We start from the raw sequence: 57,671 nt of genomic DNA, 5'->3' as shown, positions 1-57,671 counted from the left end.
GGTGCGCTCTCGCCGTGCGTCCGCGATGGGCACCCGACCCGTCGAACTGCGCGCCGACGCGGGTCAGGGGACGCCGCAGGCTTCGGTACTCGGAGCCGAGCACCGACGCGCGCCCGGACGTCGCTCGGTCGAGGCCGAGCAGGATGCGCATCGTCGTCGACTTGCCCGCTCCGTTCGGGCCGAGCAGCCCCGTCACCCTGCCTGCTCTGGCTTCGAAGGTCACGGACTCAATGGCAGTCCGCTTCCCGTAGATCTTTGTCAGGTTCTCGACTTCGATCATGAACCCACCCCCTTTTCTGCATGGTTGACGGCCCAGGAGCGGACCGAGAGAAATCCAGCGACGGCGAAGACGCCGATCCAGCTCAGCAGCACGAGAAGCCCGAGCATCGGCCCCAGGTCCCCGGCAAGCGGAGCGTCCTGGAGCAGCAGTTGAGCGCCCGCCTGGTCGGGCAGGAACCTGGCGGCCGAGGTGAACTCGAGCAGGTACGGCGAGATGGCGAGCGTGAGCGCCAGCATGGCGGTGAGCCCGACGATGCCGCTGCGGAACGCCGACGAGATCAGGAACGAGAGCAGGCTGATGAGCGACCAGTAGACGATGTACCCCGCGAGCAGGCGGAGGTCTCCACCGGGAAGGCTCGTCAGGCTGCCGACCGCGCGGCAGTCGAGGACAGCGCAGCGGGCGGCATAGCTTCCCAGGACGGCGGGAAGGGCGACCGCGACGCCGAACGCGAGCGCGGAGAGGGCCTTCGCGAGGAAGAAGCTGCGCCGGTCTGGGACGGCGAGCAGCGAGGAGGCGACGACACCGTTGTCGCGCTCCTGCGCGAAGACACTCGCCCCCAGGAAGACCGCCCCGATCTGTCCGTAGTGCAGCACCATGAGGAACGCCGACTGAGGTTCGAGTCCGCCAGCAGCGGTGACATCCCCCGAGAGCATCGCCTGGTGCGTCAGCGCGGTGACGCCGTAGGCGGCACCGATCACGACCGCGACGGTTGCGAGACTCGCGATCCGCGATGAACGCAGTGAGGTGAACTTGATTGCTTCCGCGCGGAGCGCGTGGAGGAACGTGGTCATGGCCTGCCGCCCTCGGTCGAGTGGACGCTCCTGATCGGGTGCCGTGCTGTCCGGTCCATGTGGCTAGCGTGGCACTCGGGTGGTCAGCGGACCATCATTCGAAAGTTCGAGCCCTGGACACCAGCCTGATCCCACAGGACAATGCGTGTTTTGCCCCAAATAAGTCGCGACGAGCACCCCCATTCCGGGCCCAAAGAACAACGCTGCCTGCGTTCCCAACCGCGGCGATCTCTCGCGGGGTTGGGAACGCAGGCAGCGCTTGTGTGGGTGACGCGGGGCGTCTAGCTCTCTACGATGTCGATCTCGTGCAGCTCGGAGGCGCCGATCGCGTCGCGCAGGTGCGCGAGCAGCTCGTCGCTGGCCGGCTCGTCGATCGTCAGCACGGAGAGGGCTTGGCCGCCCTCTTCGTCGCGGGCGATCTGCATGCCTGCGATGTTGACGCCTGCCTCGCCGAGCGCGGCACCGTAGACGGCGACGACGCCGGGGCGGTCGCTGTAGACCATGACGAGGTGGTGCGCGGCGAGGGGCACCTCGATGCTGTAGCCGTTGATGCCGACGAGCTTCTCGATCTGCTTCGGGCCCGTGAGGGTCCCGGAGACGGAGACCGTCTTGCCGTCGCTGAGCGTCGCGCGCAGCGTGAGCACGTTGCGGTACTCGTCGCTGTCCTCGTCGACGTTCATGCGCACGTCGAGGCCGCGCTCCTCCGCCAGGAGCGGCGCGTTCACGTAGGAGACCTGCTCGGTGACGATGTTCGTGAAGAACCCCTTGAGCGCGGCGAGGCGCAGCGCCTTCACCTCGTAGCGGGCGAGCTCGCCGTGCACCTCGATGTCGAGGGCGACGGGAGAGGCGCCGATGAGGCCCTGCAGGAACTGACCGAGCTTCTCCATGAGCGGGATGCCGGGGCGCACGTACTCGTCGATGATGCCGCCAGCGACGTTGACCGCGTCCGGCACGAGCTCACCGGCGAGGGCGAGGCGCACGGAGCGAGCGACGGAGACGCCGGCCTTCTCCTGGGCTTCATCGGTGGATGCGCCGAGGTGCGGTGTGAGCTGCAGGTTCGGCTGGTCGAGGAGGTCGCGGTTCGATGGCGGCTCGGTGACGAACACGTCGAGCGCTGCCCCCGCGATCGTGCCGGACTCGAGGGCGTCGCGGAGCGCGTTCTCGTCGATGATGCCGCCGCGCGAGCAGTTGACGATGCGCAGTTCGGGCTTGGCGAGCGCGAACTGGGCCTCGCCGATGAGACCGGTGGTCTCGGGCGTTCGCGGGATGTGGATGGTGATGAAGTCGGACTGCGCCATGAGCTCTTCGAGGGTGAGGAGCTGCACGCCCAGCTGCGAGGCGCGGGCGGGCGTCACGTAGGGGTCGTAGGCGACGAGGTGGACGCCGAAGCCCTTGAGGCGGTCGACGACGAGCGTGCCGATGCGGCCGAGGCCCACGATGCCGATGGTCTTCTCGAACAGCTCGACGCCCGTGTACTTCGAGCGCTTCCAGTCCCCTGCCTTCATCGACGCGTTGGCGTTCGGGATGTGGCGGGCGAGCGAGATGATGTGGCCGACCGCGAGCTCGGCTGCCGAGGTGATGTTCGAGGTGGGCGCGTTGACGACCATGACGCCGGCCTTCGTGGCGGCGGGCGTGTCGACGTTGTCGAGGCCGACGCCGGCGCGGGCGATGATCTTCAGGTTCGGGGCCGCGGCGATCGCCTCGGCGTCGACCTGGGTCGCGCTGCGCACGAGGATCGCGTTGGCCTCGGCGAGTGCTTCGAGGAGCGCGGGACGATCGGTGCCGTCGACCTGGCGGACTTCGAAGTCGGGACCGAGCGCATCCACGGTTGCGGGGGAAAGCTGCTCGGCAAGCAGAACGACGGGCTTTGACACGTGAAGAATCCTCCAGTGGAGACAGGGAGTCTGCGGGCGCAGGCCGAAGCGATCCTATCGCGAGGCGCGCTTTCGCCTCACGTCGCCGTAACACTGAGCGATCGCTGACGAGGAAGGGCCGGCCGCGAGCGGATGCTCGGGCCGGCCCAACGCAGTTCAGAACTGCAGACGGGAGTGACGCTTAGCGCGCGACCTGTCCGTCGACGTAGTCGCTGTCGGTCTGCTTCCAGGCGAAGAGCTTGCGCAGCTCCTGGCCGGTCTTCTCGATGGGGTGCGACTCGCCCTTCTTGCGGAACTCGGCGAATTCGACGCCGCCGTTGTCCTGGTCGTCGATGAAGCGCTTCGCGAACGCGCCAGACTGGATGTCGGCGAGCACGGCCTGCATGTTGGCCTTGACGCTCGGGTCGATGACGCGGGGGCCGGACACGTAGTCGCCGAACTCGGCCGTGTCGGAGACCGACCAGCGCTGCTTGGCGATGCCGCCCTCCCAGATGAGGTCGACGATGAGCTTGAGCTCGTGGAGCACCTCGAAGTAGGCGATCTCGGGCTGGTAGCCAGCCTCGGTGAGCGTCTCGAAGCCGTACTGGATGAGCTGCGACGTGCCACCGCAGAGCACAGCCTGCTCGCCGAAGAGGTCGGTCTCGGTCTCTTCCGTGAAGGTCGTCTTGATGACGCCGGCACGCGTTCCACCGATGGCGGCCGCGTACGAGAGGGCGGTTGCCCATGCGGTGCCGGATGCGTCGTTCTCGACGGCGATGATGTCCGGGATGCCGCGGCCTGCGACGAACTCGCGGCGCACCGTGTGGCCGGGGGCCTTCGGGGCGACGAGGATGACGTCGACGCCCTCGGGAGCGTCGATGTAGCCGAAGCGGATGTTGAAGCCGTGCGCGAAGGCGAGGGTCTTGCCTGCGGTGAGCTTGTCCTTGACGCTGTCCGTGTAGATCGAGCGCTGGTGCTGGTCCGGCGCGAGGATCATGATGACGTCGGCCCACTCGGCCGCGTCGGCGACGTTCAGGACCTCGAAGCCGTCTTCCTGTGCCTTGGGGGCGGACTTCGAGCCGTCCTTGAGGCCGATCTTGACCTCGACACCGGAGTCGCGGAGGTTCTGCGCGTGGGCGTGGCCCTGCGATCCGTAGCCGACGACGGCTACCTTCTTGCCCTGGATGATGCTCAGGTCGGCGTCGGTGTCGTAGAGGATTTCAGCCACGTGTGTGCTCCTTGGTTGTTGGCGTTTGGCGTGTGGGTTCTTCAGTGCCGGTCGGCACAGGGCAGGTGAGCGCTGGCCGGTGGCTCAGCGCGAGACCCGCTCGGTCATCGACTTCGATCCGCGGCCGACGGCGACGAGGCCGGACTGGACGATCTCACGGATCCCGTACGGCTCGAGGACGCGCAGGAAGGCCTGCACCTTCCCGGTGTCGCCCGTGGTCTCGATGACCAGCGCGTCCGTTGCCACGTCGACGACGCGGGCCCGGAAGAGGTTGACGGCTTCGATGACCTGCGAGCGGGTCGCGGAGTCGACCTTGACCTTGACGAGCAGGTGCTCGCGCTGGACGGACGCGTCGTATTCGAGCTCGACGATCTTGATGACGTTGATGAGCTTGTTGAGCTGCTTCGTCACCTGCTCGAGCGGGAATTCCTCGACATCGACGACGACCGTGATGCGGGAGAGCCCGTCGACCTCGCTCGCGCCGACGGCGAGCGATTCGATGTTGAAGCCTCGGCGGGCGAACAGCCCGGCGACGCGTGTCAGCAGGCCTGGCTTGTCCTCCACGAGGAGGGAAAGGACGTGCTTCGACATGGTCTACTCCCCCTCGAAGGTCGGGCTGTGTTCTTTGGCGTACTGGACGAAGCTGTTCGAGACGCCCTGCGGCACCATCGGCCACACCATGGCGTCTGCGCTCACGACGAAGTCGATGACGACGCTGCGGTCGTTGGTCTCGAGCGCGAGCTTGATGGCGGCGTCGATCTCTTCCTCCTTCGTGACGCGGATGCCGAGCGCCCCGTAGGCGTCGGCGAGCTTCACGAAGTCCGGGATGCGGACCGTCTCGTGCCCCGTGTTCAGGTCGGTGTTCGAGTGGCGGCCGTCGTAGAAGAGGGTCTGCCACTGCCGCACCATGCCGAGCGACGAGTTGTTGATGATGGCGACCTTGATGGGGATGTCGTTGATGGCGCAGGTCGCGAGTTCCTGGTTCGTCATCTGGAAGCATCCGTCGCCGTCGATGGCCCACACCGTGCGGTGCGGCTCGGCGACCTTGGCGCCCATGGCCGCCGGGATGGCGTACCCCATGGTGCCGGCGCCGCCGGAGTTGAGCCACGCGTTGGGGCGCTCGTACTTGACGAACTGCGCTGCCCACATCTGGTGCTGTCCGACGCCTGCCGCGTAGATCGCTTCCGGCCCCGTGAGCTCGCTGATGCGCTGGATGATGCGCTGCGGCGAGAGGAGTCCGTCGCTCGGGTCGGTGTACCCGAGCGGGAACTCGGCCTTGAGGCCGTCGAGGTAGGTCCACCACTCGTCGAGACGTTCCGTGTCGGCGGGCGCGTGGTCGGTGACGGCGGCGAGGAGGTCGATGGCGACCTCGCGGGCGTCGCCGACGATCGGCACGTCGGCGGTGCGGATCTTCGAGATCTCGGCGGGGTCGATGTCGACGTGGATGACCTTCGCGTTCGGCGCGAAGAGCGCCGCCTTGCCGGTCACGCGGTCGTCGAAGCGGGCGCCGATGGTGATGAGCAGGTCCGCTTCCTGCAGCGAGAGCACAGCGGGCACGGTGCCGTGCATGCCCGGCATGCCGAGCATCTGCGGGTGCGAGTCGGGGAACGCGCCGCGAGCCATGAGGGTCGTGACGGCTGGCGCCCCGGTCTTCTCGACGAGTCGCTGCACTTCCGCGGAAGCACCCGAGCGGACGATGCCGCCACCCAGGTAGAAGACGGGCTTCTTGGCCTGCGCGATGAGCTGCGCTGCGGCGAGGATCTGCTTGCCGTGCGCCTTGAGCACCGGACGGTAGCCGGGCAGGTCGAGCTTCACGGGCCAGACGTACGGCGCCTTCTTCTGCTGCGCGTCCTTCGTGATGTCGACGAGCACGGGTCCCGGACGACCGGTCGAGGCGATGTGGTAGGCGGCGGCGATGGCCGCGGGGATCTCCTCTGGCGTGCGAACCAGGATGCTGTGCTTCGTCACCGGCATGGTGATGCCGATGATGTCGGCCTCCTGGAAGGCGTCCGTGCCCATGAGGTGCGAGAACACCTGGCCGGTGATGGCCAGCAGCGGCACCGAGTCCATGTAGGCGTCGGCGATCGCGGTCACGAGGTTCGTCGCGCCGGGCCCGCTCGTCGCGATGCACACGCCGGTCTTGCCGCTCGCCGAGGCGTATCCCTCGGCCGCGTGGCCGGCACCCTGTTCGTGGCGAACAAGGATGTGGCGGAGCTTCGTGCTGTCGAGCAGCGGGTCGTATACCTCGATGATGGCGCCACCCGGCAGCCCGAAGACGTCCGTGACCCCGAGGTTCTCGAGGGTGCGGACGACAGCCTGGGCTCCGGTCAGCATCTCGGGCTCGTGCCCAGCGGAGGGTGATGACGCCGCGGCGATGCGGGCGGCAGTTTCCTGCGTCATGAGATCCGTTCTTCTTCGTGCTCGATGGCTCGAGCGCAGTCGATGAGGCGCAGCCCCGGATCAGAGTCGAGACTCTGGATCAGAGTCGAGACTCTGAGGGCTAGCCCGTGGTCGCGCCCTCGGACGCGCTGCGGACGAGCTTCGAGTATTTCGCAAGCACGCCGCGCGTGAACTTCGGAGGGAGCGGTTCCCAGCCTTCTCGGCGGGAGGCGAGCTCGGCTTCGTCGACGAGTAGGTCGATCGAGCGAGCCGCGATGTCGACCCGAATCAGATCTCCACTGCGGACGAAAGCGATGGGACCTTGGTCGACCGCTTCCGGTGCAATGTGGCCGATGCACAGGCCGGTTGTGCCGCCTGAGAATCGTCCGTCCGTCAAGAGTAGTACATCCTTGCCGAGACCCGCGCCCTTGATGGCCGCCGTGATGGCGAGCATCTCGCGCATGCCTGGTCCGCCCTTCGGACCTTCGTAGCGGATGACGATGACGTCGCCCGCTTCGATCTCCCCGTTCGTGAGGGCATCCATCGCGCCGCGCTCGCGCTCGAACACGCGGGCCGGCCCCTCGAAGACGTCGGCGTCGAAGCCGGCCGTCTTCACGACGGCACCCTCGGGTGCCAGCGAGCCGTGCAGCACCGTGATGCCGCCCGTCGCGTGGATGGGGTTGTCGATCGTGTGCACGACGTCGCCGTCGACCGGGTCCGGGTTGAGGTCGCGGAGGTTCTCGGCGAGCGTCTTGCCCGTGACGGTGAGCGCGTCGCCGTGCATGAGGCCCTCGTCGAGGAGCGCCTTCATGACGACTGGGATGCCGCCGTGGCGGTCGACGTCGTTCATGACGTACTTGCCGAACGGCTTCATGTCGGCGATGTGCGGAACCTTGTCGCCGATGCGGTTGAAGTCGTGCAGGGTGACGTCGACCTGGGCCTCGCGAGCGATCGCGAGGAGGTGGAGCACGACGTTGGTCGAGCCGCCCAGCGCCATCGCGAGCGCGATGGCGTTCTCGAACGCTTCCTTCGTGAGGATGTCGCCAGTCGTGATGCCCTGGCGCAGCAGGTTGACGACGGCCTCGCCCGAGCGGTGCGCGAACGCGTCGCGGCGCCGGTCGGCGGACGCCGGAGCGGCCGATCCCGGCAGGCTGAGGCCGAGCGCCTCGGCGACGGACGCCATCGTGTTCGCCGTGTACATGCCGCCGCAGGCTCCCTCACCCGGGGCGAACGCGCACTCGATGCGCTTCAGGTCGGCCTCGGACATCTTGCCGGCCTTGCACGCGCCGACTGCCTCGAAGGAGTCGATGATCGTGATGTCCTTCTCGGTGCCGTCCGAGAGCTTGACCCAGCCGGGCGCGATGGATCCGGCGTACAGGAAGACGCTCGAGAGGTTCAGACGGGCGGAGGCCATGAGCATGCCGGGGATGGACTTGTCGCATCCCGCGAGCAGCACGGTGCCGTCGAGGCGCTCCGCCATGACCACCGTCTCGACCGAGTCGGCGATGACCTCACGCGAGACGAGGGAGAAGTGCATGCCCTCGTGGCCCATGGAGATGCCGTCGGAGACGGAGACGGTGCCGAACTGCAGCGGGTAGCCGCCGCCCGAGTGGACGCCTTCTTTGGCGCCCTGGGCAAGGCGGTCGAGGGAGAGGTTGCACGGCGTGATCTCGTTCCACGAGGACGCGATGCCGATCTGCGGCTTGTCCCAGTCTTCGTCGCCCATGCCGACCGCGCGGAGCATGCCCCGCGAGGTGGTGGCTTCGATGCCGTCGGTGACGACCCGACTGCGTGGCTTGATGTCGACTTCTGGCTCAGGCATGCCCGCCATTCTACGCCGCGGAGAAGGTCGCCCCGCGCCGCCGGGAGCGCCTACTTCTCGCCGTGCCCGAGACCCTCGTGCTCGGGTGCCGGCTCCTTCTCCGGTTCCCCGGTCCGCACGGCCTGCGCGCGCGTCAGCTCGTCGTCGGTTCGGCGCTGGGCGCTCTCGACCGCCGCGGCGAGCTCGTCGACGTGCAGCGACACGTTGTCGAACTGCCGGCTGCGGTATCCGGCTCGAGCGAGCATCGTCGCGCCGGCCGGGGTCGTGAGCATCTGGAAGAACATGATCGGGATGAGGAACAGGATCGTGGGCAGGTGCGTCTGCTGCACGGCGAGGCCGATGAGCAGGAACATGAGGCCCGCGATCTGCGGCTTCGTCTGCGCATGCATCCGCATGAGCACGTCGGAGAAGCGCATGAGGCCCACCCCGGCGGCGAGGGACAGGATGGCTCCCAGCCCGAGGCAGACGAGGGAGACGACGTCGAGCGCATCCACCGGGGCGTTCTCCACGAGCAGCCCACCGGAGGCGAGCAGAGCGTCAGAAGCGCTCATTGGCGTTCGCCTCCTGTCGGGTGACGTGCCTGGCGACGGCGACCGAGGCGATGAACGCGGTCATGGCGAGGGCAAGCACGAGCGGGATCGTGTCGGTGTGTCCGCGGATGATCATGTCGGCGACGAGCACGCAGATGAGGATCGTGAGGAGCGCGTCGGAGGCGACCATGCGGTCGACGATGGACGGACCGCGGATGATACGGATCACCGCGAGGAGCGCCGCGACGGCGAACATCGCTCCGAAGATCCAGACGAGGGCGTCGATGACCATCACTTGCGTCCCTCCTTCGCTGCTGATGCGCCGGCGGATGAGCCCTTGACGACGACGGGCGTGTCGTGCGCGAACTGCTTGTCGCGGATCGCCTCGTGCTTCTTCTGCGCAGGCGATTGGCCGATGGGCTCGAGCCCACGACGCACGCGGTCGCGGTTGACCCGCCAGAGGTCGTCGCGGGTCCCGAGCGCGAGCGCGAGCCCCTCCTCCACGTCGAGCGCGAGCGCCTTGACCGATTCGACGGACTCGTCGGTCGAGGCGTCAAGCACGTGCAGGTAGAGCACGGAGTGCATCCGGTCGACTTCGACGACCATCGAGCCGGGGATGAGCATGTTGACCTCGGCCGTCAGCGTGAGGATGAAGTCGCTGCGCGTGCGCAGCTGCACCGAGACGACGGAGCCGAGCGGCGGCTTCGCTGGCCGGAACGCCAGCCACGCGACGATGAACGACGCGCTGACCAGCCGGTACATGAACTTCACGAAGAAGACGAGCGTCCACCACAGGTTGATGCGCCCGGAGAGGTCGACGGCCGGCAGGTAGAAGACCTCGACGATGATGACCGAGAAGATGATCCCGGTGACGACGCTGATGACGTCGACGTGGCCCCACAGCACCAGCCAGAACGCGACGAGCGCGAGCAGCAGCGGCAGCTGGACGAGGATGGCATGGCGCCTGGGCTTGCGGGCGCTGCCGTCTTTCACCTTCATGGCTTGAGCACCTCCCCGTTGGAGACCGAGCTGATGTACTCAGCCGGGAACAGATCGAACGCGGCCGTCTCGGACCACTCGTAGATGGGGCCGGCGAAGATCGTGATGGCGACGCTCACGGCGACCATGGTGGTCGTCGCGATCGTCATGAGCCGCGACGACGACTTCGTCTCGGTGACGACGGCCGACTCCGGCGTGTCGGAGATGCGCTCCGTCATCGGCGAGGAGAAGTCGACGACCTGCTCCTGCGTGCGCCAGAAGCCCAGGTTCCAGACGCGGATCAGCGCGTACAGGGTGAGGAGGCTCGTGACGGCTCCGGCGCCGATGAGCACGTAGCTGAGCACGCTGCCCTGTGCCGCGCCCGCCGTGAAGAGGCCGAGCTTCCCGATGAAGCCCGAGAACGGCGGGATGCCACCGAGGTTGAGCATGGGGATGAAGAACAGCACGGCCACGAACGGCGCCCGCTTGAGCATCCCGCCCAGGTGGGTCAGCGACGAGGAGCCCGCGATGCGCTCGATGAGCCCCGTCACGAGGAACAGCGCGGTCTGCACGATGATGTGATGGACGATGTAGAACACCGTCGCGGCGTAGCCGAGCTCGGTGCCGAGGGCGACGCCGAAGATCATGTAGCCGATGTGGCTGACGAGCGTGAACGACAGCATTCGTCGGATGCCGGCCTGGGCCACCGCGCCGAGGATGCCGACGATCATCGTGAGCAGGGCGATCACCATCAGCAGCACGGAGATGTCGTTGTCCCAGAAGAGCAGCGTCTCCGTCCGCAGGATCGCGTACACGCCGACCTTCGTCAGCAGGCCCGCGAAGACAGCCGTGACCGGCGCTGGCGCTGACGGGTACGAGTCCGGCAGCCAGAACGACAAGGGGAACAGCGCCGCCTTGATCGCGAAGGCGATGAGGAGCGGCATGTGCAGCATGAGCTGCACGTCCTGCGGGAGCTCGGCCATGCGAACCGCGATCTCCGCGAAGTTCACCGTGCCGACCGCACCGTAGATGAGGGCGATGGAGCCCAGGAAGATGAACGACGAGACCAGGCTCACGACGATGTAGGTGACGCCGGCCTTGATGCGCTCCGTCGTTCCGCCGAGCGTGATGAGCACGAAGCTCGACACGAGCAGGATCTCGAAGCCCACGTACATGTTGAAGAGGTCGCCAGCGATGAAGGCGTTGTAGACGCCCGCGGAGAGCACGAGGTAGGTCGGGTAGAAGATCGAGACCGGCGTCTCGTCGTCGCCGTCCGCCGCGCCCTGGCCGATCGAGAAGGCCATGACCGCGAGCAGCACGATGCTCGTGACGACGACGAGCATCGCCGACAGCTGGTCGACGACGAGCGAGATGCCGAACGGCGCGAGCCATCCGCCGCCCTGGACGACCAGCGCCTCGCCAGATGTGGTGACCGCGACGAGCAATCCGATGCTGACGCCGAGCGCGAGCACGAGCGTCGCCTGGGCGATGAAGATCTGGAGGCGCGCCGCGCGGGCGGCGGTCAGCGCCAGGGCCGCGCCGATGAGCGGCACGAGCACGATGAGGGGAACGAGCCAGGTCATGAGCGCTCCCCCTCTCCTGCGGTGTCGTCGTGCGGTTCGGTGTGGTCATCGAAACCCGAGTCGAGGCCGACCTCGCGAGCTCCGGCAGGCTGCGAGCCCTGCTCGGCGTCCGCATCCTGCTCACCCGCCCGGAACTCCTCGAGCTCCTCGTGCCGGTTGCTCGGCTCTGTGGCCTTCACGGATACGTCGGCGAAGCTGTCCTTGCCCGACCCTGGTTTCGGCCCATCGCCCATGTTGATGCGGGCAGTCGAGACCGCCGCTTCCGCGTACTCGCCGAACTCCGTGTCCCCGGACTCGTCCTCGTCGAACTCCTCGTCGTCCTGCGAGAGGTCCGCGGTGCGCATCGCGATGTCCTCTTCGTCGTCGCTCACCGTGTCCGCCTGCGCGAGTCTCCACGAGCGGTAGATGAGGGCGAGCATGAACGCGGTCACGCCGAAGGTGATGACGATGGCGGTGAGGATGAACGCCTGCGGGATCGGGTCGGAGTAGTCCTCCGGCGCGATGTCGGCGTCGTAGATCGGGGCGAGCCCGAAACTGCCCGACATGAAGAAGATGAGGATGTTCGTGGCGTTGCCGACGAGCAGGATCCCGAGGAGCATCCGCGTCAGGCTGCGCTCGAGGAGCAGGTACACGCCGCATGCGTACAGCACGGCCATGCCGACGAGCAGCACGAGGGACAGGGTCATGAGCGGGTCACCTCCTCGGATCCGACGGGTTCGATGTCGCTCTGATCTGCCTCGACCTCTTCGTTGACACGGGCAAGCGCCCCGGTGTTGTAGCCCGTCTCACCGGGCTCGCCTCCCTCGCCCTGCAGACCGTCGTGCTCAGCGGCCGAGTCCGAGTCGGGAGACGCATCCTGTTCGATCTGCAGGTCGATCTCCGAACCGAGCGAGCGCAGGATGTCGATGACCAGCGCGATGACGATGAGGTAGACGCCGATGTCGAACACGGTGGAGGTGACGAAGACGAACTGTCCCACCCCCGGGATGTCCTGATCGATCCAGGATGAGGTGAACGGCGCCTGGCCGAAGAAGATCGGCACGAGAGCCGTGAGCGTCGCGAGCAGGAAGCCGATGCCGAGGAGACGGCCCGCATCCACCTTGACGGCCTCGTCGAGCTCGGCCCGGCCACCCGCGAGATAGCGCGCAGCAAGGGCGAGGCTCGCGACCGCACCGCCGGCGAAGCCGCCGCCCGGGGTGTTGTGGCCGGTGAAGAGCAGGAAGAGCGAGGCGATGAGCAGCGCGTGGAACACGAGCCGCACGACCACCTCGAGGATGATCGAGCGGTTGCTCGGGGCGAGCGACTTGCCGGCGATGAGCCAGACCTTGCGGCGCTCCCCCTGCAGCTTGTCGGCCCGGCCGAGCTTCTGCCCGGCCGCGCTCACGGCGGCGAGGTCGATGGGTTCGGTGACGGGGCGTGATGCGCGGCGGAACCGCGGCCCGCGCGCCGCGTCGACCCGCGAGCGACCCCGGTTGTTGAGGTAGACGAGGCTCGCAACACCCGTAGCGGCCGCGATGAGCACGGAGAGCTCACCCATGGTGTCCCATCCGCGGATGTCGACGAGCGTGACGTTGACGATGTTGGAGCCGTGGCCGCCCTTGTAGGCGAACTCCGGGAAGAACACGGAGTCTGGGATCGCCTGGCGGGAGGCGAGGGAGATCCACGCGACGATGGCGAGGACGAGTCCGACGGATCCGCCGATGAGCCACCTCAGCCACGACGGCGGGTTCTTGAGCGCCTTGCCGTGGCGGGCAGGGAGCCTGCGCAGCACGAGCACGAAGACGACGAGCGTGATCGTCTCGATGAGGGCCTGCGTGATCGCCAGGTCCGGTGCGCCCGAGAGCGCGAAGAGCCCGGCCATGCCGTAGCCCGTGACGCCCACGAGGATGACTCCCTGGAACCGCTTCTCCGAGGTGGTCACGAAGAACGCCGCGAGGATCATGATCAGGATGATCGCGATCTCCTGCCAGCGGATCTCGGTCTCGAAGGCCGGGACGGGCGTGTCCATGGTGACGAGCGTGAACACGGACGCCACGACGAACATGATGAAGATCGATGCGAGGTAGAAGGGAAGCGAGCCGCGCTGGGTCGTCGCCGTCGTGCGCGCCGCGATGACATCCACGACGCGCATCGTGGTCCAGTAGCCGCGAGACGACTCGATGAGCGGAGGCACCTTCGCCTGCGCGCGGGCTACCCCGGCGCGCCAGACGAAGAGCAGGCCACCGACGATGAACGTGCCGATCGTGATGAAGAGCGCCGGCTCGAACCCGTGCCAGAGCGCCAGGTGGTACGGCTTGACGCCGGGCAGCTCCGGCAGCGTGTCCGCGTACATCGCGAGCACCGGGTCGACGAGACCGGACGCGAAGCCCAAGCCGAGCGAGGCGGCGACGAGGATGAGCGGGGAGAACATGAAGTCGAGGTGCTCGGGCACGTAGCGCACCCGCTCGACGTCCGGCTTCGACGCGAAGGCCCCATAGAGGAACCGGGCCGAGTAGGCGACCGTGAACACGGTGCCGACGATGACGCCGATGAGCGCGATCCACCCCCACACGCTCCCGGCCTCGCCCGCCTCGAGGAGCGCCGTGAGGATCGCCTCCTTGGCGACGAACGTGAACATCGGGGGCACGCCGGCCATGGCCGCGATCGCCAGCGCCGTCATCCAGAACAGGACGGGCGCCGCCTTCGCGAGCCCCGACAGCTTGCGGATGTCGCGGGTACCCGTGCGGTGGTCGATCATGCCGACGATGAGGAAGAGCGCGGCCTTGAAGCAGGCGTGCGCGATGACCATGGCCAGGCCCGCGAGCGCCGCGTCCCGTGTGCCGAAGGCGACGACGATGGTCATGAAGCCGAGCTGGCTGACGGTGCCGTAGGCGAGGATCAGTTTCAGGTCGTGCTGGCGCAGCGAGCGCCACCCGCCGATGAGCATCGTCGCGATGCCGATCGTGACGAGCACCTCCCGCCACCCGGGCATCTCGGCGAACCCGGGTGCGAGGCGGGCGATGAGGTAGATGCCGGCCTTCACCATGGCCGCGGCGTGCAGGTACGCGCTCACCGGTGTGGGAGCGGCCATCGCCGCAGGCAGCCAGAAGTGGAACGGGGCGAGCGCCGACTTCGTGACGGCGCCCGAGAGCACGAGCATCACGGCCGTGATCGTGAAGCCGTCGAACTCGGGCGGGTTGGCGATGATCTCGGAGAGCAGCGTCGTGCCGGTCGAGGCATGCAGCATGACGAGGCCGACGAGCATGGCCAGGCCGCCGAGCGTCGTGACGAGCAGCGCCTGCATGGCGGCACCGCGGCTCGCGCGCTTCGACGAGTAGTGGCCGATGAGGAGGAACGAGAGCACGCTCGTCGCCTCCCAGAAGATGAAGAGGAGGTAGATGTCGTCGGCGAGGACGAGGCCGAACATGACGCCCGCGAACGCCAGCAGCACCGCGGCGAAGCGCCCGAGGTCGGGCTCGTCTGGCTTGAAGTAGCGGCCGCAGTAGATGAGCACGAGCGCGCCGATGCCGGTGACGATGAGCGTCATGATCCACGCCAGCACGTCCATGCGCATGGCGACGGCGACGTCGATCTGCGGGATCCAGGGGACGCTCTCGACGAGCACCTCACCGCTCAGGATGCGCGGACCGAGCAGCGCAGTCCAGACGAAGGCGGCGGCGGGGATGGCGGCGGCGGCGAGGAACGTCACGTTCCGTAGCCACCTGTGGAGCACTGGGATGAGGATGCTCGCGCCGAGGAAGATAGCCAGGAACGCGATCATTCGGCCTCCTGGAGCTCATGCAGCGGTGTGGACGAATCGATTTTACCTGGCAGTTGTCTGCGTGTGTGCCGAATGCCTCGCTCGATAGCGTGAGTGCATGCATGATTCTCCGCCTGGACCCCGGCCGACGGCGACGGGAGCGCGTGCGCTGGCGCCCGATGCCGCGCGTGGTTTCGCTCTGCTGTTCATCGCGATCGCGAACCTCACCGTGTACCTGTACGGCAGGGACCAGGGCATCCTGTTCCGTCCGGTGGATGCCGGACTCGGCGACCGGGTCGCGGATGTCCTCGGCGCGCTGTTCATCGACAACCGGAGTTTCCCGCTGTTCTCGTTGCTGTTCGCCTACGGCTTACACCAGCTCGTGACGCGTGAGGAAGCGCTCGGCACAGCGTGGCCCGTCGTCAGGCGGCTGCTCGTGCGGCGCAACGCGTGGCTCTTCGTCTTCGGGGCACTGCACGGACTGCTCCTCTTCATGGGCGACATCATGCACACGTACGCGCTCGCCGGGTTCGTGCTCATCCTGCTGATGAGGTCGCCGAACTGGGTGCTCTGGCTGGTCTTCGGCATCACGGCCCCGCTCGCCGTGGCCTTCGGCAGCGGTGACGGCGCGGCGGCGTCCGGGCTCGCCGCGGTGGGCGGCGCGGCCGATCCGATGATGCCCTCCGCCGTGAGCGCGACGCTCCTCGACGCTCAGCTCGCGCGAGCCGGCGAGTTCCTTCCGCTCCTCGCATTCGCGCCGTTCACCGTCCTCGGCGTGCTCCCGCCCATGATGCTGGGCCTGCTCATGGCCCGGAGCCAGCTGCTCGAGCGCCCGTGGCAGCACGCTCGCGCGGTCCGCAGCATCGCGATCGGTGGCGTCTCGGCCGCCATCCTCGGGGGCCTCCCCTTCGCCTTCGGCCTGGCGCTCGGGTTCGAGCCGGGCCCCGTCTGGTTCCTCGCAGGCTCACTGCATGCGGCCACCGGCATCCTGGCCGGTGCCGGCTACGCCGCGCTCTTCGCACTGATCGTCGCGGGCACGCAGCGCTCCGGCTCCCGCCCCGGCCCGGTGATCGGGGCGCTCACCGCCCTCGGACGTCGCTCCATGTCCGGTTACCTCGCACAGTCGGTCATCTTCCTGGCGATCATGCCGGCCTGGTCGATGGGGCTCGGCGCCACCGTGGGCACCGGCGGTGCGCTCCTCGTCGGCACCGGCACCTGGCTCGCAACGCTCCTCGGTGCCGTCCTCCTCGAGCGGATGGGCAAGCCGGGGCCCGCGGAATGGGCGATCCGGAGGCTCAGCTACGGGCGACCACCCGCCAGAGCGGTCGTACGATAAGCCGCATGCAGACCACGAGGCTCTACCGCGACGGACACCGGGTCGGCGGCGAGCACTCGCTCACGAATCTCGCCGAGCACCGCGCAACCGGGGACTGCACGGTCTGGGTCGACCTCACGCTCGACGAAGAAGGCGCCCTTGACGAGCTGGCCTCGCTCCTCGACCTGCACCAGCTCGCCGTCGAAGATGCGAGGTCCCACCTCGAGCGGCCTCGTCTCGCGCGTTTCGACTCCCACCTGCTGCTCACGCTGTCGAGCTCCGACTGCGACGAGCAGGGAGACGTCACGATCTCCCGACTGACGGCGTTCATCCTGCCGGGCATCCTCATCACCGTGCATGAAGCCGGCTTCCCCATCGAATCCGTCGCGAAGCGCCTCGACGAGAACGAGGAGCTCTCCGCGTACCGGGTCCCCTGGCTCGTCTGGGCGCTCCTCGACGTCATCGTCGACAGCCACACCGACTCCGTCGAACGGCTCGACGAGGTCATCGAGGCCCTCAGCGACGGGCTCTTCAGCGAGCGGCCCGACACGAGCGAGGTGCAGCGACGCGCGTTCACGCTGCGGCGGAGCGTCTCGAAGCTCCGCCACGCGACGCTCCCCCTGAAAGAGGTGATCACGCTCCTCATCCACCAGGGAGAGGAGAAGGTGGCGCCAGAGCTGCACCCGTACTTCGCCGACGTCGGCGACCATGCGGCGCTCGCCGCCGAGTGGTCCGAGACGCTCGCGGATCACATCTCGACGGCCATCGAGACGAGCATCGCCCTGCAGGGCAACAGGATGAACGAGATCATGAAGAAGGTCACGGGCTGGGCTGCGATCATCGCCGTGCCGACCGCCATCACCGGCTTCTTCGGCATGAACGTCGACTTCCCCGGCCACGACGAGGTCGAGGGCCTCATCGCCTCGGTGTCCCTCGTCATCGGCTCGTCGGTCGTGCTCTACATCGTCTTCAAGAAGCGCGACTGGCTGTAGCCGCACCGGCTGCGCACTCCCCGCCACACCTCCCCCGCCTGGCTCCTCCCCCGCCCTGGCGGAAACCGCCAAGAGACCTGCGGGGTGTGCATCCGGTTCTCTCGAAGCGGATGCACACCCCACAGGTCTGCCGGTAGGCAGCGGCGCAGCGGCGCAGGTTACGCGGTGACGCGCTCCTCGTCGATGACCTGCTGGCTCTTCGCGTCACGGGAGTGATCCGTGGAGCCGTGCACGTCCTCGTTCATGGTCGCCTCATCGAACGGGGCGCCCCCGCTGAGGACGAGGTCGACGCGCTGCTTGTCGATCTCCTTCGTCCACGTGCCCACGAGCACCGTCGCGACGGCGTTGCCCGTGAAGTTCGTGAGCGCGCGAGCCTCGGACATGAAGCGGTCGATGCCGACGATCACGCCGACGCCGTCGACCAGGTCGGGGCGGTGGGCCTGCAGGCCTCCAGCGAGCGTCGCGAGGCCGGCGCCGGTGACACCGGCGGCGCCCTTCGAGGCGATCATCATGAAGATCAGCAGCGACACCTGCTCGCCGATGGACAGCGGCGTGCCCATCGCGCTGGCGATGAAGAGCGACGCCATCGTCAGGTAGATGGCCGTGCCGTCGAGGTTGAACGAGTACCCGGTCGGGATGGTGATGCCGGCGACCGACTTCGAGACGCCCACGTGCTCCATCTTCGCGATGAGGCGGGGCAGCGCGACCTCGCTCGACGAGGTGGAGACGATGAGCAGGTACTCGCGGCCGAGGAACTTCATGAGCTTGAAGATGTTCACGCGGGCGACGAGCCACAGCAGCGTGCCCAGCACCACGACGATGAAGAGCGCGCACGTGATGTAGAAGGCGATCATGAGGGTGCCGAGCGCGATGACCGCGTCGATGCCCGTCGCTCCGACGACCGCGGCGATGGCACCGAACGCGCCGACCGGGGCGACCCACATGATCATGCCGAGCACGCGGAAGACGAGCGCCTGGATCTGCGCGATCGCGTCGATGATGGGCGCCGCCTTCGTGCCCATCTTCTGCAGGCCGAAGCCGAGCAGCAGGGCCACGAAGAGCACCTGCAGGATGCTGCCGTCGGTGAGCGACGAGAACAGCGACGTCGGGATGATGCCGAGCAGGAAGTCGGCCGTGCCCTCGCTCTTCGACGCATCGGCCTCGTAGGAGGCGCTCGCGATGTTGAGCCCCTCGCCCGGGTGGATGAAGTTGCCGACGACCATGCCGATGGCGAGGGCGAAGGTCGACATCGTGATGAAGTAGAGGAGCGCGAGCCCGCCGACCTTGCCGACCGTTGCCGCCTTCGCGATGGAGCCGACGCCGAGCACGATCGTGCAGAAGATGATCGGGGCGATCATCATCTTGATGAGCGCCACGAACGCCTCGCCGACGGGCTTGAGGGCCTTCCCGAACTCCGGGAGGACCAGGCCGACGGTGATGCCCGCGAGCACCGCGATGATGACGGCGATGTAGAGCCAGTGAGTCTTGTCGATCCCGCGCTTGCGCGGAGCCTTGGTGTCCTGAGATGTGAGCGCCATTGCCTTCTTCTCTCCGTTGAGATCCGACGCGAGCTGCGTCGGGAGCGATGGATCGAGCATCCGCTCACCGGCAGAACTGCCGCGACTTGCGTTCATACTGTTCTCACCGCGCCCGCAGCGGCGAGATCCGACGCGGCACGCTCATCGACGACGAGGAGGAACCGTGCGATTCGCAAGCTGGAGCGTTGCGACGCGCCTCTTCGTGCTGCAGTTCGTCGCGATCCTCGCGCTCACCGGGCTCGGCGTCGTCATCGTGTGGGCGGATGCGCGGCGCGAGGCGGAGGACGACGCGGCGCTGCGCAGCCTGGCGGTCGCCGAGACCATCGCCCACGACCCGTTCGTCGTCGAGCAGCTGGAGACCGACGACCCGAGCAGCACGCTGCAGCCGTACGCGATCGTCATCTCCGACTCCACGGACGTCGACTTCATCACGATCATGGACACCGACCGCGTGCGCATCACGCACCGCAACCCCGAGGAGATCGGGCGCCTGTTCCAGGGCAACATCGACACGGCGCTCGGCGGCTCGACCTTCACGGAGACCTACACGGGCACGCTCGGCCCGTCTGTCCGGGCCGTCGCCCCGATCTGGGACGACGGCGAGGTGGTCGCCCTCGTGTCGGCCGGTGTGACCGTGTCGAACGCGCACGTCGCGACGGGGTCGCGCATCGCCCTGATCCTCTGGTCGGCCCTCGGCGCTCTCCTCATCGGCGGCGCCGGAGCCTGGGCGCTCAGCCGCTACCTTCGGCGGGTGACCGACAACCGTGGCCCCGAGGACCTCGCCCGCATGTTCGCCTACTACGAGGGTGTGCTCCGGTCGATCGACGAGGGGCTCGTGCTCATCGACCCGAAGGGCAGGATCGTGCTCGCCAACGTGGTCGCCGGCGAGTACCTCGGCCTGCCGCCGTTCGACCCGCGGGCCGCCCCGGTTCCGGTCAAGGACCTGGCCGCTCCTGAGATCCTGCGAGAGGTCATGCTCCGCAGCGATGCGGTCGTCGACGAGATCGTCGTCACCGAACGGCATGTGCTCGTCGTGAACAGCGAAGCCGTCGTGACGCGCGGGCCCGGTCAGGATGCACCGCGCTCGGCCGGCACGGTCGTCACGCTGCGCGATCACTCCCGCATCGAGGAGCTCAGCGGCGAGCTCGAGACCTCGCAGACGCTCGCGGCGGCGCTCCGCTCGCAGGCGCACGAGTTCGCGAACCGGCTGCACACCATCATCGCGCTCATCGAGCTCGGCCGCCCCGAGGAGGCGATGCGGCTCGCGAGCTCGACGCTCGACGTCAGCCAGGAGCTCGCCGACCGGCTCGTGCGAGCCATCGAGGACCCCGTGCTGGTCGCGCTGCTCCTCGGCAAGTCGGCGCAGGCAGACGAGATGGATGTGCGCTTCGAGCTGCACCTGCCTGAGCGGGTTCCCGCGAGCGCCGCTGCTCGCGACCTCATCACCATCGTCGGCAACCTCATCGACAACGCACTCGACGCGGCACGCACGACGCCGGCCCCAGCCGTGCGGGTGCTCGTCGAGGAGCTCGACGGGGAGGTGCTCATCGAGGTGAGCGACAGCGGCGACGGGCCCGATCCGGAGTTCCTGGGCCGCATCTTCGACTTCGGGGTGTCCGGCAAGCCCGGCAAGGGGCGCGGGGTCGGGCTCGCGCTGGTGCGGCAGGCCGTGCGCCGGTCGGGCGGCAGTATCGAGGTCGACGGGTCGGCGTTCACGGTGTGCCTGCCGCTGCGTGCCCCGGACACAGCGCAGGCCGGGGCCTCGCGCGACTGGGAGGCCGCGAATGGACGGTGAGCGGGCGACGCAGGCGACACCACTGAACGTGCTCATCGTGGACGACGAGCCGCTGACAGCGCAGGCGCACGCCTCCTACGTGGACCGCCTGCCGGGGTTCCGCACCGTCGCCGTCGCGGGCACGGCGTCCGCCGCGCTCCTCGCGGTCCGTGCATCCGCCCACGGCGACACCGAGCGCATCGACGTCGTCCTCCTCGACATCAACATGCCGGACGCGACGGGCATCGACGTCGCGAGGCGACTCCGGGCCGAAGGTCACGACGTCGACATCATCGCCGTGACGGCCGTGCGCGAGGCGGCCACCGTCAAGCAGGCGGTCTCGCTCGGCATCGCCCACTACCTGCTCAAGCCGTTCACGTTCCAGACGTTCGCGGAGAAGCTCGAGGCGCTGCGCGAGTACCGCGCCGGTCTCTTCGACCACGTCGTCTCCAGCCAGGATGAGGTCGATCAGACACTGGCGTCCCTCCGACAGGCCACACCGCACGCGAGCCTCCCCAAGGGGCTGACGAGCGAGACCCTCGCGAGCGTCATCTCCGCGCTGCGCTCCCTCGAGGCGGGAACCGGCATCTCCGCGAAGGAGCTGTCCGAGCAGCTGGCACTCTCCCGCGTCACCGCGCGCCGCTACCTCGAGCACCTCGTCGACACCTCCGCCGCCGATCGCACCCCCAGGTACGGCACCCCGGGGCGGCCCGAGCTCGAGTACCGTCTCGCCTGAGGCGCTCCGGCCGCCGTCACCTTTCGGACAGCCGGGGGGAGTAATCTCCGGAAAATGATCACCGTCGGCATGAGCACCTCCTGCACGTTCCCCAAGTCTGTCGAGACGTCGTTCCAGATAGCCAGGGACGCGGGCTTCGACGGCATGGAGATCATGATCTCGACCGACCAGACATCTCGCAGCGTGGATGCGCTGAAGCGCCTCATCGACAAGTACCAGCTCCCGGTGCTCGCCGTGCACGCCCCCGTTCTGCTCTTCACGCAGTTCGTGTGGGGCCGCGACCAGCGCACGAAGCTGCAGCGCTCCGCCGAGCTCGCCCGCGACATCGGCGCCTCCACCGTCGTCGTCCACCCGCCATTCCGGTGGCAGTCGGGATACGCGGAGAACTTCCTCGAGATCGTCCGCGAGATCAACGCAGACACGGGCACCGAGATCGCCGTCGAGAACATGTTCCCGTGGAAGGTGTCCGGGCGGGCGCTGCAGGCGTACAAGCCCGGCATCGACCCCGTCGACATGGACTGCGACGCCATCACCCTCGACTTCTCGCACGCCGCGCTCTCGGGACGCGACTCCCTGCAGATGGCGAAGGCGGCCGGCGACCGACTGCGGCACATCCACCTCTGCGACGGCCAGGCGCCCGACGTCAACGACAAGCTCTTCGACGAGCACCTCGCGCCCGGCGAGGGAGGGCAGCCCGTCGCCGAGACGCTGCAGTACCTCGCCTCGATCGGCTGGTCGGGCCACGTCGTCGCCGAGGTGAACACACGCAAGGCGAAGAACGAGGCCGACCGACTGCGCATGCTCCGCGAGACCGTCGCGTTCGCGCACGATCACCTGCAGCTGGGCCGCCCGGTCCCCGACGAGGTCTAGCCGCCCACCCCGACTCGGGCTGGAATCCTCACTTCGTGGCGGGAAACTTCCCCCAACGAAGTGATTTCTCCATCCCGAGACGCTGCCCCGAGACGCGGGGTCTACGCGGCGACGAGCTCGCGGCGCCCTGCGGCGAGGCCGGCCACGAGTGACGGCTTCGAGCGACGCCGACGCCCGATGACGAGGCTCGCCGCCGCGAACGACACCGCGGCGATGACGAACATGCCGATGGCCGCCGTGACCACTCCGGAGGTGCTTCCTCCCGAGTAGGCGATCTGCAGCCCCGCGGCGAGGTGCGTTCCGGGGAGCAGTCCGGAGAGCATCTCGACGAACGGCGACTTCAGCTCGAGCGGCACGAGCCCCCGCATGGCGAGTACCTGGATGCTCAGGACGCCGATCGATGCGACTGCTGCTGCCCGGCGCCCCCAGAGCGTCGTGAAGAGCAGGTGCAGGCCGATGAGGGCGAGCGCGCAGAGTGCGCCGAGGCCGAGCGTCGCGAAGGCCGCGGTCACGGGCACCCCGACGAATCCGTGGGCGATCACGATGACCGCGAAGAGCACTGCGGCCAGTGGCAGGAGCATGCGCCTCGCGGCGTCGAGCAGGATGCGCCCGTTCGTCGCCATCGACGCGTAGGCCTCGGTCGGCACGAGGCGGCGCATGAGGGTCGTCGCGAGGGCGGCGAGCCAGAGCGCGAGGGGCAGGATGAGCGCGGTGAGAATCTCGCCGAAGCTCACCTCGTGCTGCATGGTCTGATTCGTCTGGACCGGGTTGGCGACGACCTCCGCGAGCGCGTCCGGATCGCCGACGGCGTTCTCCGCCTGCGCGGCACCGTCGCTCAGTCCGGTCGACAGCTGGCTCGCGCCGGAGGTGAGCTCGCCGACGCCCTCCTGGATGGGGGCGACTCCGTCGACGAGCAGCTGCTGCCCGTCGCGGAGCTGCCCGAGACCAGTGGCGAGCGCGCTCGCGCCGGTCTCGAGCTCGGTTCCGCCGGTGACGAGCTGGGATGCGCCGCTCTCGAGTTCGTCGCCCGCGGTCGCGAGGTCGGAGGCGCCCGTGGTGAGGCTGCTGGAGCCCGCTGAGAGCTGCGTGGCGCCGGTGTTGAGCTGGTCGATGCCGTCCGCCAGGGTGACGAGGCCGGTGCCGAGCGTCTTCAGGTCGTCTGCTCCGTCGGTCACGGCGGTCAGCTCGCTCGTAGCCCCGTCGAGGGTCTCGACGAGGCCGTCGACGCCGCCGGTCGTGCCGACGAGGCCCGCGATCTGGGTCTCGCATTGGGTCTTCAACGTCGGGTCGGCGAGGGCCGCGCACCAGGCGACGAGGCCGTCCGTGGAGTCGTTGAGGGCCACGAGCGCCGGCCGGATCTGCTCCTGGTAGGTGGCGGTGCCCTGCGTGACGGCGGTCGAGTATCCCTCGAGCTGTGTGCCCGCGTCCGTGAGCTGCTGTCCGCCGGTGCGGAGTCCTGGCGTCTGCGCGGCGAGCTGGCCGACGCCAGCCGCGAGCTGGTCGGCGCCGCTCGTGTACTGCGTGATGCCCGCGGAGAGCTGGTCGACGCCGCCGGTGTACTGGGTGATGCCGCTTGAGAGCTGGCTGACGCCGGAGACGTACGTGCTCACGCCGGTCGAGAGCTCGCTGGCACCGTCCGCGCTCTGCACGAGTCCGGTCGAGAGCTCGCTCTGGCCGTCGGCGAACTGGGCGAGGCCGGTGCCGAGCTGCGTGCCGCCGTCGGCGAGCTGGGATGCCCCATCGGCGGCGTCGCGGAGGGAGGTCGCGGTCTGGCCGATGCCGTCGAAGAGCTGAACGGCGACCATCTCGGTGACCTGCGTGCCGAACTGGGCGGTGAGCGCATCGGCGAGCCCGTTGGCGATGGCGGGCGAGAGGTAGTCGTGCGACTGGTCGGTGGTCACGTCGATCGTGGCGGGGGTCGCCCCCTCGTCGGCGATGCCCGTGATGCGAGCGGAGAAGTCCTCCGGGATGGTGACGACCACGTACGCCGAGCCGTCTTCGAGTGCCGCCGCCGCGGTGTCGGCGTTGGCGAGCTGCCAGTCGAAGCCGGTCGCCGTGTCGGGATCGGTGAGCGCGCTGACGACGAGCCGGCCCGCGATGACGGTTGTCTCGGTGCCGTCCGGCGCGGTCTGGGTCTGGAGCTGGTCGTTGTTCACGATCATGGCGGGGATCGCGGAGGTGCGGGCCTCTGCGCCGGCGAGGCCGGCGAAGTAGGCGCCGGCGACGACGAGGGGCACGAGGATTGCGACGAGCAGGTTGCGCAGGCGCCGCCGGCGCAGCGCCCCGCGGTCGGCCGTGACGGCGTGGAGGACGGCGGCGCTCATGCGAGTGCTCCCTTGTGCGTGCTGGTTGCGGCGTGCGTGGATGTGGATGCGTCGGCGGATGCGCCCGGCGCGGCGTCGAGGCGGATGCGCCCAGCGGGACGTCGAACCTTGCCGATGATTGCGGCGGGGTCGAGTCCGCTGGGGAGTCCGAGCACGATGGTCGTGTCGGGTGAGGCGAGCGTGCTCACCTCCGCGAGGAGGGAGGAGGCGAGGCGGGTTGCCACCTCGGGTTCGGCTCCTGGGCCGAGATCGACGATCAGGACCTCGGGGTCCTCCGCGAGCGCGATGCGCGCCAAGGCGACGCCTCTCGATGCGGGCCGGAGCTCGCCGAGGTTCGTGCCGGCCTGCACGCGGGGCGAGCCGTCGCGGAGTCTGGCCGCGGCTGCTGAGACCTCGGCGACGCCCTGGTCGACGAGTGCGGCTGGCACCGGTCCCCCGGTGGCTCCGCGTCCGAGGCGCAGCCGCTCTTCGAGGAGGGCACCCACGGTGAGCTCCGCCGACCTGGCGTCGAGCGTCGAGGCGTCCACGACGGCGACGCGTCGCATGAGGGCGCTCTCGTCGCCGGGCGTGAGGTGCCCGTGCGCGTGGGCGTGCCCGGCGACGGGTTCGATGCGTCCCGCGAGGGTGGCCGCGAGGAGCCGCCGCTCGGCGAGCTGTCCCTCCACGAGCAGCACACCGCCGCGCTCGATGCCACCTGTCACGGGGCGCGTGGCCGTCGTCTCGGTTCCGGCCACGAGCTCGCCCATGGCGATGCCGTCTGGCTGCTCGCGCATCCACTCGACGTTCTGGCGGTAGTGGCGAAGGTGCTCGCCCTCGACGTCGAGGTCGGGGAGGATGCGGTCGAGCCAGGCTGGGAGGGCCCAGGCGCGCTTGCCGAGCATCGCCATGATGGCGGGCACCAGCGTCATCCGCACGAGGAAGGCGTCGAAGAAGATGCCGGCGGCGAGCCCGAGGGCGATGGCCTTGATGACGCCGGCTCCCTCGGGCACGAAGGCCGCGAAGACGAAGAACATGATGAGCGCGGCCGCGGTGACGACGCGTGCGCCGTTCGCGAAGCCCGTCTCGACGGCGTTCCGCGCGTCGCCGCTGCGCACGTACGCCTCGCGCATGCCGGAGACGAGGAAGACCTCGTAGTCCATGGCCAGCCCGAAGATGATGGCCATGAGCAGGATGGGCATAAAGCTGATGATGGGGCCGGGCACGACGTGCAGTGCGTCGGCGAACCACCCCCACTGGAAGATCGCGACGACGACGCCGAAGGCGGCGAACACGCTCAGGAGGAAGCTCAGGGCCGCCTTGAGCGGGACGAGGATCGAGCGGAACACCATCGTGAGCAGGAAGAAGCTGAGCCCGACGACCACGGCCGCGAACGGCAGGAGCGCCTGGTTGAGGCGGTCGGAGATGTCGAGCGCGATGGCGGTCGCACCGGTCACGGAGGTCGCCATGCCGGTCTCAGCTTCGAGCTCGTCGCCGAGGTCGCGGATCTCGCCGACGACTCGGAGCGTCTCGTCGTCGTCCGGGCCCGTCGAGGGCACGACCTGGATGATCGCGGAGTCCACGGTCGTGTTGGGCAGCGGGTCGCCGACGGTGTCGACCCCGTCGACGTCCGCGACGCGGTCGGCGATGAGCTGCAGGTCGTCCAGGAGGGTCTCGTTGTCACCCTGCGTGATGTCGACCATCACGATGAGTGGCCCGTTGGCGCCTGGTCCGAAGTGCTCTGCGACGAGGTCGTAGCCGATGTGCGCCACGCTGTCTTCCGGCTCGGATGCGCCGGACGGGAGCGCGAGCTTGAGGTCGAGTGCCGGGATCGCGAGCGTGCCGAGGATGGCGATGACGGCGAGTGCGAACGGGAGCGGCGCCTTCATGACGAGCCGCACCCAGCGGCGGCCCATCGTCGGCTTCGCATCTGCGCCGGTCTCGCGACGGAACGCGCGCGAGCCGGCCTTGGGGCGCATCCGCTCGCCCGCAAAGCCGAGCAGCGCGGGGACGAGGGTGATGACGGCCGCCATGGCGGTGAAGACGGCGGCAGCCGCGGCTATGCCCATGACGCTGAGGAACGGGATGCCGACGATCACGAGGCCGAGCAGCGCGATCATGACGGTCACTCCGGCGAAGACGACGGCGTTGCCTGCCGTGCCGACGGCGGTCGCCGTCGATTCCTCGGCGTCCATGCCGTTCGCGAGCTGCGTTCGGTGGCGCGAGACGACGAAGAGTGCGTAGTCGATGCCGACGGCGAGGCCGATCATGACGGCGAGCAGGGGGGTGGCGCTCGAGACGACCACGAACTTCGCGGCGAAGAGGATGCCGCCCATGGTCACGCCGACCCCCACGATGGCGGATACGAGCGGGAGCCCTGCGGCGAGCACCGACCCGAACGCCACGAGGAGCACGATCGCCGCGAACACGACGCCGACGATCTCGGTCGGCGTGAGCCCGTACTCGAGGTTCTGGAAGATCTGCCCATCGAACCCGACTTGGAGTCCGGAGTCCTCGAGCGATGTGCCTGCCTCAGTGACGTCGGCGATCAGCTCGTCGCTGATGTCCTCGCTCGTTCCGTCGAACTGGACGCGGATGATGCCTGCCTCGGCGGCGTCCGACACGGCGTCGGTCGCGTACTCCGAGAAGGGAGAGAGGGCCTGGCTGACGCCGTCGAGCTCGCCGATGCGCTCGGATGCGGCGTCGATGGCGCTCCGGTACGGCTCGTCGTCGACGGAGTCGCCCGCGGGAGTCACGACGACGACGCTGGCGCTGGCACCGGCTGCTTCGGGGAACACCTCGCCGAGGCGGTCGAGCGCCGCCTGCGACTGCGTGCCCGGAATCGCGAAGGACTCCTTGAGGGTTCCGCCCGCGGCGACGCCGACGCCGAGGGCGACCGCGAGCAGCAGGAGCCAGGCGGAGAGCACACGCCATGGGTGGCGGTATGAGCCGCGGGAGATGCGGAAGAGGAGAAGGGCCATGAGTGCGGTGTCTGCCTGTCGACTAGCGGCGCGTGGCCGAGATGAAGGTGAGCGCGTCGACGAGCTCGTCGCGTGTCGGCTCCTGCGTCCGCGCCTCGCCTGGGATGTTCTCGTTGGCGAGGCAGTAGGTGACGCCCGCGAGGCCGATGGCGATGCGCAGCGCACGGTCCGGGTCGTCCTCCGACAACGCCGCGACGAGTCGTTCGATGATGGGGTCGACTCGGGTCGCGATGAACTCGCCAGCACCGGTGCTGCGGTGGTTCACGAACATGTGCACGGCCAGGCGGTGCTGGAGGAGGAAGTCGACGAAGGGGCCGACGAGGCGCCTGTCCTCGGTGCCGATGTCGAGGTCCTGCAGGGAGTCGACGAGCTCTTCGAACGCGCCGAGGGCCTCGAGCACGGCCTGCTCGAAGAGGCCCTGCTTGGAACCGAAGTGGTAGAGCAGGTTGGCCTTCGTGTACCCGGCCTTGCTTGCGATCTCCTGCAGCGAGGCGCCCTCGTAGCCGTGCGCGGCGAATTCGACGAGGGCAGCCTGCTTGAGCAGGTCGGTCGGATGCTGGCGGGACGCCGATCGAGGATGCTCGGGCTGCGTGGGCTCGGGATTCGGCTGCGGTTGCTCGGTCACGCGAGCAGTCTATTGACCGAACGGTCAGAGTTCAACCGATCGGTCAGGATGCGCGAGCGGGGCGCATCCTGACCGGTCAGCTCACCCCCGCGGTTCAGGCGCGGGGCACGTTGGGGCCGGCGACCGCATGACCGATGGAGAGGGCCAGCAGCGAAGCCGCGCCGATCACGCCGACGTGGAGCGCGGTGACCTCGAACTGGCCTGGCACCGTCGACGCGGAGGGCAGCGAACCGGGGAGGTGGTTCTGCGCGTTGACGGTGAGGGCGAGCACATCGCTGAGCAGGAGGAGCGCGGCAGAGAGGAGGTCAGTGATGGCCGTGAGCTCGACCGAGAGGACCCCTGCTGGGTCGAGGAGCGCCTCGAGCGCCGCCTCGACGCTCCCCGCGACCGCGACCATGACACCGCCCATGAGCCCGCCGAGGAGCCGGTCGGTGAGCCTGTTGCCGGTGGTGAAGGTCGCCGTGCCGCTCGCGAACTGCGCGAGCGTGCCGGAGAGCTTCAGAGAACCCGTCGTCACGGTGATGGCCACGCTCGACGCAAGCCGAGCGAGCAGTGCCGAGACCCACTGGTCCAGGATCGTCGAGACGGCCGACACCGGGACCCCTGAGGCGAAGAGCGCCGTGTTCGGTGCAAGCCCGTTGAGCCACCCCGGCGTGCCCGCGACGTAGGGCCCTCCGAAGAGGGTCGAGAGGTCGAGCGAGACCATCCCGGCCTCGGCATCCAGCGTCAGCGCGGCCGAGCCGTCGCCGGGCAGGGGCTGCAGGAGCGCGTCAGCGGCGATCGACACGGACACCGATATGTTGGCGGCGTCGAAGATCCCGCCAAGCAACGGTATCGACGAGAGCGGCCCCAGGATTCGCGACGTGTCGACGGCGAGGGTCGGCAGACCGGCCGTGAGCGCGGAGACGAGCGCGCCGGCCGCTGGCGTGGAGAGCTCGAGCGCAAGATGGCTCATGAGGTACTGACGCAAGGCGACCGGTTCGGCGCACGGATCCGCGATCTCACTGCGAGCGCCGACGGCGCCGACGACAAGAGCGACATCGGAGACCGCACCGACGAGATCCGCCGCGGGGGCGCCCGCCAGGTTCTCGAGCAGGCCCTTCAGCTCGACGCGCGCGAGATCGGGTGCGGCGTAGGGATCGGGATTGAGGGTGATGCTGCCGCTGTCCGACACGGCGCCGACCGCGCCGAGGGAACCACCGTCACGGTTCGCGCGCGCGAACTGGTGGACGACGCCGAGGTTCGCATCGGCGAGCGTGAGGATTCCGCTGAGCACAGCGGCGGCTCCGCTGAGCGGGGCGAGAGTGGCGGGCCCTGCCACCGTGACGATCGGCGGGGACCCGGCACTGTTGCTCGCCGGCGAGCCGGTGAGACCCGTGACCGCGTTCAATGACACACCGGCGAGCGACCCGTGGAGCAGGCGCGCTCCCGCACGCGTGCTGTACAGGCCGGACGGGGACTGACACGTCGACGCGGCGGCGAGTGGAGCCGCGGTCGCCGCCAGGAGCACGGGCGCGATCCAGGCGGTGCTGGCGAGCACCCCTCGCCGGGTGAGCCCGGCTTGCTTGTCGGGGTTGGAGTCCATGCGGGTTCTGGGCAGGGAGGGAGGGTTCATCGATGAGACCTTGCGTCAGGGGACACAGCTGCACCGGGGTGTGCAGTTGCCGACATCACTCGCGCATTCGCGCGGATGATGAATGCACGCTAACTTGGCCCGGACCAATTCCACCAGCCGACGACGGCCGGAACACCTCTCGACGCCACGAATACGAGAATGTCCCGCCGCTCAGCCGTGGCACCCCACCTCCGCACAGCGTCGAGATCGCATCCACACTTCATCGGATGGCCAGACGACACCGCTACCCTGACGACGTCAATCAGAACGCTGGCGGCATCACAACGACGCGGCCCCGGCACAAGGGAGCGGAACCCATGCGCAAATTCCTCACCAACGGCGCGATCCTGTCCTCGGTCTTCGGCATCGTGGGTGTCGTCCGACAGACCTCGATGGAGACCAAGCGCTGGCGAGCAGTGCTCGTCTGGCTGGCCTGGGGCATCTCCACGGCCCTGGCGATCAGCGCCGTCATGGACGACGCGAACCAGAAGAAGCTAGAGCTCGACTAACAATCCGAGCGTCGTGCGGCGTGTCTGTCGACACGCCGCACGAACGCCGTGAGACTAGTGCTGTCTCAATCCGCGGCAGAAGACCTGTCCCGGTTCACGAGCTCACAATCCAGGTGCAGAAAGGGGACTCCGTGTTCGGTTGGTTCCGCAAGCGGCGACACCCCGAGGGTGAAGCCACGTCGATCGCAGATTCGACGCAGCCCACCGCCCAGCAGACGGCCACGACGCTGCCGTCGCTCCCCCAGCATCAGATGGGTGCCATCCCGGCCCCTATCCCCGCTGCATCCGCACCGTCGGCACGCCCGGCCATGCCCCTGGGCGGCCACCCCAACTTCTCCGGCCTCGAGCGCCCGGGAAGCGAGCTGGAGCCACCGCGCCTGCTCGAGCCCAGCGCGATCATGAGCGACGAGGCCCGCGAGGAGCTCACCCTCCTCCTCGACGACATGTTCGGGGCCGAAGGCCGCTACCGCCTCGAGTGGCGCCCAGACCGCGAGCCGGGCGACGACGCCATGTTCTCCGAGATCATGGTCGCCGACCTCGTGCGCCGCATCCAGAACACACTGGGAACCGTCGCAGCGCTGGAAGCAGGCGACGAAGCGCCGGTGCGCCTCGCTCCTGCGAGCGAAGCGGAACGCCAGAAGGCTATCGAGTCGTTCCTCAAGCCCGAGGAGTCGCTTGAGGACCTCGTCGAGACGGTGACCCCTCGCCCGGCTGACCTCGCAGCGCGAGCATCCCTGGCCGAAGAGCGCAAGATCGCCTGAGCCTCTCTCCACGCGCGCACAGCACTGAGCAGCGCGTAACGAAGAACCCCGGTCCGTGTTCGGACCGGGGTTCTTCGTTACGCGCTGCGTGCGCCTAGATGGCGAAGTACGGGAGGAGCCCCGCGAAGACGACCGCGACGACGACCAGGTACCAGACGATGATGATCGTCACGAGGAACGGTGCGAGCTTCTCCCCCACTCGCTTCGCGCCGGCACCCAGGTGCCCGTGCACGAGGTTGAAGATCGTCCCCGTAGAGACGAGAGGGATGGTCGCCGCCCAGATGATCATGCACCAGAGGCACAGGCGCGCGAGCTCGAAGGCGCTGTACCACTGCAGGTAGCTGACGAGCGCCGCGGCGCCCACCAGACCGACCTGGAAGGCGACCCAGAACCAGCGACGGTAGCTCGCACCCGCGAAGATGCCAGCTCCGATCGCGACCGTCACGGCGAACGTCACGAGGCCGATGATGATGTTCGGGAAGCCGAGGATCGCACCAGCTGAGGACTGCATGGCCGGACCGCACGTGACGAAGATGCTCAGATCGCAGACCAGCGCCTCGTTCGGCGCCTGCAGCTTGTGGATGTACTCCACGGTGAGGAAGAAGCTCGCGAGGAGCCCCACGCCGCCGAAGACGACAAGCGCCCACGCAACGTTCCGCGGCGTGCGCACGAGCCAGGGCAGGCGGGAGACGCCGCCCTGCTCGTCCGCCGCGCCGGCCTCTGCCGTCTCAGGGGAGCTCGTCATCGTGCGCCGCCGCTACTCGCCGGCGTTCGCGGTGCCGGCGAGCGCCATGAGCGTCTCGACGGTCGGGGGCGTCTGCTGCAGTTCGCCGTCGACGAAGATGCTCGGGGTTCCCGAGACGCCGGCCTCGCGCGACGCAGCCGTGTTCGCGGCGGCCCACCCCGAGAATTCGCCGTTGGTGGCCGCGGCGAGGGCTTCTTCGTTCGTCACACCGAGCTGGCTCAGCGCCGATGCGTAGTCAGCGGGACCCCAGCTGGTCTGCGTCTGGCCTGGGATTCCGAACAGGCCGTCGTGGACCTCGAAGAACGCGGACGGCTGGTAGGCGACGGTGGAGGCGATCGCCGCGGCGGCCTCAGCACCGTACGGGGCCACGATGTTGATCGCGTGGTAGGTCACCTGGGCGTCACCTGCGGCGACGAGATCGTTGTAGACCGCCCCAGTCTGCTCGTGGTAGTCCACGCAGTGGGGGCACGAGTAGTCGTAGTAGTAGTCGATCTTGACGGGGGCATCCGCTGCACCGACGACGATCGCCGAGTTGTCGACGACCTCGATGGGCTGCTCGACACTCGAACCGTCGAGGCGCTGCACCGCCACCGTGCCATCGGCGGTCAGCTCGATCTTCTTGCCGAACCAGGTCGAGCCGAAGACGGCAAGCAGCACGATCGCGCCGAGCACGACGACGGCCCCGACGATGATGCCCACCTGCGTGAGCACGCGACCGCGCCGGGCGCGCGCCTCCTCCTGCTTGCGGATGGCGTTCGCCTCCTCGCGAAGCTTCTGAATGTGTTCGCGGTTCTTGTCTGCCATTGCGGCTCTCCTCGGGTTCGACGACCGGCGTCATTGTACGTGAGATCATTTTGTGACCTTCACATACATACTTGCGGCCACAACTATTACATTGTGCACCCCGCACATCCGACCACCCCCAGGGAGCAGCCACCGTGAGTTCCATGTTCCGGTCGCTCGGCGAACGGAACTACCGCATCTGGTTCGCGGGGTCCCTGACCTCCAACGTCGGCACGTGGATGCAGCGCACAGCGCAGGCCTGGATCGTGCTCACCGAGCTCACCGACAACGACGCCACCGCGCTTGGCGTCGTCATGGCCCTGCAGTTCGGCCCGCAGCTGCTGCTGGCGCCGTACGCCGGCGTCATCGCCGACCGCTTCTCGAAGCGGAAGGTGCTCATCTGGACGCAGTCGGTCATGGCCGTGCTCGCCCTCGCGCTCGGCGCCATCGTGACGGCGGGCGCCGCGGAGCTCTGGCACGTCTACGTCTTCGCACTGCTGCTCGGCTGCGCGGCCTCCCTGGACGCGCCAGCGCGCCAGGCGTTCGTCTCCGAGGTGGTGGGCCTCAAGCTGCTCTCGAACGCCGTAGCCCTCAACTCGGCGTCGTTCAACGGCGCCCGGATGCTGGGGCCGGCCGTCGCCGGAGTCCTCACGGTCCTCATCGGCGCGGGCCCCGTGATCCTCGTCAACGCGCTCACGTACCTCGCGACCATCGCGGCCCTTCTGGCCATGCGCGGCTCGGATCTGCTCCCCGCTCCCCCGTCGAAACGCGGCCGCGGGCAGATCCGCGAGGGCATCCGCTACGTCGCGAGGCGCCCGGACATCGTCGCGGTCCTGGTCCTGGTCTTCCTCCTCGGCACCTTCGGCCTGAACTTCCCCATCTACACGGCGACCATGACGACCATGGAGTTCGGTGGCGGCGCGGATAGCTTCGGCCTGCTCTCCTCGATCCTCGCCATCGGCTCGCTCGGGGGCGCGTTGCTGGCCGCGAAGCGCGAGCGAGCCCGGTTCCGTGTCCTGCTGTCGTCGAGCGTGTTCTTCGCGCTCAGCTGCCTGGCAGCCGCCCTGGCGCCGACGTTCTGGCTGTTCGCCGTGGCCCTCATCCCCATCGGCTTCACCTCGCTCAGCGCGATCACCACGGCCAACGCCCTCGTCCAGGGAAGCGTCGAGCCCTCCATGCGCGGGCGGGTCCTCTCGCTGTACATGGCGATCTTCCTCGGCGGGACGCCCGTCGGTGCCCCCGTCATGGGGTGGATCGTCGAACTGTTCGGGCCGCGCGCGGCGCTCCTCGTCGGCGGCGCATCCGGTGCCGTCGGGGCGATGCTCGCCGCCTGGATCCTGCACCGGGCCGGAGCGTTCAGGTGGCGTGACCGCCCCTGGCGCAACCTGGACGACCCGCGAGCCGACGAGCCCCTGTAGGCGTCCGCGCTTCGACGCGCATCCGCTCATCACGCTCGACGAGCGTCGGCACGGGCCAGCAGACGACTCAGGCCCCGCTCGAACGCGGTCGACTCAGTGCGCCCCGAGGACGCGCTTGAGGTGTGCGTTGTCGAACACGCCCTCCGGATCCAGTCGTTCGCGCGCCGTGTGGAAATCGCCGAAACGCGTGATGACGTGCTTGAACTCCTCCGCACGCACCGTGTGGAAGCTGCCCCAATGCGGGAGGCCGCCAAGGCTCAGGAAGAGGTCCTCGGCAGCGGTGAAGATCGCGCGCGCGTCGAGCGTGGACGGCACGCGCACCGTGATGTTCCCGACAGCCCTGCCGTATGCGTTGGACAGGAACGCGTCGTCGGCGGCAGTCGTCGAGATGCGAACGGCGTAGGGGAGGTTGAGGTGCGCTCGCTCGAGGGTCTCGTCGAGCGCACGCAGCACCTCTGGGGTCTCGGCGATGGGGAACGAGTACTCGAGTGACGCGAAGCGCACCGGGGCGGGCTCCGCGAGCGCTCGCATGGGCCCCAGGGTCGACTCGCCGACCGGATGCACGCGGTTCGCGAGCTTGTTCACCGCGGGGGTGAGCAACGGCAGCGACTTCGACAGGCCGATGGCGAGCATCTCGCCGAGCGCGCCGAAGGATGCGGAACGGCGTGAGGGCGTCGGCTCGTCGGCGATCTCGCCGGATTCGCGGAACCCCTGCGTCACGAACACCTCATCGGTGTGCGGCCGCCAGCTCGCCGAGAAGTGGTCAGCGCCTGAGGCGAGCACAGCGAACTCGTCGACGAGTTCGCTCATGCGCATCTGCTCCTCAGAGGTGCGGATGCGGTAGCCGGGCACGATGCGGAACACGAGCTCCGTGAAGATGCCGAGCGCGCCGAGGCTGAGCTTCACCGAAGGCCACAGCTCGAGGTCCTGGTGGGCGCTCACCGTGACGAGCTCGCCGGTCCCGGAGACGAGCGTCGCGGAGACGAGCTGCGATGACAGACTCGCGAAACGAGCACCAGTGCCATGGCTGCCCGTGGCGATCGCGCCTCCGAGAGTCACGGCGGGGTTGTTCGGGATGTTCTGCAGCTGCCATCCGTAGGTCTCGAGCAGGGCCCCGGCCTCGGCGATCGTCGTGCCGGCACCGAATGACGCCTCATGGCTGTCGAGGTCGATCCAGTTCATGCCGCGGAGGCCTCGGGCGTCGAGGAGGATGTCCGGGGCCGCGGCCAGCGCATTCGAGGTGTGGCTCGCACCGACGGGACGCACGTGCCTGCCCCTGCTGTAGGCCTCGGCGACGACCTGCTGGACCTCGAGCGCAGTCCTGGGAGCAACGATGCTCGACGGGTTCGCGCGTGCGGTCCGCGGCCAGTTCGCCCAAAGTTCTCCGGGTGCAATCGTCACGGAATCCGCCTCCTCGTCGTCGGCGCGTTGCGCGCCAAGCCAGTGCATGCCCATTGTGCCAGCACCGCGCCTCCGAGAACGGCAGACCGGTGCCCTCCCAGCCCGAAGAGAGCCTCCCTCGAGGATGCAAGAAGGCCCGGTAGCTGGCGAGAGCTACCGGGCCTATCTCGTACACCCCCTCGGACTTGAACCGAGAACCCATTGATTAAGAGTCAATTGCTCTGCCAATTGAGCTAGAGGTGCGCGTCGTTCCGTTTCCGTGGCGACCAAGAGAGAATAGCACTGTTTTGAACTCGAAGTCCAATCGGCCGCGACATGCCACGATTGAGGCCATGACGACCTCCACTCCGACCCGCCTCGAGCCGGGCGCAGACGCTCCGGACTTCACCCTCACAGATCAGGACGGCCACGCCGTCTCCCTCTCCGACTACCGCGGCAAGCGCGTCATCCTCTACACGTACCCCGAGGCATTCACCCCTGGATGCACGGCTGAGGCGTGCGACTTCCGCGAGAGCGATGCCCCCCTTCGCGCCGCCGGGTACACGATCCTCGGCATCTCGTCGGACGACCCGGAGAAGCTGGCCGAGTTCCGCGACGCCGAGCACCTGGACTTCACGCTCCTGAGCGACGCCGACCACGCCGTGCAGACCGCCTACGGCGCCTACGGAGAACGCAACAAGTACGGTCGCGTCGCCGTGGGCCCCATCCGCTCGACCTTCGTGATCGACGAGCACGGCAAGATCACCGAGGCCCTTTACAACGTTCGCGCCGCGGGCCACGTCGCCCGGATCCTGAAGCTGCTCGGGGTCTAGCCCCTCGCTTCCACCTCGTCGTCGTCGCGGCGCAGTGCACGGCCCGTCGCCGGATGCACGGCCGCGACGATGCCGAGCAGGCTGATGGCGACGAGCACCCAGCCGGCCCAGACGGCCAGGTCGCCCTGGAGGAACACCCAGGCGACTGCCAGCTGCATGATCTGCCAGGTGATGGCAGCCCCGCGGACCCAGGCGCGCAGACGCAGCGTCGACACGGCCACGAGCGCAAGGAGCACGCCCCCCAGAAGCGCGAGCCCAGCAAGCGCAAGGGATGAGGCGAGGAACTTGGCCTCCTGCGCGGCGGTCTCCACGACGAGGAATGCCGTCACGGCGGCGAGGATCGCGGCCTCCACGCCGAGCACGCCGGCAAGCAGAACGACGGTGACCGGGCGCTTGGTCGTGCCTGGGCTCACGAATTACCCCTTGCCTGGAAAATGACGCTGTGGCAAAATCTTTCTCTAGGTAGAGATACCCGGAGGAATGCAAGATCGAGGCCAAGTCTATAGGCCAGTCACCGCATCCCGGGTTCACGAACTTCGCTCCCAGCGGAGCGTTTTTGTGCGCGAGGCGCACTCGATAAGGAGCACCACTGATGGATTGGCGCGATACTGCCGCCTGCTTGGACGCAGACCCCGAGCTCTTCTTCCCGGTCGGGAACACCGGCCCCGCTGTCGACCAGATCGACGCAGCGAAGGCCGTTTGCGCTTCCTGCAAGGTGACCGAGGTGTGCCTTCAGTACGCACTCGACACCGGTCAGGATTCCGGCGTCTGGGGAGGCCTCTCCGAAGACGAGCGACGTGCACTCAAGCGTCGCGCTGCACGAGCGCGACGCGCGTCCTGAGCAGCAGACAACCCGCGGTCTGACCGCGGATCGCCAGACGGGCGGCGCTCACGCGCCGCCCGTCTCGCGTTTCCAGCGACTGGGGATGAGGAGCTTCACCTGCGTTCCCTCCCCCGGCTCGGAGTGCCATTCGATGGAGCCGCCGAGCTCGCCCTCAACCAAGGTGCGGACGATCTGCGTGCCGAGACCGGCGCCGATGCGTCCGGCGACGAATCCGGAGCCCGTATCCGCCACCGTGACGGAGAGCCCACCCGGCGTCTGCTCGGCCGTGACGGTGACCTCGCCTTCCTGCCCCGCGAGTCCGTGCTCGACAGAGTTCGTGACGAGTTCGGTGAGCGCAAGGGCCAGCGGCGTCGCGTACTCGCTGGGCAGCGTTCCGAATCGACCGCTGACGACCGGTCGGACAACCGTGTTCGAGGAAGCGGACACCTCCGTGATGAGCTTCATGACGCGGAGGAACACCTCGTCGAAGTCGACGGTCTGGGAGAAGCCACCGGAGAGCGTGTCGTGCACGACCGCGATCGAGGAGACCCGACGCATGGCCTGCGTCAGCGATTCCCTGGCCTCGTCGCTCCGCGAGCGTCGGGCCTGGATACGCAGGAGCGCCGCGACGGTCTGCAGGTTGTTCTTGACGCGGTGATGGATCTCCCTGATCGTGGCGTCCTTGGTGATGAGCTCCTGCTGCTGGTGCCTGACGTCTGTCGTGTCTCGGCAGAGCACGATGGCGCCCGTGCGCTCTCCGTGCGCCCTCAGCGGCAGCGCGCGCAGTGTGACGGTGATGTCTCGCGCTTCGACGTCGGTCATCCACGGCGCACGCCCCGTGACGACGAGCGGCAGCGCCTCGTCTACCGTGACGCGGCTCTTGTCGTGCACGAGCGCTGAGGCGACCTCCGAGAGCACTTCCCCCTCGAGCTCTCCCCCGAAGCCGAGCTTGTTCATGGCGCTGAGCGCGTTGGCGCTCGCGAACGTGACGACGCCGTCTCTGTCGAGCCTGATGAGTCCGTCCGATGCTCGCGGTGCGCCGCGGCGTGAGATCTGCGGGGCCTCCGGATCGGGGAAGGCTCCCTCTTCGATCATTGCGAAGATCTCGTCGGCGCAGTCGCGGAACGTCTCTTCCTGGCGGGTGATCGAGCGTGTGCTCCCCAGGTTCGTGTGACGCGTGATGACGGCGATGGGGTGCTGGCTGACTCCCTCACCCGGCAGACGGCAGAAGACGGGTGTCACGAGCAGCTGCGTCGGGATCTCGTCGAACCAGTCCGGCTCGGTCGACCGAACGGTGATGCCCTCCTCGTAGGACCTGCGCACGGCCATCGCCCACTGCTCCCGCACGGACTGGCCGATGAGGTCGCGGTAGAAGAGCGTCGGGGCACTCGAGGGGCGCCCCTGTGCGACGGCGACGAAGTCGTCGTCCTTCGTGTGGACCCAGAGCACGACATCCGCGCACGAGAGGTCCGTGAGGAGCTGCCAGTCGGCGCTCAGCTGCAGGATCCACGACTGCTCAGCTTCACTGAGGGTTCCGCGGCGCTGGAGTTGCGATGAGAGACTCGACACTCGGTCAGCTTAGGAGTTCTGAGCTTGCAGTTCGCCGCGACCGCGCCAGAATCGACGAAACGCCGAAGTTCGTCGCCTGTTCTCACCCTTTGGTTGCCGGGTCTCGAGGCCACTGCCGGCTGAGGCCAGCAGCGTGTCCGAGACGTAGGCTCCGATCGCACGAGCGAACGCGGAGCGGGGGCTGGCGTACGAGACCGGCTCGCCGGCGAGCAGCGCACGGTCGCAGGCCGCCTGGTCGAGTGGGATGAGCGCTTGCGCCTCGAGGCCCGCGAATCGTGAGAGGACGTGCCGGATCTGACCTGCGGCGCCCAGGCCGACCGCGTCAGCTCGCACTCGGTTCACGATGACATCCGTGGGTGTGTCGTCGACGAGGTCGACGAGGTTCGCGCGGGCGCGCAGGAATCTCTGGAGGCCAACTGCCTGCCCGTCCGCGACGGCGAGCACTCGGTCCGCAGCGGTGAGGGCGGTCAGGGTCGCGGCCGAACGACGAGGCGAGAACGCGTCGCTCGCGATCTCGTCGTCGCTCTCGAGACTGAAGCCGACGTCGACGACCACGAGGTCGGCGACCTCGCGGCACTTCTCGAGCACAGTTGCCACCCGATCCCTCGCGAGTTCCGGCCACCTCGCGGGATTCGCGATGCCGGTGAGCACCAGCAGTCCACCCCGGCCGAAGGACCGCGGCACCGCGATGCGCTCGATCTCGGCGACCGTGAGTCGTGCCGCGCCCGCCAAGCGGCAGGCAGCTGCGAAGCCCGGCGCCTCGTCGGTGATGCCCAGCATTGCCGCGAGCGAGCCGCCGTAGCTGTCGGCATCGATGAGCAGCACTCGCTGCCCCATCTCGGCGGCCTTGGACGCGACCGCTGCGGCCACGGTGGATGCGCCCGGAGCGCCGTGCGGACCCCAGACCGCGAGCAGGACGCCCCTGCCGTCTGCGCGTGCCCGTCGGAGCGGCAGTGCGGTCATGCCCCGCTCGTGCGCCATGGCGCGGGTGCCGACGCTCGTGGGCATTCTGGCCGCGCGTCTGCGCTCACGTCGCCCAGCTCCCTCGCTCGTCGGGTGCTTGGGCTCGGGCTCGGGCTCGGGCTCCGCAGGGTCAGGTCGGTCCTCGTCCGAAGGCTGGAGGCTGACGGCCGGGGGCCTCGAGAATGCCACCGATCGCTGCGGAATCGGGCCGGTTGGCATGGAGCGGGAGGAGTCACCGGACGTTCTGGCGAGGAGCACCTCGATCTCGCTCCAGCTGACCGCCGCTTCGACGACCTCCGTCGCGGAGAGCGTCTCCGCGTTCCGCCGTTCCAAGTCGCTCGAGACCACGACGATCACACGCGCGCCGAACCGGGCGCACGCCGCCAGACTGCGCGGAGTCAGCGTCTCCGGCGCCCCTTGCAGCACCACGATCTCAGGTCGCAGCCGCTCGAGCGCCGTCGCGGCGGCGAGCCCACCGGAGACTCGATCGACGATGTCGTGTCCCGCCGCGATGATGCCCTCGAGGAGGCGGGCCTCGATCTCGAAGTCGATGGCAAGCAGGATCCTCGACATGTCACTGCCCCTTCTCGCGGAAGACTGGGACGAGGGCCAGCCGCGAATCGTTGCTGATCGCCGCGAGCAGTGCGGGGATCTCGGCCTTCGGCAGCAGCAGCTCCACCCGGTCCGCCTGGCTCGCGGAGAGGGCCCCTTCCCTCGGGAGGATCTTCGCGACCGTCGCATTCGACGAGGTCAGCACTGGCGCGCCGTAGGTCCCGGGGGCTGACTCCTGGCTCGACCAGAGTTCCACCGCACTGCCAGCGCCCAGCTCCGTCGGCAGCCCGCCGGAGACTTCGACGACAACCGACGACCGGCTCGAATCAGCGTCCCCGAGGGCTGACCTCGGCAGGAGCTCACCAACCTCGACCGCCTGGGTCACGAGGAACTCGCCCGTCGGCACCGTCTCCGTGCTCACGTACGCCTCCGCGCTCGGCCCGAGCACGACCTCGACGGCCACGAGGTCATCGACCGTGATCAGCTGCCCGGGTGCGATCGTCGAGGCGGCGGCGTAGGCAATTTCCGTTCGGTTCCCGGCGACGAGAACGCCGACGACACCGAGCACCGACGCGATGACGAGGAGTATTCCGAGGAAGAGCCTCGGGTCGACCCAGCGTCTCGGCTTGCGAGCCCTGCTCACGCTCATGCCACTCTTCCCTTCTTCGGTCGCCGCGAGGTGGCGACTCCGCCATCGTGGCGCAGCGCGAGAGAACCTGCAGAAGTTATCCACAACATGCGTCGATCCACGATCTGCGCGCGATAATCGAGGGCATGAACGCATCCGTTGACCCCCAGTCAATCGGCCGTTTCCTGACCCTCGCCGAGGTCTCCGAGGTCCTCAACGTCACGATGGATGTGGCGACCGGTCTCGTGCAGAGCGGGGAGCTGCCCGCGATCCGTATCGGCGGCGTCGGCGAATGGCGAGTGGAACGGACGATGCTCGAGCAGTACATCGACGACCAGTACGAGTACCAGCGACGCGTCGCTGCACTCCGCCAGGGCGAGTTCGCAGACGCCGGCGACTTCCTCGAGGCGAACGCCACACAGGATGACACGACCCCGCGCCTGCGCCCGTTGCTGTAGACAGCCCGTCGCCGGCCCCGGACCGGTCAGTCGTCAGCGAGGATCACAAGACGCAGGTCGTCGAGCGGGATGATGCGGTACGCGACGACATCCCGCGATCTTCTGGCCACCCCGCGCTCGTGGACGGCGACATCGACGTGGTCGCGAGCGACCCGGTCGATGGTGCCCACGATCGTGCCGGTGGTCACCACGAACTCGCACTGCCGGCGACGCCGCCCGAGGTCCCGCAGCGCGAATGCGAGGCCGAGTCGCCCGGACAGGTCACCTGGACCGCTCGCGGCCGGTTCGCGCAGACTTGCGACGAGTTGCTCCTCAGTGAGCACCAGGGACGCGATACCCGCCGTCGGGACGATGCAGACGCGCGCCCGACCCGATTCCGCGAGCAGTTCGGCTGACAGCCAGTCGCTGCCGAACGCCTTCGGGCGCACGGCCACGAGGGAACCGTCCGACAGCTGCAGGGAAATGGGCGCCGAACTGGTCTCCGCGAGCGCGACGAGACGCTCGCGCACCGTCAGTCGACCCACGCGAAGTCGCTCCTCGTCGACGGCGCGCCTGGCGGCCTCGTCGTCGAGCGCCCCCTGCAGCTCGCCCGCGAGGTCATCGAACAGATCGTCCCATCGCACCTCGACAGCGTAGAGTTCACGGCCCGTGCGACCGGAGTTATCCACAGGGGAGTTCACCCCTCGCGAGCACCGGGAGCGACGTGGTTTCATGTCGCCAGGCGGTTCGGGGGGAATCGTCTGAGATCCGACGGGGGCAGTATGTCGCCAACGCGCAGCACCAGGGCGCTCCGCGCCATCGATGCGCCACAATCAACGCTTTCCGCGGCGGCGGGCGAACTCATCGACGCCGACCCGCTCTTCGTCCGGGAACGCACGGCCGCGAGCGACCTTCCCGATCCAGCTCCACTGGTCTCGAATCTGGCCCGAAGCGTCGTCGAGGTCATCTCCGGGGTCCGCGACATCGAGCAGCTGTCCAGGTGGGTGACCGACGACGTCTACCGTCACCTGCTCATTCGCACGCAGCACGCAGCACGAGCGAGGCAGGCGCGACGGCGTCCAACTCGCCGGCCGAACTTCGTCGAGCTGAGCGTGCGCATTCAGGCGACGACGGAGAACATCGTCGATGCCGTCGTCGTCCTCGACTTCGGCGCGCGGGTCAGAGCCGTGACCGTGCGCCTCGAGGGTCTCGACCGGCGCTGGCGGGCATCCGCCATCCACGTCCTCTGAACTGCCCAGCGCGACGAGAACGCCTCGGCGGACGTGCCACCACGAGTGGTGGCGCGTCCGCCGAGGCGTCTGCTCTGCTCCCGGGAGCTGGCCGCTACTTCTTGCGGCGTCGCTGAGCGCGGTTGCCCGCGGGCTGCCCACCAGGCTTCGACGTCGCGCCCTTGCCGAACGAGCTGCCTGCGGCCGGGCTGTCGCCGTCAGACGGGGACGCCTGCTCGGCCGCCTGCCGCTTCGCGGGGTTCCCTGAACGCGAGGCTGGCTGGCGCGAGCGTGTTGCCTGCTGTGTGCTGGCCACCGGCGATGCCTGCTCCTCACCGGCCTCGCCGCGAGCCTGGTCGAGCGCGGAGGAGGTGCCGAGGTCCCGCTCGCGGCGCTTGGCCTCCGCAGTCGCCCGCTGGTTGAGCTGACCGCGCTCGTTGCGCACCTCGACCTCACCCTGGTCGGTAGCTGCCGAGTAGCTGAGCGCGGTCTGCGCCTTCTCGTCGAGCCCCTTCGCGACGATCTGCACGTCGGGCGTCTCGCTGGCGGACGGCGTCTCGTCCTTCTTGACCGTGACCTCGAGGTTGTAGAGGAAGCCGACGGATTCCTCGCGGATGCTGCCGAGCATCTGCTGGAACATCGCGAAGCCCTCGCGGGTGTACTCGACGAGCGGGTCACGCTGCGCCATGGCGCGGAGGCCGATGCCGTCCTTGAGGTTGTCCATCTCGTAGAGGTGGTCGCGCCACTTCCGGTCGATGACGCTCAGCACGACGCGTCGCTCGAGCTCGCGAGTGGCCTCCGTGCCGATCGATGCTTCGCGGCGCTCGTAGGCGTGGCGTGCATCGGAGAGGACCTCCTCCTCGAGGAGCTTCCGCGTGAGCTTGCTGCGCCCACCCGCTTCCTCGAAGAGCTCCTCCTCGGTGATGCCGACCGGGTACAGCTGCTTGAGGTCTGTCCAGAGGGCCTCGAATTCCCAGTCGTCGCCCGTGCCATCTCCCGTGTGCTCCTGGATGATGTCGTCGATCGCGTCAGTGAGGAAGTTCTGCACCTTGTCGGCGATGTCGTCGCCTTCGAGGATGCGGCGGCGGTCGCTGTAGATCGCTGTGCGCTGCTCGTTGAGCACGTTGTCGTACTTGAGCACGTTCTTGCGGATCTCCGCGTTGCGCGACTCGACCTGCGACTGCGCCGAGCGGATGGCGCGCGAGACGATGCGCGACTCGAGTGCGAGATCGTCTGGCGTGCCGTCGCCGGCCATGATCGCGCGGGTCGCACCGGTGTTGAAGAGGCGCATGAGGTCGTCCGTCATGGACAGGTAGAAGCGGCTCTCGCCCGGGTCCCCCTGACGTCCGGAGCGTCCACGCAGCTGGTTGTCGATTCGACGCGACTCGTGGCGCTCGGTGCCGAGCACGTAGAGGCCGCCCGCTTCCGCGACTGCGTCGGCCTCGCCCTTGACCTGCTCCTTCATGGCGGAGAAGACCTCGAGCCACTTCTCGTCGTACTCGTCGGCGTTCTCCTGCGGGTCGAGGCCGAGGGCGGTCATCTCGGCGACCGCGAGGAACTCGGCGTTACCGCCGAGCATGATGTCGGTACCGCGACCGGCCATGTTCGTGGCGACCGTGACCGCGCCCTTGCGACCAGCCTGAGCGACGATCGCGGCCTCGCGCGCGTGGTTCTTCGCGTTGAGCACCTCGTGCTTGATTCCGCGCTTCGCCAAGAGCTTCGAGAGGTACTCGCTCTTCTCGACGCTGGTCGTGCCGACGAGCACGGGCTGTCCGGTCTCGTGCCGCTCGACGATGTCCTCGACGACCTGGTCGAACTTGACCTTCTCGTTCTTGTAGACGAGGTCGGGGTTGTCCTTGCGCTGCATCGGACGGTTCGTGCGGATGGGCACCACACCGAGTTTGTAGGTGCTCATGAACTCGGCCGCTTCGGTCTCGGCCGTACCGGTCATGCCCGCGAGCTTGTCGTACATGAGGAAGTAGTTCTGCAGGGTGACCGTGGCCATCGTCTGGTTCTCGGCCTTGATCTGCACCCCTTCCTTCGCCTCGATCGCCTGGTGCAGGCCCTCGTTGTATCGGCGCCCTTTGAGGATGCGGCCCGTGTGCTCGTCGACGATGTTGACCTCGCCGTTCTGCACGACGTATTCCTTGTCGCGCTTGAAAAGCGCCTTCGCCTTGATGGCGTTGTTCAGGAACGAGATGAGCGGCGTGTTCGCCGACTCGTACAGGTTGTCGATGCCGAGGGCGTCCTCGACGCGGTCGATGCCGGGCTCCAGGACGCCGATCGTGCGCTTCTTCTCGTCGACCTCGTAGTCGCGACCTTCCTTGAGCTTGCGCACGATGGAGGCGAACTCCGAGTACCAGCGGTTCGCGTCACCCTGAGCGGGGCCGGAGATGATGAGCGGGGTGCGAGCTTCGTCGATGAGGATGGAGTCGACCTCGTCCACGATGGCGAAGAAGTGCTCGCGCTGAACCATGTCCTCGGCACGCCAGGCCATGTTGTCGCGGAGGTAGTCGAAGCCGAACTCGTTGTTCGTGCCGTAGGTGACGTCGGCCGCGTACTGCTCGCGGCGCTCCGCGGGCGACTGGCCGGAGACGATGCAGCCCGTGGTCATGCCGAGGGCGCGGAACACGCGGCCCATGAGGTCGGACTGGTAGCTCGCGAGGAAGTCGTTGACCGTGACGACGTGCACGCCCTTGCCCGCGATGGCATTGAGGTAGGCGGGCAGCGTCGCGACGAGGGTCTTGCCCTCACCGGTCTTCATCTCAGCGATGTTGCCGAGGTGCAGGGCGGCCCCACCCATGAGCTGCACGTCGTAGTGGCGGAGACCGAGCACACGACCAGCGGCCTCGCGGACGGCGCCGAACGCCTCCGGCAGGAGCGCGTCGAGCGACTCCCCCGCTTCGTGCCGCTCGCGGAAGGATGCGGTGATGTCGCGCAGCTCATCGTCGCTGTACTCCTTGAAGGCGTCCTCGAGGCGTCCGACCTGCTTGGCGATGCTCTCGAGCTTGCGAAGGGTGCGCCCTTCGCCCATGCGGAGAATCTTCTCGAGAACTGAGGCCAAGGTCTGCTCCTACTGGTTGACGCAAGCGGCGCGAGAGCGCGCTGAGAGGCACAGCCCATGCTGTGCATATTCGTTGATTCTACGCACCTCGCCCCGACCGATGCTGGACGCATCGACCGGGGCGAGGCTGAGCAAGCTGGGCTCAGGAGACGGGAACCTCGTTCTCGTCGAGCGCGATGACGCCGTAGTCCCAGCCGCGCCGGCGGTACACGACGCTCGGGCGGAGCGACTCGCTCTCGATGAAGAGGAAGAAGTCGTGGCCGAGGAGCTCCATGTGATCGACGGCTTCGTCGTTGCTGAGGCGCTTCGGGGCGAACGTCTTCTCGCGGATCACGACGGGCGAGTAGAGCTCGTCCAGCTGCTCTTCTTCCGCAGCGATCTCCGAGGCGGTGCCGCCGTTCTCGACGAGCCTGATCGTGTCCGTGTCAGCGGGAACCACATCGATCTGCGAGAAGTTGTCTGCGGCCGCCTCTTGGAGGCGGAGGGGGGTGTGCTGTCCGCGGTGGATCTTCTTGCGGTCCTTGTTGCGACGGAGGCGCTCGACGAGCTTGTCGAGCGCGAGATCGAAGGCTGCGTACTTGTCACCGGCTTCGGCTTCTGCGCGGATGAGCGGGCCGGGGCCGAAGAGCGTGATCTCGACCTTGCCCTTGTCGAGCAGGTTGCCCGCGCGGTCCGTGCGCTTGGTCAGCTTGATTTCCGCCGCCTGCGTCTTGCCATCGAGCAACGAGACCTTGGCGAGCGCTTTCTCCGTGGCGTACTCGCGGAAACGGTCCGGGATCTCGGTGTTGCGACCGGTGATCGTGATTTCCATGTCACTCTCCTGTCGTTCTGCACGAGGCCGAGGTGTCACTGCCTCGTGATGCTGTGCCGCAATCGTAGACCCCTATTCGCCCGGTGTTATCTGCGACTTCGCAGGCATGCCGTACCCTCCGCGCGTGTCGAGTGCGGCTCACGGGTGATGCGGTGCTCTCCGCCTGGTCTCCGCGATGACAGCGCAGCCGACGACCACCGCCCCAACGGCTTCCAGTGCGCGCACCGATTCCCTGATCGTCGCGCCGCTCGTGACGACATCGTCGACCAGGACGACCCGCGCACCGGCGAGCCTGGGGTCAGCGACGTAGGCGTCCTCGAGGTTCGCCGCCCTGGCGTGCTGGGAGAGCCCCGCCTGATCGCGGACCGGCCGGGTGATGCGGAGCCCGCCGACGCCGCGCGTCCCGGGCACCGCAGCCTCCCAGAGCATGGCGAGGTGGGCGTACCCGCGCACACGACGAGACTTCGGCGAGGAGGGCGCGAGCACCGGAACCCACGCGGGTTGCGGTCCGGTCGTGGATGCGGGGGCTCGCGTGGACTCCGCCAGTGCGCTGATCGCGCTCCGCAGAAGGAGGCCGAGCGGGCGGGCCGCGTCCGTCCTCCCACGTTCCTTGAGCGCCGCGATGAGCGCCTTGGTCGGTCCTGCATAGTCGGACGCGGCGATGACCGGGATGCGGCTGCCGTCGACGGCGACGACGGGCAGCTCGCACGCCCGGACGAACGTGTCGCGCGCGAGGTGCTCAGCGCACCGCCGGCACAGGGCCCGATCGACGGCTCCGCACGCGGCGCATGTGACCGGCAGGACCACCGCGAGCGCGTCGAGCGCATCCGCGCGCAGCCGCTCGAGCCACGTGCGCAGAAGCGCGACCTGCATCGACGGCGGCGACATCCTGCCAGCTTGCCTCAGCCTGGTCCGCGGTCTCCCCCGGCGGCTGAGACTGTGGAGAACCGCCTCAGCGCATCCGTCACACCTGCGTCAGGATGAAGTCGACGACGGCGTCCGACTGCTGCCACCTGTTGCCCTTCGGCACGTAGATGTGGTGGTCCTTGTCGAGCACTCGCAGCCCGGCAGGGGTGTTGCTTCCCGTGATCTGCTGCCCGTCGAGCACCGCACCGTTGACGCTGACCGTGCCGCCGACCGTCTGAGTCCGGACCTCGGCGGTCCCCTCGCTGCCAACCGCGAGGACGGCGAGCGACGTCTCGTCGACCCAGGCGAGGTCGACCGGCGAGGCTCCGCCCGGTTCGAGGACGAGCGGGACGCCGAGCGCCACTGGTCGATTCGTGCTCGGCTCACGCTCGATCGCCATGACGGCGACCCGCACCCCGACGGAGCTGTTCTCGAGCACGGCCAGCCTCGCGCCGTCGCGCGACACGGCGATGGCCCGGTACCCGGTGGCTCCGACGTTCTCCGCGGGCTCGAGCCAGCTGTGCTGGCGGTCCTCGACGTCGGTCGCGCGGAGCCCGGGCCCGTCCGTGCTCCCCGTCCAGGTGTACCCCCAGCTGTCCAGGCTCATGGCCAACGGACCCGGCCGCGCGTCCACGAGCAGGGGTTCAGGATCGGAGATGGGCGTCGTGAAGACGCCGTTCGGGGTCACGAAGGATGCGACGTCGCCGTCGGCGGAGTAGGCGCCCTTCTGCGGGCTGAGCGAGGCGAGCGCGCCCTGCAGGGCCGCCGTCTCTGGCGATGCCGTGACGTTGACGCCGCCGAGGAAGCCGAGTTCGCCGCTCTTGTACACGAGCGGCGTGCTCGTCACCTGGCGGTTGACCACGACCTCATCCTCCGGAGGAAGCTCCTGGTCGATGGGGACACCCGTGATCGACATGGTGACGCTCGTGATCGCCTCGAAGTCCGCGAAGCTCTCGGTGAGCTGCAGGAGCATCCGCGAGTACTGGTCGGGTGAGGTCGAGGAGAGACTCGACGAGAAGTCCACGTCGGCGACATCCCCTTCGACGGTGACCGCCCCCAGCAGTGAGACACCGGACGGGATAGCGCTGACGACGTTGCCCTCGGCGAGCCAGGGGGCTGGGCCGTTCACGAGCGCGCGGGCGATCCGCGTCAGCGCTGTCTGCTGCGCGTCGAACCAGCGCACGTCCGGCACGAGCCGCGAGAGGGTGTCGTCGTAGAAGTAGAGCGTGTAGCTCTTGAAGAGGCTGCGGAAGTTCTGGCTGAGCAGCACGATGCCCGGTGGGGCCTCCGTGATCCTCCACTCGCCGGCGGAGTCCTGGGCGAGCGTGAACTCGAGCCGTTCCGTCGTTCCGCTCTTCAGCTCACTGTAGAGGCCTTCCGAGTCGACGCTCGCCGAGGACTTGTAGCTGGCTTGGATGCTGTCCGGCCCCGCATCGACCACGTCCGGCACGGATGCCGTGATGAGGATGCGCGCGTTCGGGTCCCACTCCTGTCGGTACGAGTCCGCGAGGTACTCTCTCGCGACCTCGTAGTCGTTCTGCGTTCCGGTTCCCGCGTCGAGGAACCCCTCGACGATCTCCTCGCGGCTCATCCCGTCGCGGGGGGCGTCAGGGAAGAAGCTGTAGGACTGGTCGCTCTCCTGCTGCTCGGACTCTCCGGCCAGAACCTGGCCGGAGGTCGGGATGCGGGCGCATCCGGCGAGCACGAGCACGGCGAGGACCACGATCGCGGCGGTCGCGCTGCGCGCGGCGCGACGTCGGTACGCTGCTCGTGTCACTTCGGGTCCTCCTGGTCCTGATCGCGGCTCGCACCGGCGGTGTCGCTGTCCAGGCCATCGTCGTGGTCGCTGCTGGGAAGCGACGGCACGGAGTCGGGGGCCGAGCTCGTCACGACGACCGCCTCGGCGTCGTCCCAGGGCGCTGGTGCCTGCGTCGGCTCGTCCAGGGAGGCGGTCTCGATGACGTCCATCGAGTTCGTGGGGGCCGAGGAGACGATCGACTCCGCGTTCGAGGAGCGCATGCCGACGAGGTCAGGGAGCTCGATGGGCTGCGTGTCGACGTCCTCGTCGGTGAACGCCTCGGAGGACACGTCCTCCTGCTCGATCGTGATGGTCGCGGCCCCGGCGTCACCCGGCTCGAGTGGGAGCGGCGACCCCATGATCTTGCCACCCACGAACCGCGGGAGCGTGAGCCGGAAGTTCGTCCCCTTGCCGGGCTCGGACCACACCTCGAGGCGTCCTTCGTGCAGGCGGACGTCCTCGAGCGAGATCGCGAGCCCGAGCCCCGACCCGCCCATCGTGCGCTTGCGGGACGGATCAGCGCGCCAGAACCGGTCGAAGACCCTCGTCCGCTCCGCCTCGGTCATGCCGATGCCGTAGTCGCGCACCGAGAGGGCGACCGCCGACTCGTTGGAATCGACCGAGACCACGATGGGCTTGGCCTCCCCGTGCTCGATGGCGTTCCCGAGGAGGTTGCGCACGACCCGGTTGATGCGACGTGCGTCGAATTCCGACTCGCCGTATCCGCCTGGTGCCTTGAGGACGAGGCGTGTGCCGTGGTCGAGCGCGACCGGGGTCATGGCCCCGATGACGTCGTCGGCGACCGTCGCGAGGCTGTTCGATTCGCGCAGGATCTCCACCGCGCCCGCGTCGTACCTCGAGATCTCGAGGAGATCGGCGAGGAGGATCTCGAACCGCTCGATCTGGTCGTGCAGCAGCTCGACCGAGCGAGCCGTGACGGTGTCGAAGTCGTCGCGTCGGTCGAAGAGCATCCCACCGGCGAGACGGATGGTCGTGAGCGGCGTCCGCAGCTCGTGCGAGACGTCCGAGACGAAGCGCTGCTGCACCTGGGACAGGTTCGCGAGCCGCTCGATCTGGTCCTGCAGGCTGTCCGCCATCTCGTTGAACGATCTGGCCAGCGTGGCGATGTCGTCCTCGCCGGACTCGGGGACACGCTGCTCGAGGTGGCCGGCGGCGAGGCGTCGGCTCGTCTTCGCCGCCTCGCGGATGGGCTGGATGACGGCGCGCATGACGAATCCCGTGATGACGGCGACGAGCAGGACCAGCACGATCATGGCGACGACGAGGGTGCGCTGCACGAAGTCGAGCGTCTGCTGGGTCTCCTCCATCGAGTACACGAAGTACATCTCGTACTGGCCGAGGTTCTGCACGGTGACGGTTGAGCCGATGACGATGCCGGGGACGACGTTGCCGAGCTCGTCGACGAGCGCGATCGACTGATAGTGCGTCTGCGGGGAGGTCGACGCGGCACCGGTCGCGGTCGTGTCCGCCCCTGCGCTGACCGCTTCCTTAAGCTCATCGGAGACGAGGTCTGCGGACACGGGTCCCTTCGCGAGTGCTCGCAGCTCGTTCGACTGCTCACCCGTCCCTGACCCGCTCTGCATGAAGATGACGCCGTAGCTGTTCGCCGCGGAGTCCTGCGCCGCATCCACTGCGACGGTCTGCAGCGTCTCCAGGGCCGCGCTGTCCGTCTCCTCGCCCGACGCGAAGACGGTCTGGGCCGCCGTCACGGCACGCTCGGTCTCGGAGACGAGCGGCCGAAGCCTCGAGTTGAAGAGGTCGCTCGCGATCGAGTTCGACATGACGAAACCGACCGACAGCACCGTCGCGGTCGTCAGCGCGACCGAGAGCGCGATCGTGCGGAACGGCAGCGACGTGCGCCAGAGGAACACGAGGTTCCGCCACACGCCGCGGGCGGACCGCCACCGGTAGGGGACGCGGATGCCCTCCGTGTCGACGTCGGAGGACCGAGGAGAGGTGGAGGTCGCGCGCGGTATCACTGCGCTCACGTCAGGAGAATGCGGTGGTGTTCCCAGCGCGGTAGCCCACGCCGCGAACCGTCGCCACGATCTTCGGATGGTCCGGGTCGTGCTCGACCTTCGCGCGCAGGCGCTGCACGTGCACGTTCACGAGTCGCGTATCCGCCTTGTACTGGTAGCCCCAGACCTGCTCGAGGAGCTCCTCGCGCGTGAAGACCTTCTGCGGCTTCGCCGCGAGGGTCAGGAGCAGGTCGAACTCGAGAGGCGTCAGGTTGATCTGCTCGTCGCCTCGCAGGACCTCGTGCGCGTTCACGTTCAGGGTCAGGTCGCCGACGCGGATGATGCTCTGCACCTCCGGCTGGCTGGCGCGAAGTCGCGTCTTGATGCGTGCGACGAGCTCCTTCGGGTTGAAGGGCTTGACGATGTAGTCGTCGGCACCGGCCTCGAGGCCGCGCACCACGTCGGTCGTGTCCGACTTCGCGGTGAGCATGATGATCGGGGTCCCGGATTCGGCGCGCAGCAGGTGGCAGATCTGGATGCCGTCGAGCCCAGGGAGCATGACGTCGAGCAGCACGAGCTCCGGCTTGACCCGACGGAACTCGCCGAGGGCAGCCGCGCCGTCACCGCAGAACTCCGGTTCGTAGCCCTCAGCTCTGAGCACGATGCCGATCATCTCCGAGAGCGCGAGGTCGTCATCGACCACGAGGATGCGTTCGCCCACAGAACCCTCCCTGTTCCAGAACCCGCACGAGACCGGGCGGTTCCCTCAGCGTAGCGGGCGTAGCCTCCTCAGAGGCTCAACCCAGAGAGCGCGGCGAGCAGTATGCCACGATGGGCGGGTGACGCATGGCCCATACGAGCACTCACCAGAGCCCAACCACGCGTATCCGCCGCCACCCGGAGCGCCGTCGAGCGGCGGGTTCGAGCAGGGAGCCCAGTGGCCCGCGCCGCAGCCTGCCCCCGGCTCGTCGAACTGGCAGTACGGCCCTCCGCCGGAATCCGGGTACGGGCAGCAGCCCGGTGGCCAGTGGATGCCGGCCCCGACTCCTGGCCTGTTCCCGTTGCGTCCACTCGCGTTCGGGGATGCGCTCGCCGCCACCTTCCGGCTCTTCCGCACGTCCCCCAAGACGACCCTCGGCAGCGCCGTCATCGTCATGGGCGCGACCACGCTCTTCGCGAGTCTCCTTCCGGTGGTCGTCGGCATGCTCATGTTCACGCGCATCCCATTCGGCGGAAGCCAGGAGGACATCACGCCGATGCTGGTGTCCTCCATCACGCTGACCTCGCTCGCCGCGCTCTTCGGCTTGGCCATCGCCGGCGTCGGCTCGGCGCTCCTGCAGGGCATTCTCGTGCGCGTCGTCGCACGCGGGGCGATCGGCGAGAAGCTCGGCTTCAAGGAAGCCTGGCGCGCCGGGTGGCGCGGCATCTGGCGCCTCATCGGCTATGCGCTGATCGTCGGCGTCGGCTCGCTCCTCCTCATCGCCATCGGCTGGCTGCTCATCCCGTTCATCCTGTTCATGGTCCTCTCTGGCTCAGGAGCAGACGAGGCGACGATGGCCGGTTCCATCGGTCTCGGCGTGATCTTCACGCTGCTGCTGGGCGGCGCGACGGTCGTCCTCATGGTGTGGGTGGGCATCAAGATCATGTTCGCTCCGAGTGCCATCGTGCTCGAGGGGCTCGGGCCCATCGCGGCCATCCGGCGCAGCTGGGGTCTCTCCCACGGCAGCTTCTGGCGGGTGCTCGGCATCGTGGTCGTCATCCAGGTGATCCTGAACTTCGCGACGGGGGCGGTCTCGACGGTCGCGCAACTGGCCGTCAGCATGGGCCAGGTCATCCTCACGCCGCTCGGCACCGGGCAGTCGACGGAACCGCAGCCCGGCACGATCGTCGCCTTCGCAGTCATCCTGCTGCTCACCTCAGCGCTGCAGGTCCTGCTCGGGGCGATCGTCCTCGTGCTCACCAGCGGAAACGCCACGATCCTGTACTTCGATCTGCGGATGCGGAAGGAAGGGCTCGGCGTGACCCTCCAGCGGTACGCGGAGCAGTCGTCAGCTGGCGCGGAGATCACCGACGCCGACTTCGATGTGCAGCGGGAGCAGCACCCGGCGCCCATGACCGCTCCGGGATACGCGCGCTGATGGGCTTTGGCCCCTGGGCCGGCTCCGGAGAGCCCCCTCTGGAGATCGATGAGGACCGAGCCCGAGACCTGCTGCAGGGCGAGCTCGCCAAGAGCGAGTACACGCAGGCCTCGCCGACCTGGCTCGACCTGTGGATCGATGACTTCTGGAACTGGGTCAACGACATCCTGCAGCCCATCGACGGCGTTCCCGGTGGGCTCTCGCCGATCGCGCTCGTGCTCGGCGCGATCGTCGTCCTCGCCGTCATCGCGTTGCTCGTGGGTCGCCCGATCCTCGTTCAGCGCGCGAGGCGCAGGTCGGCGCTCTCACCTGATCTGTTCGACGGTGACGAGCGCTCCGCGCAGGAGCTGCGGGCCTCCGCCGCCGCCGCGGGGGCACGGGGTGACTTCGAGACTGCCGTCATCGAGCAGTTCAGGGCGCTCGCGCGGGCCGTGCATGACCGCACCGTGATCGCACTGAGCCCCGGCATGACCGCGACGGCCGTCGCTGAGGCGACGACCTCTGCGTTTCCGGGGCAGGCGCCCGGGCTGCACCGAGCTGCCCGGTCGTTCAACGCGGCCAGATACCTGGGCCTCGGCGCGTCAGAGGACGACTGGCTCGCGTTGCGCGAGGTGGATTCGGCGCTGCAGGCGGCCAAGCCGGTGGCGCTCACCTCGTTCTCGGGTCGCGCCTCATGAGCCTCACGCAGGAAGCGACGCCGACGCTCGCAGAGCGTTTGAGGCGAGCACGTCCGTGGCTCCTCATCGCCGTAGGCGCCGTCGTGATCGCCGTGACCAGCGCGCTCATCGCGGGCGGTGTCGCGAGCGCCAACTCCCCCTATCTCGGTGTCGACTCCGCACGCCCCAATGGGGCGAAAGCCGTGTTCACCGTGCTCGGCGAGCAGGGAGTTCAGACGAGCAGCGCGGAGAGCATCGATGACGCCCGGTCGCGGCTCCAGGACGCCGAGGGGGAGACGACGTTGGTCGTGCACGACCGCGACGGCATCGCGGTCGATGAGCTGGCGGCTCAGATCGCTGACCTGGACGCGGACAGGGTTGTCCTGCTCGCTCCGAGCCGCGGCCTCCTCGAAGCCTTCGGCGGGGCGATCACGGTCGGTGGGGTCGGGGCCGCGGGTGAAGCGGGAGATGTCGTCGAGGCGGGCGCGGAATGCGCTGCGCCCCTCTCCGAGCTGGCACCCGAGATCTCGCAGCGAGGAGCTCGGCTCTATCAGCTCGACGACGCTGCCGCGGGCGGCAGCGCCTGCTACGCCGAGTCGGAGCGATTCGCCTACGTCGAGACGACGCTTGCCTCGGGGACGACGCTTTCCGCGCTGGGGGCGACGGACAACCTGAGCAACGGCGACGTGCTGAGCTCCGCGAACGCGGCCATGGGGCTCGCGGTGCTCGGACAGACCCAGTCGCTCGTCTGGTACACGCCTGGAATCTCGGACGCGGAGGCCGTCTTCGGCGTCGAGCCCTCACTCGATGCGTTCGTGCCGCCTTGGCTGACGCCGAGCATCCTGATCGCCCTCGCCACGCTGCTCGCGGTCATGGTCTGGCGCGGTCGCCGCTTCGGGCCGCTCGTCGAGGAGCGCCTGCCGGTGATCGTCGAGGCGTCGGAGACCATGCACGGCCGCGGACGGCTCTACGCCCAGCAGCGCGCGCGTCTGCGCGCGCTCGACAACCTCCGCATCGGCACGACCACCCGGCTCGCGAAGTCGCTCGGGCTGGCCAAAGCCAGCAGCGTGCAGGAGATCATCACCTCGAGCGCGGCCATCCTCGGCGCGAACCGAGCAGCCATCGCCTGGACCCTCCTTGACGCCGTCCCCGGCAGCGAGGCCGAGCTGCTCGACCTCAGCCAGGCCCTGCTGACCCTGGAACGAGCGGTCGCCGAAGCGGCTGATCCCGGCCGCGGTCCCGTCAGCACAGGCCCCAGCACCACCGATCAGAGTTCCACCGCCGAGAAATCCGGAGGCCCAGTATGAGCACCGATGTCCGTGAAGCACTGCAGCGAGTCAGAGGCGAGGTCGCCAAGGCCGTCGTCGGACAGGAGCGAGCGGTTGACGGTCTCCTCGTCGCCCTGCTCGCCGGCGGCCACGCCCTGCTCGAGGGCATTCCAGGGGTCGGCAAGACCCTCCTCGTGCGGACCCTGAGCGAGACGCTGTCGCTCGACACAAAGCGCGTGCAGTTCACGCCAGACCTCATGCCAGGTGACATCACGGGCTCACTGGTCTACGACGCTGCCGCTGGCGAGTTCGAGTTCCGCGAGGGCCCGGTGTTCACGAACATCCTGCTCGCCGATGAGATCAACCGCACGCCGCCGAAGACCCAGTCGGCCCTGCTCGAGGCGATGGAGGAACGTCAAGTGTCCGCGGACGGGGTGACGCGCGCGCTCCCCTCCCCCTTCCTCGTCGCCGCGACCATGAACCCCATCGAGTACGAGGGCACGTACACCCTCCCGGAGGCTCAGCTCGACCGCTTCCTTCTGAAGCTCGTGCTCGAGCTGCCGTCTCGAGACGCCGAGTTCGAGGTGCTGCGCCGGCATGCCGCGGGGTTCTCTCCCCGGGACCTGCGCGCCGCAGGGGTGCGAAGCGCGCTCACGGCCGAGGAGCTCAGGCGCGCTCAGGCCGAGGCGGCGGCTGTCGATGTCCGGGCAGACGTGCTCGCGTACATCGTCGATATCGCTCGGGCCACCCGCCAGTCGCCGTCCGTTCGCATGGGCGTCTCTCCCCGTGGGGCGACCGCCCTCATGTCGGCGAGCAAGGCATTCGCGTACCTCAGCGGGTACCAGGCGGTGACGCCCGACCACGTGCAGGCGATGTCGCTTCCGGTGCTTCGGCACCGACTGCAGCTTCGACCGGAAGCCGAGCTCGAGGGGGTCGGCGCGGACGCGATCCTTCGCTCGATCCTCGCGCAGGTCCAGGTACCCATCTGATCCGGCAGCTGCGGGTGCTCGTCGAAGTTGCAGGTCTGAAGGGAAGCGTGAGCGCATGGTGGTGAGCGGACGTCTGGTGCTCCTGACTGCGGTCGGCGCCGTCCCAGTGGTGCTCTTCGGGCAGACAGCGGAGTCTGCGTACGTGACGCTCGCGATCTGGCTGCTCTTCGTTCTCCTGACGTCGATTGCAGACGTCTTGCTCGCCGGCGCCCCGCGCCACGTCGAGATCGAGCGTGACCTGCCCGCTCGAGTACGGCTGGGGGAAGACGCCGTGAGCAGGGTCGCGATCACGAACCGAGGATCGCGCACGCTCCGGCTCCAGGTCAGGGACGGCTGGGAGCCGACCGCGGGTGCAACGCAGCAGCGACCCAAGCTCGATGTGCCGTCCGGCGAGCGACGTGTGGCGGAGTTCCCGCTTCGTCCTTCGCGTCGCGGCGACCGGAGGTCCGAGCTCGTCACCCTCAGGAGCTGGGGGCCCATGGGCTTGGCTGCCCGGCAGGTGAGCCTCGCCGACCGCGGCGTGCTCCGGGTGCTGCCCCCGTTCAATTCGCGCAAGCATCTGCCGTCGCGTCTCGCGCGGCTGCGGGAGCTGGATGGGGCGACGCGTCTCATGGTTCGCGGGCAGGGGACCGAGTTCGATTCGCTGCGCGAGTATGTCCGAGGGGATGACGTCCGTTCGATCGATTGGCGCGCCACGGCTCGGCGCCAGGACCTCGTCGTGCGAACGTGGCGCCCGGAGCGCGACCGCCGTGTGGTCATCGTCATCGATACCGGACGCACCTCTGCGGCCCGTGTTGCCGACGAGACGCGTTTGGATACGGCGATCGAGTCGGCGCTGCTGCTGGCGGCGCTGGCGACTCGTGCTGGCGATCGCGTGGACGTGGTCGCCTGGGACCGCCGGGTGCGCGCACGCGTCCAGGGTGTCTCCGGTGCCGAGCTGCTGAGCCGCATGGTCGAGTCCCTCGCGGATGTGGAGCCTGAGCTGATCGCCACGGACTGGCGGGCGATCCCCGGCCTCGTGCGCGGTGTGACGACGCATCGGTCGCTTGTCGTGATTCTTTCGACGCTCGAGACGGGTGGCACGCTTGAACCGGTCATCGCCGCTCTGCCGCAGCTGGCGAGCAAGCACGTGGTGGTGCTCGGGTCTGTGTTGAATCCGGATGTGCACGAGGTGGCGCTCCGCCGGGATACCCGCGAGCAGACGTACGCGGCCTCGGCCGCCGAGCGGGCCTTGCTGGATCAGGAGCGGGTCCGCCAGACGGTTCGTCGTCTTGGCGGGGACACGGTCACGGGTACCCCGTCGGCGCTGCCTCCTGCGATCGCCGACCACTACATAGAGCTGAAGGCGACTGGTCGACTGTAGGCAACGAAGGGTTTTCGGGCAACAAAAAAGCCGGGGTTGGTGGGCGAGGAGCATCTCTGCTCACTCACCAACCAACCCCGGCTCATGAAGAAGTCCGGCGGTGACCTACTCTCCCACAGGGTCCCCCCTGCAGTACCATC

49 protein-coding genes and 1 tRNA gene (1 of these 50 running past the window's edge) are annotated in these 57,671 nt (G+C 68.5%); 17 read left to right on the top strand and 33 right to left on the bottom strand.

The genetic code is table 11. The features are described from left to right. From HDC34_RS12495 to HDC34_RS12435, 13 genes are all read right to left on the bottom strand, one after another. Window positions 1–280, bottom strand: partial view of an ABC transporter ATP-binding protein gene (locus HDC34_RS12495; RefSeq protein ID WP_179557224.1) — the start only. It extends 446 nt beyond the left edge of the window; 280 of the gene's 726 nt are visible here — the first part of the coding sequence; it begins with the start codon at window positions 278–280; the stop codon falls past the left edge of the window. Continuing rightward, entirely contained in the window at window positions 277–1,071 is a 795-nt protein-coding gene (locus HDC34_RS12490) for a hypothetical protein (protein ID WP_179557223.1), read from the bottom strand. The genes HDC34_RS12495 and HDC34_RS12490 overlap by 4 nt, the downstream gene beginning before the upstream one ends. A gap of 281 nt (window positions 1,072–1,352) precedes the next feature. After that, a complete protein-coding gene (gene serA / locus HDC34_RS12485; protein WP_179557222.1) occupies window positions 1,353–2,945 on the bottom strand; it encodes a phosphoglycerate dehydrogenase in 1,593 nt (530 codons plus the stop codon). 181 nt (window positions 2,946–3,126) lie between these two features. Beyond that, window positions 3,127–4,152: a ketol-acid reductoisomerase gene (ilvC, locus tag HDC34_RS12480; protein ID WP_104311097.1), complete on the bottom strand. Its 1,026-nt coding sequence runs from the start codon at window positions 4,150–4,152 to the stop codon at window positions 3,127–3,129. 84 nt (window positions 4,153–4,236) lie between these two features. Continuing rightward, on the bottom strand, window positions 4,237–4,743 hold the full coding sequence (gene ilvN / locus HDC34_RS12475; protein WP_104252353.1) for an acetolactate synthase small subunit: 507 nt from the start codon (window positions 4,741–4,743) through the stop codon (window positions 4,237–4,239). Between the two features lie 3 nt (window positions 4,744–4,746). Continuing rightward, entirely contained in the window at window positions 4,747–6,552 is a 1,806-nt protein-coding gene (locus tag HDC34_RS12470; protein WP_179557221.1) for an acetolactate synthase large subunit, read from the bottom strand. A 100-nt stretch (window positions 6,553–6,652) separates the two neighbouring features. Beyond that, window positions 6,653–8,353, bottom strand: a complete 1,701-nt coding sequence (ilvD, locus tag HDC34_RS12465; protein ID WP_104311095.1) for a dihydroxy-acid dehydratase — start codon at window positions 8,351–8,353, stop codon at window positions 6,653–6,655. A 50-nt stretch (window positions 8,354–8,403) separates the two neighbouring features. Next, window positions 8,404–8,904, bottom strand: coding sequence for a monovalent cation/H(+) antiporter subunit G (gene mnhG / locus HDC34_RS12460; protein WP_104311094.1), 501 nt, complete (start codon window positions 8,902–8,904; stop codon window positions 8,404–8,406). After that, window positions 8,891–9,175, bottom strand: coding sequence for a monovalent cation/H+ antiporter complex subunit F (locus HDC34_RS12455; protein ID WP_179557580.1), 285 nt, complete (start codon window positions 9,173–9,175; stop codon window positions 8,891–8,893). Before HDC34_RS12455 ends, mnhG begins: the two co-directional genes overlap by 14 nt. Further along, complete coding sequence (locus tag HDC34_RS12450) at window positions 9,175–9,882, bottom strand: Na+/H+ antiporter subunit E (protein WP_179557220.1); 708 nt, start codon at window positions 9,880–9,882, stop codon at window positions 9,175–9,177. Before HDC34_RS12450 ends, HDC34_RS12455 begins: the two co-directional genes overlap by 1 nt. Beyond that, complete coding sequence (locus HDC34_RS12445; protein WP_104252348.1) at window positions 9,879–11,444, bottom strand: Na+/H+ antiporter subunit D; 1,566 nt, start codon at window positions 11,442–11,444, stop codon at window positions 9,879–9,881. Before HDC34_RS12445 ends, HDC34_RS12450 begins: the two co-directional genes overlap by 4 nt. Then, the gene (locus tag HDC34_RS18075; protein ID WP_179557219.1) at window positions 11,441–12,130 is read right to left on the bottom strand and encodes a Na(+)/H(+) antiporter subunit C; all 690 of its coding nucleotides are present in this window, start codon (window positions 12,128–12,130) and stop codon (window positions 11,441–11,443) included. Before HDC34_RS18075 ends, HDC34_RS12445 begins: the two co-directional genes overlap by 4 nt. Next, complete coding sequence (locus HDC34_RS12435; RefSeq protein WP_179557218.1) at window positions 12,127–15,204, bottom strand: Na+/H+ antiporter subunit A; 3,078 nt, start codon at window positions 15,202–15,204, stop codon at window positions 12,127–12,129. Before HDC34_RS12435 ends, HDC34_RS18075 begins: the two co-directional genes overlap by 4 nt. Before the next feature lie 97 nt (window positions 15,205–15,301). Here HDC34_RS12435 and HDC34_RS12430 point away from each other — a divergent pair, with 97 nt between their 5' ends. Both HDC34_RS12430 and HDC34_RS12425 read left to right on the top strand, forming a co-directional pair. After that, window positions 15,302–16,519, top strand: a complete 1,218-nt coding sequence (locus HDC34_RS12430; protein WP_179557217.1) for a DUF418 domain-containing protein — start codon at window positions 15,302–15,304, stop codon at window positions 16,517–16,519. 5 nt (window positions 16,520–16,524) lie between these two features. Further along, the gene (locus HDC34_RS12425; protein WP_179557216.1) at window positions 16,525–17,490 is read left to right on the top strand and encodes a magnesium transporter CorA family protein; all 966 of its coding nucleotides are present in this window, start codon (window positions 16,525–16,527) and stop codon (window positions 17,488–17,490) included. Between the two features lie 158 nt (window positions 17,491–17,648). On the opposite strand, the gene HDC34_RS12420 is transcribed toward HDC34_RS12425, so the two are convergent. Beyond that, window positions 17,649–19,028: a cation:dicarboxylate symporter family transporter gene (locus HDC34_RS12420; RefSeq protein WP_104311304.1), complete on the bottom strand. Its 1,380-nt coding sequence runs from the start codon at window positions 19,026–19,028 to the stop codon at window positions 17,649–17,651. A 163-nt stretch (window positions 19,029–19,191) separates the two neighbouring features. Between HDC34_RS12420 and HDC34_RS12415 the strand changes: the two genes are divergently transcribed. The 3 genes from HDC34_RS12415 to HDC34_RS12405 are packed head-to-tail and all read left to right on the top strand — an operon-like array spanning window position 19,192 to window position 22,408. Continuing rightward, entirely contained in the window at window positions 19,192–20,823 is a 1,632-nt protein-coding gene (locus HDC34_RS12415; protein ID WP_179557215.1) for a sensor histidine kinase, read from the top strand. Beyond that, on the top strand, window positions 20,813–21,538 hold the full coding sequence (locus tag HDC34_RS12410; RefSeq protein ID WP_179557214.1) for a response regulator: 726 nt from the start codon (window positions 20,813–20,815) through the stop codon (window positions 21,536–21,538). The genes HDC34_RS12415 and HDC34_RS12410 overlap by 11 nt, the downstream gene beginning before the upstream one ends. 54 nt (window positions 21,539–21,592) lie before the next feature. Further along, window positions 21,593–22,408 carry a sugar phosphate isomerase/epimerase gene (locus HDC34_RS12405; protein ID WP_179557213.1) on the top strand — a complete coding sequence of 272 codons (816 nt, stop codon included), beginning with the start codon at window positions 21,593–21,595 and terminating at the stop codon, window positions 22,406–22,408. Window positions 22,409–22,509: 101 nt separating this feature from the next. Here the strand turns inward: HDC34_RS12405 and HDC34_RS12400 are convergent, their stop codons facing one another. The 4 genes from HDC34_RS12400 to HDC34_RS12385 all read right to left on the bottom strand — a co-directional run bounded on the left by HDC34_RS12400 (window position 22,510) and on the right by HDC34_RS12385 (window position 29,929). Continuing rightward, the gene (locus HDC34_RS12400) at window positions 22,510–24,732 is read right to left on the bottom strand and encodes a YhgE/Pip domain-containing protein (RefSeq protein WP_179557212.1); all 2,223 of its coding nucleotides are present in this window, start codon (window positions 24,730–24,732) and stop codon (window positions 22,510–22,512) included. After that, window positions 24,729–27,689 carry an MMPL family transporter gene (locus HDC34_RS12395; RefSeq protein ID WP_179557211.1) on the bottom strand — a complete coding sequence of 987 codons (2,961 nt, stop codon included), beginning with the start codon at window positions 27,687–27,689 and terminating at the stop codon, window positions 24,729–24,731. Before HDC34_RS12395 ends, HDC34_RS12400 begins: the two co-directional genes overlap by 4 nt. Window positions 27,690–27,711: 22 nt before the next feature. Next, window positions 27,712–28,314 carry a TetR/AcrR family transcriptional regulator gene (locus tag HDC34_RS12390; RefSeq protein WP_179557210.1) on the bottom strand — a complete coding sequence of 201 codons (603 nt, stop codon included), beginning with the start codon at window positions 28,312–28,314 and terminating at the stop codon, window positions 27,712–27,714. Between the two features lie 94 nt (window positions 28,315–28,408). Further along, window positions 28,409–29,929: a choice-of-anchor G family protein gene (locus HDC34_RS12385; protein ID WP_179557209.1), complete on the bottom strand. Its 1,521-nt coding sequence runs from the start codon at window positions 29,927–29,929 to the stop codon at window positions 28,409–28,411. Between the two features lie 317 nt (window positions 29,930–30,246). On the opposite strand from HDC34_RS12385, the gene HDC34_RS12380 reads away from it, so the two are divergent. Beyond that, window positions 30,247–30,438 (top strand): hypothetical protein, encoded by a 192-nt coding sequence (locus tag HDC34_RS12380; RefSeq protein WP_068476980.1) that lies wholly within the window; start codon window positions 30,247–30,249, stop codon window positions 30,436–30,438. A 131-nt stretch (window positions 30,439–30,569) separates the two neighbouring features. Continuing rightward, the gene (locus HDC34_RS12375) at window positions 30,570–31,199 is read left to right on the top strand and encodes a hypothetical protein (protein WP_179557208.1); all 630 of its coding nucleotides are present in this window, start codon (window positions 30,570–30,572) and stop codon (window positions 31,197–31,199) included. A 94-nt stretch (window positions 31,200–31,293) separates the two neighbouring features. On the opposite strand, the gene HDC34_RS12370 is transcribed toward HDC34_RS12375, so the two are convergent. Then, entirely contained in the window at window positions 31,294–31,944 is a 651-nt protein-coding gene (locus tag HDC34_RS12370) for a vitamin K epoxide reductase family protein (RefSeq protein ID WP_104311078.1), read from the bottom strand. Window positions 31,945–31,956: 12 nt separating this feature from the next. Continuing rightward, window positions 31,957–32,748, bottom strand: coding sequence for a thioredoxin domain-containing protein (locus tag HDC34_RS12365; RefSeq protein ID WP_104311077.1), 792 nt, complete (start codon window positions 32,746–32,748; stop codon window positions 31,957–31,959). A gap of 143 nt (window positions 32,749–32,891) precedes the next feature. On the opposite strand from HDC34_RS12365, the gene HDC34_RS12360 reads away from it, so the two are divergent. After that, on the top strand, window positions 32,892–34,145 hold the full coding sequence (locus tag HDC34_RS12360; protein WP_218855264.1) for an MFS transporter: 1,254 nt from the start codon (window positions 32,892–32,894) through the stop codon (window positions 34,143–34,145). Between the two features lie 93 nt (window positions 34,146–34,238). Here HDC34_RS12360 and HDC34_RS12355 read toward each other — a convergent pair whose 3' ends face one another. Both HDC34_RS12355 and HDC34_RS12350 read right to left on the bottom strand, forming a co-directional pair. Continuing rightward, the gene (locus tag HDC34_RS12355) at window positions 34,239–35,546 is read right to left on the bottom strand and encodes a D-arabinono-1,4-lactone oxidase (protein WP_179557206.1); all 1,308 of its coding nucleotides are present in this window, start codon (window positions 35,544–35,546) and stop codon (window positions 34,239–34,241) included. Between the two features lie 170 nt (window positions 35,547–35,716). Beyond that, window positions 35,717–35,789: transfer RNA gene (locus HDC34_RS12350), tRNA-Lys, on the bottom strand. Between the two features lie 89 nt (window positions 35,790–35,878). Here HDC34_RS12350 and bcp point away from each other — a divergent pair. Next, window positions 35,879–36,358 carry a thioredoxin-dependent thiol peroxidase gene (gene bcp, locus HDC34_RS12345; protein WP_179557205.1) on the top strand — a complete coding sequence of 160 codons (480 nt, stop codon included), beginning with the start codon at window positions 35,879–35,881 and terminating at the stop codon, window positions 36,356–36,358. Here bcp and HDC34_RS12340 read toward each other — a convergent pair. Further along, complete coding sequence (locus HDC34_RS12340) at window positions 36,355–36,771, bottom strand: hypothetical protein (protein WP_179557204.1); 417 nt, start codon at window positions 36,769–36,771, stop codon at window positions 36,355–36,357. The genes bcp and HDC34_RS12340 overlap by 4 nt on opposite strands. Before the next feature lie 179 nt (window positions 36,772–36,950). Here HDC34_RS12340 and HDC34_RS12335 point away from each other — a divergent pair, with 179 nt between their 5' ends. Continuing rightward, window positions 36,951–37,199 (top strand): WhiB family transcriptional regulator, encoded by a 249-nt coding sequence (locus HDC34_RS12335; RefSeq protein WP_068476994.1) that lies wholly within the window; start codon window positions 36,951–36,953, stop codon window positions 37,197–37,199. A 48-nt stretch (window positions 37,200–37,247) separates the two neighbouring features. Here HDC34_RS12335 and HDC34_RS12330 read toward each other — a convergent pair whose 3' ends face one another. The 3 genes from HDC34_RS12330 to HDC34_RS12320 are packed head-to-tail and all read right to left on the bottom strand — an operon-like array spanning window position 37,248 to window position 40,914. Continuing rightward, window positions 37,248–38,750 carry a sensor histidine kinase gene (locus HDC34_RS12330; protein WP_104252331.1) on the bottom strand — a complete coding sequence of 501 codons (1,503 nt, stop codon included), beginning with the start codon at window positions 38,748–38,750 and terminating at the stop codon, window positions 37,248–37,250. A gap of 9 nt (window positions 38,751–38,759) precedes the next feature. Beyond that, window positions 38,760–40,286: a septum formation inhibitor-activating ATPase gene (locus HDC34_RS12325; protein ID WP_179557203.1), complete on the bottom strand. Its 1,527-nt coding sequence runs from the start codon at window positions 40,284–40,286 to the stop codon at window positions 38,760–38,762. 1 nt (window position 40,287) lies between these two features. Further along, entirely contained in the window at window positions 40,288–40,914 is a 627-nt protein-coding gene (locus HDC34_RS12320) for a hypothetical protein (protein WP_179557202.1), read from the bottom strand. Window positions 40,915–41,039: 125 nt separating this feature from the next. Between HDC34_RS12320 and HDC34_RS18070 the strand changes: the two genes are divergently transcribed. Continuing rightward, window positions 41,040–41,351, top strand: coding sequence for a helix-turn-helix domain-containing protein (locus tag HDC34_RS18070; RefSeq protein WP_179557201.1), 312 nt, complete (start codon window positions 41,040–41,042; stop codon window positions 41,349–41,351). A gap of 26 nt (window positions 41,352–41,377) precedes the next feature. Here the strand turns inward: HDC34_RS18070 and HDC34_RS12310 are convergent, their stop codons facing one another. Beyond that, a complete protein-coding gene (locus HDC34_RS12310; RefSeq protein WP_179557200.1) occupies window positions 41,378–41,974 on the bottom strand; it encodes a hypothetical protein in 597 nt (198 codons plus the stop codon). Between the two features lie 138 nt (window positions 41,975–42,112). Here HDC34_RS12310 and HDC34_RS12305 point away from each other — a divergent pair, with 138 nt between their 5' ends. Beyond that, a complete protein-coding gene (locus HDC34_RS12305; RefSeq protein WP_179557199.1) occupies window positions 42,113–42,580 on the top strand; it encodes an Rv3235 family protein in 468 nt (155 codons plus the stop codon). Between the two features lie 94 nt (window positions 42,581–42,674). On the opposite strand, the gene secA is transcribed toward HDC34_RS12305, so the two are convergent. From secA to mtrA, 6 genes are all read right to left on the bottom strand, one after another. Continuing rightward, window positions 42,675–45,623, bottom strand: a complete 2,949-nt coding sequence (secA, locus tag HDC34_RS12300; RefSeq protein WP_179557198.1) for a preprotein translocase subunit SecA — start codon at window positions 45,621–45,623, stop codon at window positions 42,675–42,677. Between the two features lie 142 nt (window positions 45,624–45,765). After that, window positions 45,766–46,434, bottom strand: coding sequence for a ribosome hibernation-promoting factor, HPF/YfiA family (gene hpf, locus HDC34_RS12295; RefSeq protein WP_104252325.1), 669 nt, complete (start codon window positions 46,432–46,434; stop codon window positions 45,766–45,768). Between the two features lie 138 nt (window positions 46,435–46,572). Further along, window positions 46,573–47,322: a ComF family protein gene (locus HDC34_RS12290; protein WP_179557197.1), complete on the bottom strand. Its 750-nt coding sequence runs from the start codon at window positions 47,320–47,322 to the stop codon at window positions 46,573–46,575. Window positions 47,323–47,398: 76 nt separating this feature from the next. Beyond that, window positions 47,399–49,117, bottom strand: coding sequence for an LpqB family beta-propeller domain-containing protein (locus HDC34_RS12285; protein ID WP_179557196.1), 1,719 nt, complete (start codon window positions 49,115–49,117; stop codon window positions 47,399–47,401). After that, on the bottom strand, window positions 49,114–51,147 hold the full coding sequence (mtrB, locus tag HDC34_RS12280) for an MtrAB system histidine kinase MtrB (RefSeq protein WP_308807339.1): 2,034 nt from the start codon (window positions 51,145–51,147) through the stop codon (window positions 49,114–49,116). The genes HDC34_RS12285 and mtrB overlap by 4 nt, the downstream gene beginning before the upstream one ends. A gap of 1 nt (window position 51,148) precedes the next feature. Next, window positions 51,149–51,838: an MtrAB system response regulator MtrA gene (mtrA, locus tag HDC34_RS12275; RefSeq protein ID WP_104252322.1), complete on the bottom strand. Its 690-nt coding sequence runs from the start codon at window positions 51,836–51,838 to the stop codon at window positions 51,149–51,151. 118 nt (window positions 51,839–51,956) lie between these two features. Here mtrA and HDC34_RS12270 point away from each other — a divergent pair, with 118 nt between their 5' ends. The 5 genes from HDC34_RS12270 to HDC34_RS12250 are packed head-to-tail and all read left to right on the top strand — an operon-like array spanning window position 51,957 to window position 57,531. Next, the gene (locus HDC34_RS12270; protein WP_179557195.1) at window positions 51,957–53,255 is read left to right on the top strand and encodes a hypothetical protein; all 1,299 of its coding nucleotides are present in this window, start codon (window positions 51,957–51,959) and stop codon (window positions 53,253–53,255) included. Next, window positions 53,255–53,932 (top strand): DUF4129 domain-containing protein, encoded by a 678-nt coding sequence (locus HDC34_RS12265; RefSeq protein WP_179557194.1) that lies wholly within the window; start codon window positions 53,255–53,257, stop codon window positions 53,930–53,932. Before HDC34_RS12270 ends, HDC34_RS12265 begins: the two co-directional genes overlap by 1 nt. Further along, window positions 53,929–55,218: a DUF4350 domain-containing protein gene (locus tag HDC34_RS12260; protein ID WP_179557193.1), complete on the top strand. Its 1,290-nt coding sequence runs from the start codon at window positions 53,929–53,931 to the stop codon at window positions 55,216–55,218. Before HDC34_RS12265 ends, HDC34_RS12260 begins: the two co-directional genes overlap by 4 nt. Continuing rightward, the gene (locus tag HDC34_RS12255; RefSeq protein ID WP_104252318.1) at window positions 55,215–56,168 is read left to right on the top strand and encodes a MoxR family ATPase; all 954 of its coding nucleotides are present in this window, start codon (window positions 55,215–55,217) and stop codon (window positions 56,166–56,168) included. The genes HDC34_RS12260 and HDC34_RS12255 overlap by 4 nt, the downstream gene beginning before the upstream one ends. 55 nt (window positions 56,169–56,223) lie before the next feature. After that, a complete protein-coding gene (locus HDC34_RS12250) occupies window positions 56,224–57,531 on the top strand; it encodes a DUF58 domain-containing protein (protein ID WP_179557192.1) in 1,308 nt (435 codons plus the stop codon). The last annotated feature ends 140 nt before the right edge of the window (window positions 57,532–57,671 follow it).

It is taken from the genome of Pseudoclavibacter sp. JAI123 (assembly GCF_013409665.1).
Lineage (GTDB): Bacteria > Actinomycetota > Actinomycetes > Actinomycetales > Microbacteriaceae > Pseudoclavibacter.
Note: the sequence above shows the minus strand (reverse complement) of the source record. Positions and strands in the feature narration are given on the sequence as shown.

Coding starts and splice junctions, on each gene's coding strand:
- ilvD (WP_104311095.1), bottom strand. CDS start 8,353: ATGCCTGAGCCAGAAGTCGACATCAAGCCACGCAGTCGGGTCGTCACC.
- HDC34_RS12435 (WP_179557218.1), bottom strand. CDS start 15,204: ATGATCGCGTTCCTGGCTATCTTCCTCGGCGCGAGCATCCTCATCCCA.
- HDC34_RS12395 (WP_179557211.1), bottom strand. CDS start 27,689: ATGGCCCTTCTCCTCTTCCGCATCTCCCGCGGCTCATACCGCCACCCA.
- HDC34_RS12290 (WP_179557197.1), bottom strand. CDS start 47,322: ATGTCGCCGCCGTCGATGCAGGTCGCGCTTCTGCGCACGTGGCTCGAG.
- HDC34_RS12335 (WP_068476994.1), top strand. CDS start 36,951: ATGGATTGGCGCGATACTGCCGCCTGCTTGGACGCAGACCCCGAGCTC.
- HDC34_RS12365 (WP_104311077.1), bottom strand. CDS start 32,748: ATGGCAGACAAGAACCGCGAACACATTCAGAAGCTTCGCGAGGAGGCG.
- mnhG (WP_104311094.1), bottom strand. CDS start 8,904: ATGAGCGCTTCTGACGCTCTGCTCGCCTCCGGTGGGCTGCTCGTGGAG.
- HDC34_RS12420 (WP_104311304.1), bottom strand. CDS start 19,028: ATGGCGCTCACATCTCAGGACACCAAGGCTCCGCGCAAGCGCGGGATC.
- HDC34_RS12255 (WP_104252318.1), top strand. CDS start 55,215: ATGAGCACCGATGTCCGTGAAGCACTGCAGCGAGTCAGAGGCGAGGTC.
- HDC34_RS18075 (WP_179557219.1), bottom strand. CDS start 12,130: ATGACCCTGTCCCTCGTGCTGCTCGTCGGCATGGCCGTGCTGTACGCA.
- HDC34_RS12445 (WP_104252348.1), bottom strand. CDS start 11,444: ATGACCTGGCTCGTTCCCCTCATCGTGCTCGTGCCGCTCATCGGCGCG.
- HDC34_RS12450 (WP_179557220.1), bottom strand. CDS start 9,882: ATGAAGGTGAAAGACGGCAGCGCCCGCAAGCCCAGGCGCCATGCCATC.
- HDC34_RS12380 (WP_068476980.1), top strand. CDS start 30,247: ATGCGCAAATTCCTCACCAACGGCGCGATCCTGTCCTCGGTCTTCGGC.
- HDC34_RS12410 (WP_179557214.1), top strand. CDS start 20,813: ATGGACGGTGAGCGGGCGACGCAGGCGACACCACTGAACGTGCTCATC.
- HDC34_RS12370 (WP_104311078.1), bottom strand. CDS start 31,944: ATGACGAGCTCCCCTGAGACGGCAGAGGCCGGCGCGGCGGACGAGCAG.
- HDC34_RS12470 (WP_179557221.1), bottom strand. CDS start 6,552: ATGACGCAGGAAACTGCCGCCCGCATCGCCGCGGCGTCATCACCCTCC.
- HDC34_RS12325 (WP_179557203.1), bottom strand. CDS start 40,286: ATGTCGAGGATCCTGCTTGCCATCGACTTCGAGATCGAGGCCCGCCTC.
- HDC34_RS12265 (WP_179557194.1), top strand. CDS start 53,255: ATGGGCTTTGGCCCCTGGGCCGGCTCCGGAGAGCCCCCTCTGGAGATC.
- HDC34_RS12455 (WP_179557580.1), bottom strand. CDS start 9,175: ATGGTCATCGACGCCCTCGTCTGGATCTTCGGAGCGATGTTCGCCGTC.
- bcp (WP_179557205.1), top strand. CDS start 35,879: ATGACGACCTCCACTCCGACCCGCCTCGAGCCGGGCGCAGACGCTCCG.
- HDC34_RS12400 (WP_179557212.1), bottom strand. CDS start 24,732: ATGAGCGCCGCCGTCCTCCACGCCGTCACGGCCGACCGCGGGGCGCTG.
- HDC34_RS12405 (WP_179557213.1), top strand. CDS start 21,593: ATGATCACCGTCGGCATGAGCACCTCCTGCACGTTCCCCAAGTCTGTC.
- HDC34_RS12320 (WP_179557202.1), bottom strand. CDS start 40,914: ATGAGCGTGAGCAGGGCTCGCAAGCCGAGACGCTGGGTCGACCCGAGG.
- hpf (WP_104252325.1), bottom strand. CDS start 46,434: ATGGAAATCACGATCACCGGTCGCAACACCGAGATCCCGGACCGTTTC.
- ilvN (WP_104252353.1), bottom strand. CDS start 4,743: ATGTCGAAGCACGTCCTTTCCCTCCTCGTGGAGGACAAGCCAGGCCTG.
- HDC34_RS12260 (WP_179557193.1), top strand. CDS start 53,929: ATGAGCCTCACGCAGGAAGCGACGCCGACGCTCGCAGAGCGTTTGAGG.
- HDC34_RS12305 (WP_179557199.1), top strand. CDS start 42,113: ATGTCGCCAACGCGCAGCACCAGGGCGCTCCGCGCCATCGATGCGCCA.
- HDC34_RS12430 (WP_179557217.1), top strand. CDS start 15,302: ATGCATGATTCTCCGCCTGGACCCCGGCCGACGGCGACGGGAGCGCGT.
- HDC34_RS12490 (WP_179557223.1), bottom strand. CDS start 1,071: ATGACCACGTTCCTCCACGCGCTCCGCGCGGAAGCAATCAAGTTCACC.
- HDC34_RS12385 (WP_179557209.1), bottom strand. CDS start 29,929: ATGAACCCTCCCTCCCTGCCCAGAACCCGCATGGACTCCAACCCCGAC.
- HDC34_RS12425 (WP_179557216.1), top strand. CDS start 16,525: ATGCAGACCACGAGGCTCTACCGCGACGGACACCGGGTCGGCGGCGAG.
- HDC34_RS12250 (WP_179557192.1), top strand. CDS start 56,224: ATGGTGGTGAGCGGACGTCTGGTGCTCCTGACTGCGGTCGGCGCCGTC.
- HDC34_RS18070 (WP_179557201.1), top strand. CDS start 41,040: ATGAACGCATCCGTTGACCCCCAGTCAATCGGCCGTTTCCTGACCCTC.
- HDC34_RS12360 (WP_218855264.1), top strand. CDS start 32,892: ATGTTCCGGTCGCTCGGCGAACGGAACTACCGCATCTGGTTCGCGGGG.